General features: G+C 65.6%; 52 protein-coding genes (2 of these 52 running past the window's edge). 21 read left to right on the top strand and 31 right to left on the bottom strand.

Annotation, left to right across the window (positions count from 1 at the left end):
* Window positions 1-1317, bottom strand: partial view of a phosphoenolpyruvate synthase gene (gene ppsA / locus AB7F11_RS04270; RefSeq protein WP_428288472.1) — the 5' portion only. It extends 1089 nt beyond the left edge of the window; the window shows 1317 of its 2406 coding nt (coding positions 1-1317); it begins with the start codon at window positions 1315-1317; its stop codon lies off the left edge, out of view.
* A 159-nt stretch (window positions 1318-1476) separates the two neighbouring features.
* Between ppsA and ppsR the strand changes: the two genes are divergently transcribed.
* Entirely contained in the window at window positions 1477-2298 is an 822-nt protein-coding gene (gene ppsR / locus AB7F11_RS04275) for a posphoenolpyruvate synthetase regulatory kinase/phosphorylase PpsR (RefSeq protein ID WP_428288473.1), read from the top strand.
* A gap of 38 nt (window positions 2299-2336) precedes the next feature.
* On the opposite strand, the gene AB7F11_RS04280 is transcribed toward ppsR, so the two are convergent.
* The 3 genes from AB7F11_RS04280 to AB7F11_RS04290 all read right to left on the bottom strand — a co-directional run bounded on the left by AB7F11_RS04280 (window position 2337) and on the right by AB7F11_RS04290 (window position 4978).
* Complete coding sequence (locus AB7F11_RS04280) at window positions 2337-2696, bottom strand: hypothetical protein (protein WP_428288474.1); 360 nt, start codon at window positions 2694-2696, stop codon at window positions 2337-2339.
* A gap of 148 nt (window positions 2697-2844) precedes the next feature.
* Entirely contained in the window at window positions 2845-4698 is a 1854-nt protein-coding gene (locus AB7F11_RS04285) for a sodium:solute symporter family protein (RefSeq protein ID WP_428288475.1), read from the bottom strand.
* A 19-nt stretch (window positions 4699-4717) separates the two neighbouring features.
* A complete protein-coding gene (locus AB7F11_RS04290; RefSeq protein WP_428288476.1) occupies window positions 4718-4978 on the bottom strand; it encodes a DUF4212 domain-containing protein in 261 nt (86 codons plus the stop codon).
* A gap of 348 nt (window positions 4979-5326) precedes the next feature.
* Here AB7F11_RS04290 and AB7F11_RS04295 point away from each other — a divergent pair, with 348 nt between their 5' ends.
* From AB7F11_RS04295 to AB7F11_RS04320, 6 genes are all read left to right on the top strand, one after another.
* Complete coding sequence (locus tag AB7F11_RS04295) at window positions 5327-5635, top strand: DUF485 domain-containing protein (RefSeq protein ID WP_428288477.1); 309 nt, start codon at window positions 5327-5329, stop codon at window positions 5633-5635.
* Window positions 5632-7359, top strand: a complete 1728-nt coding sequence (locus AB7F11_RS04300; RefSeq protein WP_428288478.1) for a cation acetate symporter — start codon at window positions 5632-5634, stop codon at window positions 7357-7359. The genes AB7F11_RS04295 and AB7F11_RS04300 overlap by 4 nt, the downstream gene beginning before the upstream one ends.
* Before the next feature lie 187 nt (window positions 7360-7546).
* Window positions 7547-8452: a caspase family protein gene (locus AB7F11_RS04305; protein WP_428288479.1), complete on the top strand. Its 906-nt coding sequence runs from the start codon at window positions 7547-7549 to the stop codon at window positions 8450-8452.
* 3 nt (window positions 8453-8455) lie between these two features.
* Window positions 8456-9343 (top strand): N-acetylmuramoyl-L-alanine amidase, encoded by an 888-nt coding sequence (locus AB7F11_RS04310; protein WP_428288480.1) that lies wholly within the window; start codon window positions 8456-8458, stop codon window positions 9341-9343.
* A 16-nt stretch (window positions 9344-9359) separates the two neighbouring features.
* Window positions 9360-14975, top strand: coding sequence for a CHAT domain-containing protein (locus tag AB7F11_RS04315; protein ID WP_428288481.1), 5616 nt, complete (start codon window positions 9360-9362; stop codon window positions 14973-14975).
* Entirely contained in the window at window positions 14972-15994 is a 1023-nt protein-coding gene (locus tag AB7F11_RS04320) for a TIR domain-containing protein (protein WP_428288482.1), read from the top strand. The genes AB7F11_RS04315 and AB7F11_RS04320 overlap by 4 nt, the downstream gene beginning before the upstream one ends.
* On the opposite strand, the gene ahpF is transcribed toward AB7F11_RS04320, so the two are convergent.
* Window positions 15995-17584 carry an alkyl hydroperoxide reductase subunit F gene (gene ahpF, locus AB7F11_RS04325; protein WP_428288483.1) on the bottom strand — a complete coding sequence of 530 codons (1590 nt, stop codon included), beginning with the start codon at window positions 17582-17584 and terminating at the stop codon, window positions 15995-15997.
* 96 nt (window positions 17585-17680) lie between these two features.
* On the bottom strand, window positions 17681-18244 hold the full coding sequence (ahpC, locus tag AB7F11_RS04330; protein ID WP_428288484.1) for an alkyl hydroperoxide reductase subunit C: 564 nt from the start codon (window positions 18242-18244) through the stop codon (window positions 17681-17683).
* 400 nt (window positions 18245-18644) lie between these two features.
* On the opposite strand from ahpC, the gene AB7F11_RS04335 reads away from it, so the two are divergent.
* Both AB7F11_RS04335 and AB7F11_RS04340 read left to right on the top strand, forming a co-directional pair.
* Window positions 18645-20846, top strand: a complete 2202-nt coding sequence (locus AB7F11_RS04335) for a TonB-dependent siderophore receptor (RefSeq protein ID WP_428288485.1) — start codon at window positions 18645-18647, stop codon at window positions 20844-20846.
* Window positions 20847-20924: 78 nt separating this feature from the next.
* Window positions 20925-21605: a Fe2+-dependent dioxygenase gene (locus AB7F11_RS04340; RefSeq protein ID WP_428288486.1), complete on the top strand. Its 681-nt coding sequence runs from the start codon at window positions 20925-20927 to the stop codon at window positions 21603-21605.
* 87 nt (window positions 21606-21692) lie between these two features.
* On the opposite strand, the gene AB7F11_RS04345 is transcribed toward AB7F11_RS04340, so the two are convergent.
* The 8 genes from AB7F11_RS04345 to AB7F11_RS04380 form a co-directional block, all read right to left on the bottom strand.
* Window positions 21693-23099, bottom strand: coding sequence for a sulfite reductase subunit alpha (locus tag AB7F11_RS04345; protein ID WP_428288487.1), 1407 nt, complete (start codon window positions 23097-23099; stop codon window positions 21693-21695).
* Entirely contained in the window at window positions 23096-24115 is a 1020-nt protein-coding gene (locus tag AB7F11_RS04350) for an FAD:protein FMN transferase (RefSeq protein ID WP_428288488.1), read from the bottom strand. Before AB7F11_RS04350 ends, AB7F11_RS04345 begins: the two co-directional genes overlap by 4 nt.
* A complete protein-coding gene (locus tag AB7F11_RS04355) occupies window positions 24115-25035 on the bottom strand; it encodes a DUF4198 domain-containing protein (protein WP_428288489.1) in 921 nt (306 codons plus the stop codon). The genes AB7F11_RS04350 and AB7F11_RS04355 overlap by 1 nt, the downstream gene beginning before the upstream one ends.
* Before the next feature lie 21 nt (window positions 25036-25056).
* The gene (locus AB7F11_RS04360; RefSeq protein ID WP_428288490.1) at window positions 25057-25569 is read right to left on the bottom strand and encodes a DUF2271 domain-containing protein; all 513 of its coding nucleotides are present in this window, start codon (window positions 25567-25569) and stop codon (window positions 25057-25059) included.
* A gap of 22 nt (window positions 25570-25591) precedes the next feature.
* Complete coding sequence (locus AB7F11_RS04365) at window positions 25592-26230, bottom strand: PepSY-associated TM helix domain-containing protein (RefSeq protein ID WP_428288491.1); 639 nt, start codon at window positions 26228-26230, stop codon at window positions 25592-25594.
* Window positions 26231-26385: 155 nt separating this feature from the next.
* Window positions 26386-27795 (bottom strand): efflux transporter outer membrane subunit, encoded by a 1410-nt coding sequence (locus tag AB7F11_RS04370; protein ID WP_428288492.1) that lies wholly within the window; start codon window positions 27793-27795, stop codon window positions 26386-26388.
* Between the two features lie 8 nt (window positions 27796-27803).
* Window positions 27804-29813 (bottom strand): MacB family efflux pump subunit, encoded by a 2010-nt coding sequence (locus AB7F11_RS04375; protein WP_428288493.1) that lies wholly within the window; start codon window positions 29811-29813, stop codon window positions 27804-27806.
* Window positions 29810-31516 (bottom strand): efflux RND transporter periplasmic adaptor subunit, encoded by a 1707-nt coding sequence (locus AB7F11_RS04380; protein WP_428288494.1) that lies wholly within the window; start codon window positions 31514-31516, stop codon window positions 29810-29812. The genes AB7F11_RS04375 and AB7F11_RS04380 overlap by 4 nt, the downstream gene beginning before the upstream one ends.
* Window positions 31517-31650: 134 nt before the next feature.
* Here AB7F11_RS04380 and AB7F11_RS04385 point away from each other — a divergent pair, with 134 nt between their 5' ends.
* Both AB7F11_RS04385 and AB7F11_RS04390 read left to right on the top strand, forming a co-directional pair.
* Window positions 31651-33123 (top strand): ATP-binding protein, encoded by a 1473-nt coding sequence (locus tag AB7F11_RS04385; protein WP_428288495.1) that lies wholly within the window; start codon window positions 31651-31653, stop codon window positions 33121-33123.
* Entirely contained in the window at window positions 33116-33805 is a 690-nt protein-coding gene (locus AB7F11_RS04390) for a response regulator (protein WP_428288496.1), read from the top strand. The genes AB7F11_RS04385 and AB7F11_RS04390 overlap by 8 nt, the downstream gene beginning before the upstream one ends.
* A 4-nt stretch (window positions 33806-33809) precedes the next feature.
* Here the strand turns inward: AB7F11_RS04390 and AB7F11_RS04395 are convergent, their stop codons facing one another.
* Genes AB7F11_RS04395 through AB7F11_RS04420 form a run of 6 tightly spaced genes read right to left on the bottom strand, consistent with a single transcriptional unit; the run spans window position 33810 to window position 38290 of the window.
* Window positions 33810-34715 carry a metal ABC transporter solute-binding protein, Zn/Mn family gene (locus AB7F11_RS04395; RefSeq protein WP_428288497.1) on the bottom strand — a complete coding sequence of 302 codons (906 nt, stop codon included), beginning with the start codon at window positions 34713-34715 and terminating at the stop codon, window positions 33810-33812.
* Entirely contained in the window at window positions 34712-35614 is a 903-nt protein-coding gene (locus tag AB7F11_RS04400; RefSeq protein ID WP_428288498.1) for a metal ABC transporter permease, read from the bottom strand. Before AB7F11_RS04400 ends, AB7F11_RS04395 begins: the two co-directional genes overlap by 4 nt.
* Window positions 35614-36357 carry a metal ABC transporter ATP-binding protein gene (locus AB7F11_RS04405; protein WP_428288499.1) on the bottom strand — a complete coding sequence of 248 codons (744 nt, stop codon included), beginning with the start codon at window positions 36355-36357 and terminating at the stop codon, window positions 35614-35616. Before AB7F11_RS04405 ends, AB7F11_RS04400 begins: the two co-directional genes overlap by 1 nt.
* Window positions 36357-37295 carry a metal ABC transporter solute-binding protein, Zn/Mn family gene (locus tag AB7F11_RS04410; protein WP_428288500.1) on the bottom strand — a complete coding sequence of 313 codons (939 nt, stop codon included), beginning with the start codon at window positions 37293-37295 and terminating at the stop codon, window positions 36357-36359. The genes AB7F11_RS04405 and AB7F11_RS04410 overlap by 1 nt, the downstream gene beginning before the upstream one ends.
* Before the next feature lie 45 nt (window positions 37296-37340).
* On the bottom strand, window positions 37341-37961 hold the full coding sequence (locus AB7F11_RS04415; RefSeq protein WP_428288501.1) for a DUF6162 family protein: 621 nt from the start codon (window positions 37959-37961) through the stop codon (window positions 37341-37343).
* On the bottom strand, window positions 37958-38290 hold the full coding sequence (locus tag AB7F11_RS04420; RefSeq protein WP_428288502.1) for a hypothetical protein: 333 nt from the start codon (window positions 38288-38290) through the stop codon (window positions 37958-37960). The genes AB7F11_RS04415 and AB7F11_RS04420 overlap by 4 nt, the downstream gene beginning before the upstream one ends.
* Before the next feature lie 68 nt (window positions 38291-38358).
* Between AB7F11_RS04420 and AB7F11_RS04425 the strand changes: the two genes are divergently transcribed.
* The 5 genes from AB7F11_RS04425 to hemP all read left to right on the top strand — a co-directional run bounded on the left by AB7F11_RS04425 (window position 38359) and on the right by hemP (window position 41827).
* Window positions 38359-39507, top strand: a complete 1149-nt coding sequence (locus AB7F11_RS04425) for an alpha-hydroxy acid oxidase (protein ID WP_428288503.1) — start codon at window positions 38359-38361, stop codon at window positions 39505-39507.
* Window positions 39508-39687: 180 nt separating this feature from the next.
* Window positions 39688-40413 carry an energy transducer TonB gene (locus tag AB7F11_RS04430; RefSeq protein WP_428288504.1) on the top strand — a complete coding sequence of 242 codons (726 nt, stop codon included), beginning with the start codon at window positions 39688-39690 and terminating at the stop codon, window positions 40411-40413.
* A gap of 30 nt (window positions 40414-40443) precedes the next feature.
* Complete coding sequence (locus tag AB7F11_RS04435; protein ID WP_428288505.1) at window positions 40444-41193, top strand: MotA/TolQ/ExbB proton channel family protein; 750 nt, start codon at window positions 40444-40446, stop codon at window positions 41191-41193.
* Window positions 41194-41204: 11 nt separating this feature from the next.
* Entirely contained in the window at window positions 41205-41618 is a 414-nt protein-coding gene (locus AB7F11_RS04440; RefSeq protein ID WP_428288506.1) for an ExbD/TolR family protein, read from the top strand.
* Complete coding sequence (gene hemP / locus AB7F11_RS04445; RefSeq protein ID WP_428288507.1) at window positions 41615-41827, top strand: hemin uptake protein HemP; 213 nt, start codon at window positions 41615-41617, stop codon at window positions 41825-41827. Before AB7F11_RS04440 ends, hemP begins: the two co-directional genes overlap by 4 nt.
* A gap of 121 nt (window positions 41828-41948) precedes the next feature.
* On the opposite strand, the gene AB7F11_RS04450 is transcribed toward hemP, so the two are convergent.
* The gene (locus AB7F11_RS04450; RefSeq protein ID WP_428288508.1) at window positions 41949-42356 is read right to left on the bottom strand and encodes a GlcG/HbpS family heme-binding protein; all 408 of its coding nucleotides are present in this window, start codon (window positions 42354-42356) and stop codon (window positions 41949-41951) included.
* Window positions 42357-42605: 249 nt separating this feature from the next.
* Between AB7F11_RS04450 and AB7F11_RS04455 the strand changes: the two genes are divergently transcribed.
* Both AB7F11_RS04455 and AB7F11_RS04460 read left to right on the top strand, forming a co-directional pair.
* Entirely contained in the window at window positions 42606-43301 is a 696-nt protein-coding gene (locus tag AB7F11_RS04455; protein ID WP_428288509.1) for a Bax inhibitor-1/YccA family protein, read from the top strand.
* 113 nt (window positions 43302-43414) lie between these two features.
* Complete coding sequence (locus AB7F11_RS04460; RefSeq protein ID WP_428288510.1) at window positions 43415-43789, top strand: hypothetical protein; 375 nt, start codon at window positions 43415-43417, stop codon at window positions 43787-43789.
* 7 nt (window positions 43790-43796) lie between these two features.
* On the opposite strand, the gene rlmD is transcribed toward AB7F11_RS04460, so the two are convergent.
* From rlmD to surE, 5 genes are all read right to left on the bottom strand, one after another.
* Window positions 43797-45263: a 23S rRNA (uracil(1939)-C(5))-methyltransferase RlmD gene (gene rlmD / locus AB7F11_RS04465; protein ID WP_428288511.1), complete on the bottom strand. Its 1467-nt coding sequence runs from the start codon at window positions 45261-45263 to the stop codon at window positions 43797-43799.
* A gap of 22 nt (window positions 45264-45285) precedes the next feature.
* The gene (locus AB7F11_RS04470; protein WP_428288512.1) at window positions 45286-46071 is read right to left on the bottom strand and encodes a 3'-5' exonuclease; all 786 of its coding nucleotides are present in this window, start codon (window positions 46069-46071) and stop codon (window positions 45286-45288) included.
* A gap of 13 nt (window positions 46072-46084) precedes the next feature.
* A complete protein-coding gene (locus AB7F11_RS04475; RefSeq protein WP_428288552.1) occupies window positions 46085-46909 on the bottom strand; it encodes a peptidoglycan DD-metalloendopeptidase family protein in 825 nt (274 codons plus the stop codon).
* Between the two features lie 165 nt (window positions 46910-47074).
* Window positions 47075-47899 (bottom strand): protein-L-isoaspartate(D-aspartate) O-methyltransferase, encoded by an 825-nt coding sequence (locus AB7F11_RS04480; RefSeq protein WP_428288553.1) that lies wholly within the window; start codon window positions 47897-47899, stop codon window positions 47075-47077.
* A gap of 8 nt (window positions 47900-47907) precedes the next feature.
* Complete coding sequence (surE, locus tag AB7F11_RS04485; RefSeq protein ID WP_428288513.1) at window positions 47908-48699, bottom strand: 5'/3'-nucleotidase SurE; 792 nt, start codon at window positions 48697-48699, stop codon at window positions 47908-47910.
* Between the two features lie 113 nt (window positions 48700-48812).
* Between surE and AB7F11_RS04490 the strand changes: the two genes are divergently transcribed.
* Entirely contained in the window at window positions 48813-49799 is a 987-nt protein-coding gene (locus tag AB7F11_RS04490; protein ID WP_428288514.1) for an NADPH:quinone oxidoreductase family protein, read from the top strand.
* 9 nt (window positions 49800-49808) lie between these two features.
* Here the strand turns inward: AB7F11_RS04490 and AB7F11_RS04495 are convergent, their stop codons facing one another.
* A complete protein-coding gene (locus tag AB7F11_RS04495) occupies window positions 49809-50594 on the bottom strand; it encodes an IclR family transcriptional regulator domain-containing protein (RefSeq protein WP_428288515.1) in 786 nt (261 codons plus the stop codon).
* Between the two features lie 148 nt (window positions 50595-50742).
* Here AB7F11_RS04495 and AB7F11_RS04500 point away from each other — a divergent pair, with 148 nt between their 5' ends.
* Window positions 50743-51657, top strand: a complete 915-nt coding sequence (locus tag AB7F11_RS04500; RefSeq protein WP_428288516.1) for a 4-hydroxyphenylpyruvate dioxygenase — start codon at window positions 50743-50745, stop codon at window positions 51655-51657.
* Between the two features lie 49 nt (window positions 51658-51706).
* Window positions 51707-52564 carry a sugar phosphate isomerase/epimerase family protein gene (locus AB7F11_RS04505; RefSeq protein WP_428288554.1) on the top strand — a complete coding sequence of 286 codons (858 nt, stop codon included), beginning with the start codon at window positions 51707-51709 and terminating at the stop codon, window positions 52562-52564.
* A 12-nt stretch (window positions 52565-52576) separates the two neighbouring features.
* On the opposite strand, the gene AB7F11_RS04510 is transcribed toward AB7F11_RS04505, so the two are convergent.
* The 4 genes in view from AB7F11_RS04510 to AB7F11_RS04525 are tightly spaced (at most 40 nt apart) and all read right to left on the bottom strand, a layout consistent with a single transcriptional unit that may run on beyond the window.
* Window positions 52577-53443: a DMT family transporter gene (locus AB7F11_RS04510; RefSeq protein ID WP_428288517.1), complete on the bottom strand. Its 867-nt coding sequence runs from the start codon at window positions 53441-53443 to the stop codon at window positions 52577-52579.
* Between the two features lie 37 nt (window positions 53444-53480).
* Window positions 53481-54314, bottom strand: a complete 834-nt coding sequence (locus tag AB7F11_RS04515; protein WP_428288518.1) for a shikimate dehydrogenase family protein — start codon at window positions 54312-54314, stop codon at window positions 53481-53483.
* A 40-nt stretch (window positions 54315-54354) separates the two neighbouring features.
* On the bottom strand, window positions 54355-55353 hold the full coding sequence (locus tag AB7F11_RS04520) for a TRAP transporter substrate-binding protein (protein ID WP_428288519.1): 999 nt from the start codon (window positions 55351-55353) through the stop codon (window positions 54355-54357).
* A gap of 38 nt (window positions 55354-55391) precedes the next feature.
* Window positions 55392-56056, bottom strand: partial view of a TRAP transporter large permease subunit gene (locus tag AB7F11_RS04525; protein ID WP_428288520.1) — the 3' portion only. Its footprint extends 616 nt past the window's final position; 665 of the gene's 1281 nt are visible here — the last part of the coding sequence; its start codon lies off the right edge, out of view — the gene reads right to left on this strand; it ends in the stop codon at window positions 55392-55394.

A 56056-nucleotide genomic window follows, 5' to 3' on the forward strand; every position in this document is an offset into this window, starting at 1 on the left:
GCCGAGCTCGCGCGCGATGATGGCGGCGTGGCAGGTGCGGCCACCCCGGTTGGTGACGATGGCGCTGGCCCGCTTCATCACCGGCTCCCAGTTGGGGTCGGTCATGTCGGTCACCAGCACATCTCCAGGCTGCACCTTGTCCATCTCGGTGATGTTGTGCACCAGCCGCACCGGACCGGTGCCGACCTTCTGGCCGATGGCGCGGCCCGAAACCAGCACGGCGCCCTTGCCTTTGAGCTTGTAGCGCACCTCGGTCTTGCCCGCGCTCTGGCTCTTCACCGTTTCGGGCCGGGCCTGCAAGATGTAGAGCTGTCCATCGGTGCCGTCCTTGCCCCACTCGATGTCCATCGGGCGGCCGTAATGCTGCTCGATGACCAGCGCATAACGTGCGAGTTGCTCCACGTCCGCGTCGGACAGGCTGTAGCGGTTGCGCAGTTCCACCGGCACGTCGGTGGTCTTGACCAGCTTTCCTTGCAGTGCTCCATGGCCCGACTTCTCGGCCTCGGTGGTGAAGCCCATCTGGATCAGCTTGGAGCCCAGGTTGCGGCGGATCAGCGCGCGTTTGCCGGCCTGGAGCATGGGTTTGTGCACGTAGAACTCATCTGGATTGACGGCACCCTGCACCACGGTTTCGCCCAGACCATAGCTGGAGGTGATGAAGACAACATCCTCGAAACCGCTTTCGGTGTCGATGGTGAACATGACGCCGGCCGCTCCGAGGTCGGAACGCACCATGCGCTGCACCCCGGCCGACAGCGCCACCTCGGCATGGTCAAAGCCCTTGTGGACGCGGTAGCTGATGGCCCGGTCGTTGTAGAGGCTGGCGAAAACCTCTTTCATCTTGTGCAGCACTTCTTCGATGCCCACCACGTTGAGGAAGGTTTCCTGCTGACCGGCGAAGGACGCGTCGGGGAGGTCCTCGGCGGTGGCCGAGGATCGCACGGCAAACGAGGCCTTGGCGTTGCCCGCACTCAGGTTGTCGAACGCCTCGCGAATCGCTTTCTCCAGATCGGCGGGGAATGGTTGACGCTCCACCATGGCGCGGATTTCCGCGCCCGCGGCGGCGAGCGCGCGCACGTCTTCGGTGTCCAGCGCTTCCAGCCGCGCGTTGATGCGCTCGGCCAGGCCGTCGTGTTTCAGGAATTCACGAAAAGCGTGCGCCGTGGTGGCAAAGCCGGTGGGCACCTTCACGCCGGTGGGCAACTGCGAAATCATCTCGCCAAGGCTGGCGTTCTTGCCGCCGACCGACTCGACATCGCTCATTCGCAGTTTTTCGAAAGGCACGACCAGATCGGTCGCTCCAAACAGGTTGGACATGGGAAAGCTCCTAAGGTTGAAAAACCGGGGTTCCATGCACCAGCGATGACCTGTGGTTCTGTTGTGGGTCTGGCACCGGGCAGGGACGCAAATGAGCATCGGCTCGGAGCTTGATAATGCCCCGACACCTATCGCCCAGTATTGTAAGGACGCCACACCATGCCCAACAGAACGGTTTTCTTCATCTCCGACGGCACTGGCATCACCGCCGAAACCTTTGGCAATGCCCTGCTCGCCCAGTTCGAGATCACCGTGCGCCGGGTGCGCCTGCCGTTTCTGGACAGCGTGGACAAGGCCCATCAGGCGGTGCGCCAGATCAACCACACCGCTGAGATCGAAGGCAAGAGCCCCCTCGTCTTCACCACCGTGGTCAACATGGAGGTGCTGGCCGTGTTCAAGAACCACTGCAGGGGAATGATGCTGGACATGTTCGGCACCTTTGTTGAACCCATGGAACAGGAGCTGGGCATCAAATCCAACCACCGTGTGGGCCGTTTCTCCGACGCCTCCAAGAGCCAGGCCTACCACGACCGCATCGAGGCCATCAACTTCTCGCTGGCGCACGACGACGGCCAGAGCCACAAGGACCTGGAGGGTTCGGATGTGATCCTGGTCGGCGTGAGCCGCAGCGGCAAGACACCCACCTCGCTGTACCTGGCCATGCAGTACGGCCTGAAAGCATCCAACTACCCGCTCATCCCGGAAGACTTCGAGCGCCGCAAGCTGCCTCCCGCGCTGGCGCCCCATCGAAAAAAGATCTTTGGCCTGACCATCGCGCCGGAACGACTGAGCGAGATCCGCAACGAGCGCCGCCCGAATTCGCGCTATGCCCAGCTCGACAACTGCCGCATGGAGGTGAGCGAGGCCGAAGCGATGATGCGGCGCGAAGGCATCCGATGGCTGTCCACCACCACGAAATCCATCGAAGAAATCGCCACCACCATCCTGCAGGAGATTCGCCCGGAGCGGCTCGAATACTAGGGCCGGCTCACACCATTTTCCCGGGTGCGAACAGCCTGCTAAGACTTCTTATTCGGGAGCCCCAGGCCATGAGCCTGTCTGCTCAAGGCGAACGAGGCCAGCAGTTTGAGCCAAAGTGTGACGCCGGCGATAGCGATCCAGTCTTCCGATGCCAACGCCTGGAACCCCAGCACGGCGACCAGCACCAACACGAGCACCGCGCCCCCGAGCAGATTGATCACCAACTCGAAGGGGGCATAGCGCTGCGGGTCCACGGGTGGCAGACCTTTCTTGAGAGCCACCTCGGAATAGTCGCGCTTGACGAGAATCCGGTAGGCCCTTCGCAACCAGAAGAAGGCCACTGGAATCAACGCCAGGAGGAACACCCAGTTGAAGATGAAGACGCTTGGCAAGTTCATGAAGAGATACCTTGTGCCCGATTGTCCACCACAGCCATGGTCACATGGGCGGGTGAAACTCAGATAAAAAAACCCCGCCAGTGAACCGGCGGGGTCTGCATCTCAAGGCACTCGGGCAAGCACCCGAGCCCCTGAGGGTCACAGCGTATCAGTGACCGGTGGCAACGCCCGCACCCTTGGGCACGCGAACCGATTCCACCAGTTCCTGGATGTGCCGGGGAACGGGAGCCGATGCCTTGCTAACAGCGTAGGCAACCGCAAAGTTGACGATGGCGCCCACGGTACCGAAGGCTTCGGGCGTGATGGTGAAGAAGCCGTTGACACCACCCACCATGCCCACGAAGTCGGTGCCTTTGATGAAGAAGATGCCTTTGTGAGCGAACACGTAGAAGAGCGTGACAAACAGGCCCGCCAGCATGCCGGCAATGGCGCCCTTGTCAGAGATCGTGCGGCTGAAGATGCCCATCATCAAGGCCGGGAAGATGGTGGAGGCCGCGATGCCGAAGGCGAGCGCCACAGTGCCCGCCGCGAAACCCGGCGGGTTCAGGCCCAACCACCCTGCCACGAAGATGGCCACGGCCATGGCGATCTTGCCCGCCATGAGTTCACCCCTCTCACTGATGTCAGGCTTGATGGCGCCCTTGATCAGGTCATGCGAGATCGCCGATGAAATGGCCAGCAACAGGCCGGCAGCAGTGGACAGCGCAGCGGCAAGGCCCCCGGCAGCCACCAGTGCGATCACCCAGTTGGGCAGCAGCGCAATTTCTGGATTGGCCAGCACGATGATGTCCGCATTCACGGTCAGCTCATTGCCCTTCCAGCCAGCGGCTTCGGCCTTTCCTTTGGCAACTTCGTTCTTGGTCTTGTCGTTGTAGTACTGAATGCGGCCATCCGCGTTCTTGTCTTGCCAAACCAGCAAGCCGGTCTTTTCCCAGCGCTTCATCCAGTCGGGACGCTGTTCGTACACCAAACTGGCTTCGCTCGCGTACAGGTCGCCATTGGCCTTGACCGCCTCGGCGCTCACGCCGATGCCGCCGTCGGCGCTCTTGACCAAACCCACAGCGGAGTTGACCGTCCCATGCAGGTTCAACTTGGCCATGGCCCCCACGGCTGGAGCCGTGGTGTAGAGCAGCGCAATGAAGACCAGCGCCCAGCCTGCGGACGAGCGCGCATCAGCCACCTTGGGGACGGTGAAAAAGCGAACGATCACGTGTGGCAGACCTGCAGTACCGATCATCAGCGACACGGTGTAGAAGAACATGTTGAGCGTGGAGCCTGCACTGGTTGTGGTGTACTGGCCAAAGCCGAGATCGGTCACGACCTGATCGAGCTTGCTCAACAGCGAGACATCGGTGCCTGCCATGTCCGAACCCAGGCCGAGCTGCGGCAGAAAATTGCCGGTGAGGTTGAGCGAGATGAAGAACGCCGGCACCAGGTAGGCGACGATCAGCACGATGTACTGGGCGACCTGCGTGTAGGTGATGCCCTTCATGCCACCGAACACCGCATAGGCGAACACGATGGCCATGCCGATGTAGATGCCCTGGTCACTGGTCACACCCAGAAAACGCGCGAACGTCACGCCCACGCCGGTCATCTGGCCAATGATGTAGGTCAGGGAGGCCACCAGCAGGCAGAGCACCGCCACATTGCGGGCAGATTTCGAGTAGAAGCGGTCGCCAATGAACTCGGGCACCGTGAACTTGCCGAACTTGCGCAGGTAGGGCGCCAGCAGCATGGCAAGCAGAACGTAGCCGCCGGTCCACCCCATCAGGAACACAGCGCCGCCATAGCCCATGTTGGAGATGAGACCGGCCATGGAGATGAAGGATGCTGCCGACATCCAGTCGGCAGCGGTCGCCATGCCGTTGGTGACGGGATGCACCCCGCCGCCGGCCACATAGAACTCGGACGTGCTGCCCGCGCGCGCCCAGAAGGCGATACCAAGGTACAGCGCAAAGCTGAGCCCGACGAAAAGATAGATGGTGGTCTGAAGTGCCATGGTGTTCTCGTGTGTGTGCTCAGTCTTCCTGCATGCCGAACTTGCGATCAATCTGCCCCATCTTGTGGGCATACCAGAAGATCAATGCAATGAACACGTAGATGGAGCCTTGCTGGGCAAACCAGAAGCCCAGCGGATAGCCGCCTAGAGTGATGCTGTTGAGCCAGGGAGCGAACAAGATGCCCGCGCCGTAGGAAACCAGAAACCAGATGACCAGGACTTTGGTCAGAAGTCCAAGCGTCGCAGCCCAGTAGGCCTTCGCGTTGCTGTCGGTGTTCATAAAAAGTCTGCTCCAGAAGAATGTTGCATACCACGCGGACGGTCTGAACCGCCACAACCTTTGCATGCCGAGAACCCGCAGGTACACAGCATCACGGAGGGCACTCTGAAGACGCTTGCTTACGTCAAAGTTTCAAGACGCCGTCTGCGCCAGATACCAAGGGTATGTCCTTAGAAATGAATCTCGCCGCTGTGGCGAATCGACCATCCATCGCCCGCCTTCGCAGGCGGATGGCGTCGAATTCTTAGAACTTCATAAGCCTGGGGTCAGGCCGGTGTCAGTCAGAGGTCAGTGCTCCGTAAGAGCGCCGCCCTACGCTTCGTGGCACCTGAAACCACGGAGACCTGTATGGAAGACGAACTGGTCCGACGGATTGCAAGCAATCCCATGTATCGCGACCTGAAAGCGAAGCGCACGCGCTTTGGCTGGTGGCTCACGCTGGCGATGATGGTCGTGTACTACGGCTTCATCCTGCTGGTGGCCTTCGACAAGGAGTTCCTCGCGCAGCGCATGGGCGCAGGCGTGATGACCCTGGGCATTCCCATCGGTTTTGGCGTCATCGTCTTCACCATTGTCATCACAGCCCTTTACGTCAACCGCGCGAACAACGAGTTCGACGCGCTTTCGCAGGCCATCTCCAAGGCAATGCAGAAATGAAGCCCCTCAACGACACCACCCGTCGCGCTCTCACCCTGCTGGTGCTGTTCGGCGTTTCCGCAGCTGCCTGGGCGGCCGGTGCGGACCTCGGCCAAGCCCAGAAGCAACCCACCAACTGGACGGCCATCGGCATGTTCGCGCTGTTCGTGATGGGCACGCTGTACATCACCAAATGGGCGGCCTCCAAGACCAGGAACGCCTCCGATTTCTACACCGCCGGCGGAGGCATCACTGGCTTCCAGAATGGCCTGGCGATCGCGGGCGACTACATGTCGGCGGCGTCTTTCCTGGGCATTTCCGCGGCCGTGATGGCCAGCGGCTTTGACGGCCTGATCTACTCCATTGGCTTCCTGGTGGGCTGGCCTGTCATCACTTTTCTGATGGCTGAGCGCCTGCGCAACCTGGGCAAATTCACCTTTGCCGACGTGGCCGCGTTCCGTTTCAACCAGAAGCCTATCCGCATCTTTGCAGCCTCGGGCACGCTGGTGGTGGTCGCCTTCTACCTGATCGCCCAGATGGTCGGTGCCGGCCAGCTCATCAAGCTGCTGTTCGGCCTCGAATACTGGATTGCCGTGGTGATCGTAGGCGCGCTGATGATGGTGTACGTGCTGTTCGGTGGCATGACAGCCACCACCTGGGTGCAGATCATCAAGGCCTGCCTGCTGCTGGGTGGTGCGTCGTTCATGGCACTCTCGGTGTTGTGGCACTTTGGGTTCAGCCCCGAGGCCATGTTTGCCGGCGCGGTGAAGATCAAGGAAGACCTGGCGCTGAAAGATGGCAAGACCGCCGAGGCGGCGGCATCACTGGGCCAGTCCATCATGGGCCCGGGCAACTTTGTGAAGGACCCGATCTCGGCCATCAGCTTCGGCATGGCGCTGATGTTCGGCACAGCCGGTCTGCCGCACATCCTCATGCGCTTCTTCACCGTGCCCAGCGCCAAGGAAGCGCGCAAGTCGGTGATGTGGGCAACGGGCTGGATTGGCTACTTCTACCTGCTGACCTTCATCATCGGCTTCGGCGCCATCACCTTCGTGCTGACCAACCCGGAATTCCTCGATGCCAAAGGCGGCCTGCTGGGCGGCAACAACATGGCGGCAGTTCATCTGGCCAATGCCGTGGGTGGCAACGTGTTCCTGGGCTTCATCTCGGCCGTGGCGTTCGCGACCATTCTTGCGGTGGTGGCGGGCCTCACGCTTTCGGGCGCTTCTGCGGTCTCGCACGACCTTTACGCCACCGTCATCAAACAGGGCAAGGCCGACAGCGCCTCGGAACTGCGCGTTTCCAGGATGACCACGGTTGCGCTGGGCATCGTCGCTGTCGTGCTGGGTATTGCCTTCGAAAAGCAGAACATCGCCTTCATGGTCTCACTGGCCTTTGCCATTGCTGCGTCGGCCAACTTCCCAGTTCTGTTCATGAGCGTTCTCTGGAAAGATTGCACGACCAAAGGTGCAGTGATTGGTGGCTTCCTGGGACTGGTGTCCTCGGTGGGTCTGACCATCGTGTCGCCATCGGTCTGGGAAGCCACGCTGGGTAACCCCAAGGGTTCGGCCCTGTTCCCCTACACCTCGCCGGCCCTGTTCTCCATGACCATCGGCTTCGTCGGCATCTGGGTTTTCTCCATGCTGGACCGCAGTCGCCGCGCCGCCATTGACCGCGCGGGCTTCCTGGCCCAGCAAGTGCGATCGGAAACCGGCATCGGAGCCGCTGGCGCTTCAGGCCACTGAAAAGCGCGCCTTTTGCCAAAGCACCCAGGCACCAATCTGGGTGCTTTTTTTTATCTCGAAGCGCCCCCCAGCAGACCATTGAATATCGACATTTGCTTACACATTGCGGTTTGCACCGGCACCATGAAGCGCCCAGAATTTGCGAGGTTCTGCGTCCGCTGTGACCTGCTCCAGACAGGGGGAAACCATGGTCCATCAGGCAGCCGCTCGCGCGAAGAAGAGGCCTCAGGCCCACTCGTTGCACATCGGCATCAACGTTGTCAGCGCCGGCCACTACGCGGGCTGGACGGGTCCACTCGCTGCTTGCGAGTTCGATGCACACGACATGGCCGCCGTTGCCCGGGCGCAGGGCATGAAGGGCAGCCTGCTGCTCACCCGCAAGGCCACGCGATCGGCTGTGCTCGGGGGCATCCGCAAGTCGGCCAGGGCGCTGGCTGATGGTGATCTTTTCTTCCTGAGCTTCTCCGGCCATGGCGGTCAGGTGCCTGACGTCAGCGGCGAAGAAGTCGACAAACTCGACGAGACCTGGTGCCTGTTCGATGGCCAGCTCATTGACGACGAGCTGTACTTCGAACTCAGCCGATTCAAGACCGGCGTGCGCATCCTCGTGCTCTCCGACAGTTGCCACAGCGGCACCGTGGTGCGTGCTGGAAGGCCCCCGCCGGGCACACCGGAGCAGCGCGCCCGCATCATGCCGCCCGCGGTGGGCATGCGTGTGTATGGTGAACACAAAGCCTTTTACGACCAGTTGCAGCATGAGGTGGCCAAAGCCGCCGGGGGCAAGGTGAGCGACCCCGACACCGCACTGGCCCAGGTGGCGGTGAGCGAGCGGCTCACAGGCATCGTCAAGAACTTCCACCCGTCGTTGATCCTCATCTCGGGTTGCCAGGACAACCAGTTCTCGATGGACGGCAACCACAACGGCGCCTTCACCGAGCAATTGCTCAAGGTCTGGAACCATGGCGGCTACCGCGGCAGCTACGCCAGCTTCCATGCGCGCATCCGTGCCGGTCTCCCGCCCACGCAGTCGCCCAACCTGTTCACGCTGGGTCCCGTCGCGGCGTTCCTCAAGCAGGCCCCTTTCTCGATCTGACGCATGCTCGCCATCAAGAACCACCGCCTCACCGGCGCAGACGTGAGTTTTCGCCAGACGCCCAACGTGGGCGGTGTCTTGCGAGCGCGCTTTGTGCTGCTGCACTACACCGCCGGGCGCACGCTGGACAGCGCAGTGGCCTCGCTGTGCGCGCGCAAGCCGCAGGGCAGTTGTTCGGCACACATCGTGCTCGGGCGCGACGGCCGCATCGTGCAGCTCGCGCCTTTCGACGTGGTGACCTGGCACGCGGGCGTGAGCCAGTGGAACGGCCTCAATGGGTTGAATGCGCACGCCATCGGCATTGAACTGGACAACGCCGGCCTGCTGCACCGCGAGGGCGATCGCTGCGTGTCGTGGTTCGGACAGGGCTACCCCGACAAGGAGGTGGTGATGGCCGAACACCGGCACGGCGGTGGACTGCGCCCCTGGCACCACTACACCGCCGTGCAGATCGCTCGCACGCTCGAGTTGTGCGAGCTGCTGGTGTCGCACTATGCGCTGGAGGATGTGCTGGGCCATGAAGACGTGGCCCGTGGTCGAAAGACAGATCCCGGGCCGGCCTTTCCGCTGGCTGCGGTGCGCGGCCGGGCGCTCGGGCGCGGCGCCGACGTATGGCCGCGCCTGGTGGTCACCGCCACCGGCCTGAACATCCGCAGCGGGCCTGGTGCGGAGTTTGAACGCCTGGCGCCTGCGCTGAGGCGCGGCACCGAGCTCATCTTGCTGGAGCCGCAAGACCGCTGGAGCCGCGTGGCCGTGGTCGGCCCCCACGATCTGGAGGGCTGGGTCTGCAACGATTTCATCGCCCGACAGGTTGCACCCCGCTCTGGCCTGGCTGCGTTGCCGCGCTCACAGCGATCGGTTCCACTGCCCCGGGCGCGGGTGCGCGCCTGACTTCGAGACCGCCGCCATGAACAACGCGAACACACCAACGGTCATCACCTTCGTGGTTCGCGGCCAGCCGCTACCGCCACAAGCCGCCACACGCGGCACGGCCTCGGCGGCACCGGGTTCGCGGGGCACGGTCCTGCAACGCGTGCAGGTGGGTGCGCGCCGGGGTGCGAACGACGAAGTGCGGGTGAACGCGCGCCCCGGGCAGGACGTGGTGGTTCTTCACATCAGCAACGGCCCTTCGCTGATGCTGCACCCCGAAACCGCGCGCGACCTGATGCTGGCGCAATCGAGCCTGACACGTGGCGCGGTGGCGCACCGGCGGCGTGGCAAGGGTGACCAGGCATCGGAAGACCGACCAACCGAGGTCAGCGTGCCCGCGCAACTGGTCTGGCAGGGCCTGGAGCAGGCCGGCGCGGTGCGTGGCGCCACCCGCGGGCGCATGGGCGAAGTGTTGCTTTCGGCGGTGGAAGTGGTCACCGGCCTGCTCAAGGAGCCGGCCGCACGCCTGACGGCCGCGAAGATTGCCGCCCGCATGGACGCCCAGGTGGACGCGGGCGTGTACGCCCTGCGCGCCGACACTTTCGCCGCTCCGCTCAAAGGCAGCCCGAAGCTCGCGCGCATCCCTGCCCCCTCCCAGGCGGGTGATTCCCTGCTGGTGCTGCTGCACGGCACCTTCTCTGAAACCAGAGGCACTTTCGGCAAGCTGTGGGAACAGCACCCCCAGAAAGTCAACGACCTGTTCACACACTACGGTGGCCGCGTGTACGCGCTGGACCATCCCACCCTGGGCGCGAGCCCGATCGACAACGCGCTGATGCTGGCACAGGCGTTGCCGCGCGGTGCCCGCGTCCACCTGCTCACCCATTCGCGCGGGGGCCTGGTAGCCGAAGTGCTGGCGCGCGTTTGCGCCAGACCCGATCTTGAGGAAGCGGCGCTCGCGCCCTTCAAAGGCGCCGCGCACCGGGAACAGCTCAAGGCCCTGCGTGAACTGGCGGCTGTGCTCAAAGGGCGCGACGTGCGGGTCGAGCGCGTGGTGCGCGTGGCCTGCCCCGCGCGCGGCACGCTGCTGGCCTCGAAACGGCTCGATGCCTATGTGTCGGTGCTCAAGTGGGCCCTGGAACTCGCGGCCATTCCGGTGGCGCCGCTGCTGCTGGACTTTCTGGGCGAAGTGGCGAGCCAGCGCACCGATCCGGCCCTGCTGCCCGGCCTGGAAGCCATGACGCCCGACAGCGCGCTGGTGCAGTGGCTGCATGGCACCGACGGGGCCGACGGTGCCCCCCTGCCCGGCCAATTGCGCGTGGTGGCTGGCGACATCGAAGGCGACTCGATCATGTCCTGGGTCAAGACCCTGCTGGCCGACGCCTTCTACTGGACCGACAACGACCTGGTGGTGCAGACGCGATCCATGTATGGCGGGCGCCCGCGCACCCCGGCGCACGGCACGGCCGCTGCCACTTTCGTGCTTGAGCGCGGTGGCAAGGTCACTCACTTCAGCTATTTCAGCAACCCGCGCACGGCCGAAGCCATCTGCCTCGGGTTGATGCAGGATGACCCAGCAGGCTTTCGCCCCATCGGGCCTATGTCGTGGGCGGGTGAAAGCGGCGAGGGCTTGCGCGGTGTGCCTCGCGCGGCGGCCACCTCGATCGGCGACAAGCCCGCGCTCATTCTGCTGCCGGGCATCCTGGGCAGCCACCTTGCGGTGGATGGCGAACGCGTCTGGCTGAGCCTGCGCATCCTGGGAGGGTTGGGCCGGCTTGCCTACCGCGACGGCCAGCGCAACGTGCAGGCCGACGGCGCCATCGGCAGCGTGTACGACGACCTGGCCACGTTCATGGCGCAGACCCATGAAGTGACGGTGTTCTCATTCGACTGGCGTCGACCGATCGAGGAAGAGGCGGCACGACTGGCGGGCGTGATCGACCAGGCGGTGAACGCGCGCGCCGCCAGCCGCCAGCCGGTGCGGATGCTGGCCCATTCCATGGGAGGACTGGTGGCGCGCTCCGTGCAACTGGAACACCCGGCCGTCTGGCAACGCTGGCTGGAGCATCCCGATGCGCGGCTGCTCATGCTGGGAACCCCCAATGGAGGTTCGTTCGCGCCCATGCAAGTGCTCTCGGGCGACGACAGCATGGGCACCGCACTGGCCGGCTTTGGCCTGCCATTCCAGGACCACAAGGCACGCATGCTCATGGCGGCCATGCCGGGCTTTCTGCAACTGCAGGCCGGGCTCACCGATGCATCGCTGGGCCTGTCGCAAAGCGCGCGCTGGCAGGCCCTGGCCGACCAGGACATGGAGACGCTGCGCCAGGCCAACTGGTGGCATGACGCGGAGAATCAGCGCGCCGTCTACCGCTGGGGCGTGCCGCCGCAGGGTGTGCTGGACCGGGCGGTGGCACTGCGCGAGCGGCTGGACCGCCAGCGCGCCGAGTCCTTGGCCGCGTTCAAGGACCGCGTGGTGATGGTGGTGGGCCATGCGCGCTTCACGCCGGCGGGTTTCGAGCTGAACGATCGCGAGGGCCTGGTGTACCTGGACCGGCCCGAGGGCGGCGACGGCCGCGTCACGCTGGACAGCGCGCTCCTGCCCGGCGTTCGCGCCTGGCGCGTGGACGCCTCGCACGGCGACCTGCCCGACGTGCAGGATGCCTTCGAGGCCTACCTGGAGCTGCTGCAGAAAGGGCAGACCACGCGATTGAACGAGCTGAGTGCGCCCCGGCCAACGCGCGGTGGCATCGCAACCAACACCGCGCTGGTGCGCAGCCGACCCTCGCGCCAGCGTGGTGCCGCGCCAGCGCCGATGATCGACCCCTTCGAGCTGTTTTCAACCTCCCACGAGGTGACCGTGGGCACCCCGGCGCGGCATGCGGTGCTGCGCGTGAGCGTGCACAACGGCAACCTGAAATTCATCAGCCAGACGCTGATGGTGGGTCACTACGTGGCGTCCCGGCTTACCGGCACGGAAGGCGTGGTGGACCGATTCATCGGCGGCGCCATGTCGGCCTCACTGGGGGCAGGTCTCTATCCGGAGTCGCCTGGGGCCCACCAGATCTTCGTGAACCACCAGCAAGACCCGGACAACCCGCTCGCGCTTCCCCGACCGCCCCACGTGGTGGTGGCGGGGCTCGGCGAAGAAGGCAAGCTGCGCAGCACCTCGCTCACGCACACCGTGCGCCAGGCCACGCTGGCCTGGGCGCAGCGAGTGGCCGAAACCGCTGGCGGCGGCGCTGCTCACTTTGAACTTGCGGCCACGCTGATCGGCAGCGGTGGCTCCGGCATCACGGTGTTCGCTTCGGCACAGGCGGTAGCCCAGGGCGTGCGCGAGGCCAACGAGAAGCTCGCGCAAGGCGGCTGGCCGCAAGTGAGCCATCTTCGCCTGGTCGAGCTTTATCAGGATCGCGCCACGGAAGCGTGGAGCGCGCTGCGCCTGCTGGCCTCGGCAGCGTCCGAACACTTCGAGGTGGAGGAACACGTGCATGCCCTCTCGGGCGCGCTGCGCCGTCCGCTCGACAACGGCTACCGGGGTACTGCCTACGACTTCATCAGCGCCATCGCCGAGAAGGACGAAGCCGGCGAAACCCACGTGCTCTACACGCTGGACACACAACGCGCCCGCGCCGACGTTCGAGCCCAGGGCACCCAGGCGCAACTGGTGGGCGAACTGGTGAAACGCGCGTCCAACGACGCCCACACCGGCAGCGACATCGGGCGCACGCTGTTCCAGTTGCTCGTGCCGGTGGAAATGGAAGCCAGCCTGGGCGGCACCAGCGAATTGCTGCTGGAACTCAACGACGGCACCGCCGCCATTCCCTGGGAGATGCTGGACGCGCCCGACGACGGGCGTTCCAAGCAGCGCGCACCCTGGGCGATCCGCAACAAGCTGCTGCGCCGCCTGCGCACCGCCGAGTTCCGAACCCAGATCAGCGACGCGCGGCCCGAAGACGGTGTGCTGGTGATCGGCGAACCTCTGTGCAACCAGGAAGACGCCAGCGGCCAGGCGGTGTATCCGCGCCTGACGGGCGCTCGCCTGGAGGCCGAGCGCGTGAGCGAGGTGCTGGGCGGTGAACTGGGCGAGCAACAGGTGAACGCACTCATCGCCACCGAAGATGGCCCTGGCCCGGACGCGGTGGCCGTGACCACCGCGCTGCTGGCGCGGCGCTACCGCATCGTCCACATCGCCGGCCACGGCGAACCCGAACTCGATCGCGGCCCGCACCTGCCACCGCTGCTGCGCGGGGTGGTGCTCAGCGACGGCACTTTCCTCGGCCCCCGCGAGGTGGAAGCCATGCGCGTGGTACCCGAGCTGGTGTTCCTCAACTGCTGTCACCTGGCGGCCGACCCCAGGCACCTCCTGCAATCGGGCTACGACCGTGCCCGCTTCGCCGCGGGCGTGGCCAAGCAACTCATTCGCATCGGCGTGCGCTGCGTGATCGCGGCCGGCTGGGCGGTGGAAGACGAACCGGCCTACCAGTTCGCCACCGCGTTCTACCGCGATTTGCTGGCAGGCCGACGCTTCATGGATGCGGTGCAGTCCGGCCGCGTGGCGGCTTACAACGCCAACCCGCGCGGCAACACCTGGGCGGCGTACCAGTGTTATGGCGATCCGGACTGGGTGCTGCGCCCGGCGCCCGGCAACGACCTGCGCGAGCCGGACCTGACCATGACCTACAGCGGCCTGGCCACGCCGGTGGCCCTCACGCTGGCACTGGAAACCCTGGCGGTGCAAAGCCACACCCAGGGCGCTGCCGCAGCCACGCAGCGCATGCACATCCGGCACCTGGAAACGCGCTTTGGTGAAGCCTGGGGCGGCATGGGTGCAGTGGCCGAAGCCTTTGGCGTGGCGTGGGCAGCCGCCAACGACGTCGAGCAGGCCCTGCCCTGGTTGCAACGCGCGATCTCGGCCAACGACGGCAGTGCAGGCGTGAAGGCCGGCGAGCAACTGGCCAGCCTCACGGTGCGACGCGCCTGGGGCCGACTGCACACCGCCAGACAGAGCGGCCAGGCGCTGCCGGCGCTGATCCAGCAGGGACGCCACGACATCCAGGGCGCGCTGCGCACGCTCGACGCGCTGGTGCAGATGGCGCCCACGCTGGAGCGTGAGAGCCTCATCGGGTCGGCCTGGAAGCGCCTGGCCCAGCTAGAGGGGCTGGCGAATCAGACAGCGGCGCGGCAGAAGGCGCTGGCGCAGATGGTGGCGCACTACACGCGTGCTGAAACGCTCGCGCTTCGGACGGGGCAGCTCGATGTGTTCTACCCGAGCCTGAACCTGCTGGCGGCCGACCTGCTGCTGCATGCGCGAGACCGCAGCTGGCGCGGGCTCGACCCGGAACGCACCCGGCGTGTGCGCCAGAGCCTGGAACGCAAGCGGCGTGAGGACCCGGACTTCTGGAGCGTGGTGGGCTTGCCCGAACTTGGCCTGTACGAGGCGCTGGCCACGCAGACGCTGGACGCGCAGCTGCCCGGCATCCTGCAGGTGCTGACCGAGCTGCAGGGCCGGATTGGCACCGAACTGCTGTGGGCCTCGCTGGCCGACCAGCTCGGCTTCGTGCTGGATCACCTGGGCGAGCGCGACGCCCGGCAGGCGCGAGCCGCTGGCCAGTTGCTCACCACCCTGCGCAGCTGGGCGGGCACGGCGTGAACCGCATCTTCATCAGCTACCGGGCGTCCGATGGCAAGAAGGATGCCGACCGCCTGTGCGCCGACCTCAGCCGGCTCTACGGCCCCGACCAGGTGTTTTTCGACAAGCAGGATTTGCGGGGTGGCCTCTCGTGGCGCAGCGCCATCATGGCCGCGCTGGGCACACGGCCGGTGGTGCTGCTGCTGATCACGCCCGATCTCCTGAGCATGCAGCACCCCGAAGGCGGGCGGCGCATCGACCGCGAAGACGATCCCATTCGCGGCGAGGTGCTCACCGCGCAGAAACAGGGTGCCATGATCGTGCCCCTGCTCACCGAAGGCATGGCCATGCCGGCGGCCTCCGAACTGCCCGAGGCGCTGCGCTTCCTGCGCGAGTCCCATGCCCTCAAGCTGCGCACCGAAGACTGGAGCACCGACCTCGACCGGCTGATGGTCGACCTGCGCGAGCATGGCATCACGCCTCTGAGCCCCTCCGGGCCAGAACCCGCACCGCCGCGCCGGACCCTGGGCCAGCGAGTTCAACGCGGCCTGACCTGGGTGGGTGGCATCGTCGTGGCACTGGTCGTGCTGGGGCTGCTGCTCCCGGACGACGAAGACACCGATGCCATCACAGTGCCTCAGGCCCAGGTGACGGACATCTCGGGCATCTGGTGGTCCATCGACGGGGCGAACCGGCCGCTGCGCGTGCAGCTCGCGGTGCATGGCAACGCGGTGCAATTGCAAACCGATCCCTTTCCGGTCGACTGGTACCCGGCGTGGCAGGGCTATGCGCACAGCGTGCTGTCTCAGGGACTCGTGGTGAGGGACGTGCGCTACGTCGGACAGGGCACGCTCACCGATGTGATGGGTCTGCCCCGAATCGAATTGCCGTATCAGGCCTACACCGGCGACGGCCGCGGCCCGCTGACCACCGGCAGTGTGGTGCTGCAAGCCCGGGCAGACGGCAAGGAAATGACCGGCGAACTCTGGAGCAACGGCGAGCAGGCCAGCACACCGCTGCGCCTGGTGCGCCGTCCCTGATCAGGCGGCGACCGGCTCGGCCGATTCACTCACCACCGGCTGACGGATCAGGTGATCAAAGGCGCTGAGCGCGGCCTTTGAACCTTCACCGGCGGCGATCACGATCTGCTTGTAGGGCACGGTGGTGCAGTCACCTGCAGCGAACACCCCAGGCAGGTTGGTGTGGCCCCTGGCATCCACCTCGATCTCGCCAAAGCGGCTGAGCTCGACCGTACCCTTGAGCCACTCCGTGTTGGGCACCAGCCCGATCTGCACGAACACGCCTTCCAGCGCCACATGGTGCGTATCGCCGCTGGCGCGGTCCTTGTACGACAGGCCATTGACCTTGCCGCCTGCGCCGGTGATCTCTGTGGTCTGGGCGTTGACATGGATGCTGACGTTGCTCAGGCTCTTGAGCTTGCTCACGAGCACCGCGTCGGCCTTGAGCGCGTCGGCGAACTCGACCAGCGTCACGTGCTGCACGATGCCGGCCAGGTCGATGGCAGCCTCCACGCCCGAGTTGCCACCACCGATCACTGCCACGCGCTTGCCTTTGAACAACGGGCCATCGCAGTGCGGACAATAAGCCACGCCCTTGTTGCGGTACTCGGCTTCGCCGGGCACGTTGACGTTGCGCCAGCGCGCACCGGTGGACAGGATCACGCTGCGCGCCTTGAGCGTGGCGCCATTGGCCATCTGCACCTGCACCAGACCACCCGGTTCGGTGGCGGGAATCAGCTTGTCGGCGCGCTGCAGGTTCATGATGTCCACGTCGTAGTGACGCACCTGCGCTTCCAGCGCCGCGGCAAACCTGGGGCCGTCGGTTTCGAGCACGCTGATGTAGTTCTCGATCGCCATGGTGTCGTTCACCTGACCACCGAACCGTTCGGCCGCCACGCCCACTCGGATGCCCTTGCGCGCGGCATACACGGCCGCCGCCGCGCCCGCCGGGCCACCACCAACAATCAGCACGTCGAAGGCTTCCCTGGCGCTCAGCTTTTCCGCTTCACGCTGGTCTGCGTCAACGTCGAGCCTGGCGACGATCTCTTCAAGGGTCATGCGTCCCGAACCGAACACCTCGCCGTTGAGAAAGACCATGGGCACTGCCATCACCTGGCGTTCATTGACCTCGTCCTGGAAGTGGACGCCGTCGATCACCACCGTTTGCACGCCGGGGTTGCGAATCGCCATGAGCGAGAGTGCCTGCACCACGTCCGGGCAGTTGTGGCACGACAGGCTCATGTACACCTCGAACCTGAACTCGCCTCGCAACGTGTCGATGGCTTCCAGCGTGGCGGCATCCACCTTGGGCGGGTGGCCACCGGTCCACAACAGCGCCAGCACCAGCGAGGTGAACTCGTGCCCGAGCGGAATGGCGGCGAAGCGCACGCCGGTGGACTCCCCTTCTCGTGCGATCACGAAAGAAGGCTTGCGCGCGTCCACGCCGCTGTCATCGAAAGCCACCTTGTCCGACAGGGATGCGATGTCCTGCAGCAGCGCGCGAAGTTCATTCGACGACTCACTGGCGTCCAGCGATGCGATCAGGCGAATGGGCCGTTGCAATTTTTCCAGATAGGCCTGGAGCTGGGACTTCATGGTGGTGTCGAGCATGGTGATCTCCTTGAATGGGACGAGGCTTCAATGCCGCCGGTGGATGGGTTGTGGTCCACGAAGAACCACAACCCATCGGGCTGCGGTACTGGGTGGTCAGATCTTGCCCACGAGGTCCAGCGAGGGAGCGATGGTCTTGGCACCTTCTTGCCACTTGGCCGGGCACACCTGCCCAGGGTTGTTGGCCACGAACTGCGCGGCCTTGAGCTTGCGCAGGGTTTCCTTCACGTCGCGAGCGATCGCGTTGTCGTGGATCTCGGCGGTCTTGATCACGCCTTCAGGATTGACGATGAAGGTGCCGCGCAACGCCAGGCCTTCTTCTTCGATGTGAACGCCAAAGCCGCGCGTGAGCTGGTGCGTGGGGTCACCAATCAGCGGGAACCTGGCCTTGCCCACAGCGGGCGAGGTTTCGTGCCACACCTTGTGCGAAAAGTGCGTGTCGGTGGTGACGATGTAGACCTCGGCGCCGGCCTTCTGGAACTCGGCGTAGTTGTCGGCTGCGTCTTCGACCTCGGTCGGGCAGTTGAAGGTGAAGGCGGCGGGCATGAAGATCAGCACGGACCACTCGCCGCGCAGGCTGGCGTCGGACACAGGCACGAACTTGCCGTTGTGGAAGGCGGTCGCAGAAAAGGTCGGGACGGTGGTGTTGATCAGGGACATGGAATTTCCTTGGTTGGGTTGCGAAAGAAGACGCTTTTTGAAAGCGATGGGCGAATTATAGACATCAACTATCAATAATTCGGATTGATAGCATCTATGCCGCTCATAGCTTTTGTTGCCATGCAACATGATTGAGCGTAGCAAAACCCAAGTGATGGCCTGGTCCAGGCGCTATGGTTTTTACATCTTGATGCGAATCGTTCGCGTCCCATTCCGCCGCCCCGCTTGACGCACAGGCACAACAATTTGGAACAAATGTGAATAGGAATGATTGTTATTTGCGATAATTCCAGCCGAAGCCAGCCGAACCCTCCCGAACTGTCGTGTTCTTGCACCTTGTCGGTGCGATGTGGAAGCCAGCCAGCCAGCACACCATCGCAACCCGCAAGGATCTCTATTCATGGCACACATCCGCCGCCGCAAGCACAGTCATTCCGCACACCTCCTGGCCTTGCTCGCCGCCTCCGTTCCCGCCGCCGGCATGGCGCAGCAACAGACCCCCACCCTGCCTACCGTGACGGTGAAGGAAGCGCCCGAGGTGCCGTACAAGGCAGACAAGTCCGCCAACGAGAAAATCACCCAGCCCCTGCTGGACACCCCCAAGACCATCCAGATCATCAAGAAAGAAACGCTGGAAGAGCAAGGCGCCATCACCCTGATGGAAGCACTGCGCAACACGCCCGGCATCACCATGCAGATGGGCGAGAACGGCAACACCTCGGCGGGTGACACGTTCCAGCTGCGCGGCTTCTCGCTGCAACAGTCCACCTTCGTCGATGGCATTCGTGACCTCGGCGGCGTGACGCGCGACACTTTCAACCTGGAACAGGTCGAAATCATCAAAGGCCCGGCGGGCGCCGAAACCGGCCGTGGCGCGGCCACCGGCTCGCTCAACCTCATTTCCAAACAAGCCCACCTGGGCGACGAAAGCAGTGTGTCGGGCACCCTGGGCACGGCCAGCCGCAAGCGCGCCACGCTGGACCTGAACCGCCAGCTCAGTGCCACCTCGGCCTTCCGTGTGAACGCCATGGCGCAGGACAGCGGCGTCGATGGCCGCAACTTGGTGGAGAACTCGGGCGGCGGGCTGGGCCTGTCGTACGTGGCGGGCCTGGGCACGCCGACCCGTGTGCACCTGTATTCGCAGCACATCCGGCAGAACAACGTGCCGGACGGCGGCATTCCCTCCATCGGTTTTCCGGGCTTCTTCAACGCCACCGGCGCGGTGGCTGCGGCGGGCAAGGTCAACCGTGAGAACTTCTACGGCAGCCCCAATGACTACGAAAAAATCGACGCCGACATGTTCACCGTCAAGGTCGAGCACGATGTAGGCCCGGGCCTGACAGTGCGCAACGTGACGCGCTACGGCAAGAACAGGATGGACCGCGTTCTCACCGGCATCAACGCGATCACCGCAGCAAACCCGGCCGATCCGTCGAGCTGGACCATCAGCCGCTCACGGCAGCGCGTAGACCAGGAAAACTCCATCTTCGCCAACCAGACCAGCCTGAACAGCGAGTTTTCCACCGGCAGCATCCAGCATTCGCTGGCCGCGGGCCTGGAGCTGATGAACGAGCGTCAGACGACCTACACACGCGCTGGAGATGGCGTGACCACCACCGCCGCCAATTTGTACAACCCCAATCCGTACGACGCGATGGCCGGTTTCGGCGCACGCACGGGCGCCCAATCGGGCGGCTCCACCAGCACCGTTGGCCTGTACGTGTTCAACAACGCCCAGCTCACCGAGCGTTTCGCCATCAACGGCGGCCTGCGACTGGACAACTATTCGGTCGGCACGCGCACGCCGACCGTGAACGCGGACGATTCGGACACGCTGACCAGCTGGAACCTGGGCGGCGTGTTCAAGCCGGCCGAAAACGGCAGCATCTACGTGTCGTACGCCACCTCGGCCACCCCGCCCGGCGGCAACAATTTCCAGCTGAGCGCCACGGCCGGCAACATCAACAACTCGGCCCTGGACCCACAGGAAACCGAGTCGGTGGAACTGGGCACCAAGTGGGAGCTGCTGAACAAGCGCCTGAATGTGGCGGCAGCGATCTTCCGCACCGACAACGACAAGCAGACCACGTACGACGCGATCAGCGGCACGACTCAGCAGTACGGCAAGACCCGCGTTCAGGGCATCGAGTTGTCGGCCGTGGGACAGATCACCAACTTCTGGCAGATCACCGCCGGCCTGGCCAAGACCAGCACCAGGCAACTCAACCAGCAAAGCTTCAATTCGGGCACGGGTGTCACCACCATCACCGACGGCGTGCGCTGGTCACCCGACCTGACCGCCACGCTGTGGACCTCCTACCAGCTGGACAAACTGACCCTGGGCGTGGGCACGCGGTACGTCTCGGAGCAGAAGCGCGTGGTCAACGGTGCGAACCCTGCCACATCGAATGTGCCCAACATTCCCTCGTACTGGGTCGCCGACGCCATGGCCACTTACCAGGTGAACCCCAGGCTGAGCTTGCGCCTGAACGTCTACAACCTGTTCGACAAGGAGTACCTCTCGGTACTGAACAACGGTGGTTCGCGACTGGCGCTGGGCGCACCGCGCTCGGCCGCCATCACGGCCAACTACAAGTTCTGATGCACTGACCAGTTCTTCAGAACTCCCTTCAATAGGCTCGCCCCCAGCGGGCCTATTCCCGTTTCAAGGACCCAGGCCATGCTGCTGCACATCCCCCAGGTACTGACCCCGACCGAGGTCGCCGATATCCGCCAGGCGCTGGCCCTGGAGGGCTGGGTGGACGGCCTGCTGTCCACCGGTCCGCAAGCGGCCCGCGTCAAGCGCAACCAGCAGCTAGACCCCGCCTCCCCAGCGTTTGCCCCGCTTTCGCAGCGCATCGCCCAGGCCCTCAACCGGCACCCGATGTTCGTGTCTGCCGTGCTGCCCCACACCATGCTGCCGCCGATGTTCAATCGCTACGAATGCGGTGGGCACTACGGAAACCACATCGACAACACGATTCAGACCCACCGGGTCAATGCACAGAAGGTTCGCACCGACGTGTCGACCACGGTTTTCCTCAGTTCACCCGACGAATACGAAGGCGGTGAACTCATCGCCGAAGACAGCTACGGCACGCACGAGATCAAGCTCGACGCGGGCGACGCCATCGTCTACCCGTCCACCAGCCTGCACCGGGTGGAACCGGTCACACGAGGCATGCGCGTGGCCTCTTTCCTCTGGGCGCAAAGTCTGGTGCGTGACGCCTGGCGCCGCGCCATGTTGTTCGATCTGGACATGACCATTCTCAAACTGCGTCACCAGTTGGGCGACGCCGCTGAAGTGGTGGCGCTGACTGGCCACTACCACAAGCTTCTGCAGCAGTGGGCAGAAACCTGAAACACCCCCGCGCCGCCTGACGACGTCACCCCCTTCAGGGGGCGCACCTGGCGGCCCGGCAAGGCCGGTTCCGCGGGTGCTCTTGCCTTAGTACACATCGCGCCGATAGCGTCCGTCGGCTGCCAGCTGTTGCAGGGCTCGTTCGCCCAGGATGTCCCGCAGCGTGTCGTTCACCTCGCCCGCCATGCCCTCCAGGCTGCCACACACGTAGATGGCAGCGCCCTGCTCCACCCATTCACGCACCTCACCCGCTGACTCTGCCAGCGCGTGCTGCACATAGCGGCGCTCGTCCTGATCGCGCGAAAACACCCAGTCCGCCCGGCTGAGCCAGCCCTGCCGAACCCAGGCATCGACTTCATCGCGATGGTGTGCATCGCAACGCGCGTTGCGCTCGCCAAACAGCAACCACATGGGTGCCACACCTTGAGGACGTGCGGCCCCGCTCTCCAGCATTCCAGCGGCGGCCAGCCGGCCGCGCATGTGCCCGCGCAACCCCGCCAGTCCCGTGCCGTTGCCGATGAGGATCAGGGAGCGACTCGCGTTGTCGCCCATGCGGAACCCGCTGTGTTCGCGCACGCGCAGCATGACCGAGGCACCCAGGTCTGCCTGCTGGGTGAGCCAGCCCGACGCGACGCCCAGGCTGCCGTCGGTGCGGCGGCTCTGGCGCACCAGCAGGTGCAAGGCGCCGTCTTGCGGTACCGACGCAATCGAATAGTCGCGCGGTTCGCCGGGCGCGGTGGGCACCTCGATCTGCACCAGGTCGCCGGCCTGCCATTCGGGCAACGGCTGGCTCGATTCGGGCACGAGTTCGAGGTGACACACCGGCTCACCCGAACTCCCCGGGTTGAGATGCCGGCGCGCCTGCAGGCGCCAGGCTTGCAGTACGGGCGCTTCCCAGTCGGGCAGGTCGTTGGTGCCGGCCAGGTGCGCCAGGTGCTGGCGCCAGCGTTGCAGGGCATCTGGATCGCTCTTGTCCACGTCGATGCGTTCAAACAGCGCCTGCGCGCCGCTGGCCTTGAGCCAGCCATCCAGCCGGCGGCCAAAGCCGCAGTAGTGCGCATAGGTCTTGTCGCCCAGCGCCAGCAAACCCACGTGCAGGTGCGAGAGATTCACCGCGGCGCTGGCCATGACCTGGCGCGCGAACGTCACCGCGCTGTCGGGTGGATCTCCTTCGCCATAGGTGCTGGCGATGCACAGCAGCCGGTCGGCCTGCTGCAGGTCGGCCAGACGGATCTGGCTCAGCGGCGCAAGTCGCACGGGCACGCCTGCGGTGTGCAGCGCCTGCGCGGTCTGCAGGGCCAGTTCTTCGGCCTGGCCGGTCTGGCTGGCGTAGGCCACCCACCAAGCCGGTGCGCCCGGCGTGGCCGGCAGCAGCGCATCCACCCGTCGCTGCGCATCGCGCTGGCGACGGCGGTGATGCCACGCGATGGCGCCACACATCGAGGCGTAGCTCAGCACTGTGGCGAGGGCTTGAAGGATCTGTTCCGGTGTCATCCTGCAAGCGCTTCCATGGCAGGCGTCAGGGTTTCGGTGAGGCGACCATCGGGCTCGCGCTGCACGAAAAGCGCCGCAATGCCGTGCTCGGCAGCCAGCGCCACGCCCTTCTCGCGTCCCAGCACCATGAGCGCGGTGGACCAGGCGTCGGCCCAGAGACAGGCTTCGTGCAGCACGCTCACCGACGCGAGTCCGTGGGCCACGGGACGGCCATGGCGCGGGTCGATGGTGTGCGGCCAGATCGCACCGTTGTGGGTGTAGGCACGCCGGTAGTCGCCCGATGTCGCCACGCACAGCCCGTGCAGCGCCACACGCGTGGGAAGCAACGGGTGCGCTCCCTGCACCGCTGGCGGCAGCTCAAGATCCACCCACCAGGGCTGGCCTCCGAGGGCCAGGCCCTCGCCGCGCAACTCGCCACCGACCTCCACCAAGGTGTGCCGCAGGCCCATGTCGGCCAGGCGCTGGGCCACGCGATCGACCGCGTAGCCCTTGGCAATGGCCGAGAGATCCAGGCACACACCGCCGGGCTGTTGAGCCCGCCGGAGATCGGCATCCCATTGCAGGGCACGCCAGTCGCTCCGAGCGAGCGCCGCCTGCACCGCTGGGTCATCCGGCACCCGGAAGCCCGGGTCGGTGTAGCGAGGGGCAGGGCCAAATCCCCAGAGATTCACCAGCGCACCCGCTGCTGGATTGAACGCTCCGCCGGACACGTTGGCCATCCACACGGCGGCCTCGAACACGTGAGCAAAGGGTTCGGCCAGTGCATGCCAGGTGCCAGCAGGCGCTCGGTTGAAGCGATCCAGGTCGGAACCGGGTCGCCAGGTGCTCATCTGCGCGACCACCAGGTCCAGCTCATCCTGCAGGGCCGCGCGCAGGCCCGGCTTCACACCGCGCTCTGGCGTCGCGAAGATCACCTGCCATGTGGTGCCCATGGTCTCGCCGCAGAAGCGGTGCGCCTGGGCACCCAGCACCGGCGCTGCGCCGTCGAGCTGCAGCGGCACCAGCACGCGGTTCATCAACGCGGCAGCACTTCCAGCGTGAGGCTGTAGCCCGAGCGGCGCACCGGCTCGGCCAGCGTGCCGGCAGGACCCGTCGGCAGGGGGCGCGGCGCGTTGGCGGCCACCGGCATTGCCGGTCCAGGCCCACCCGCTCCGCCCGGGCCTTCGCCGCCCTCGGCGCGCGGCGGGCGCGGCGGCGCCACGTTGACCCAGTACATGCCCGGGGCCGGCCACTTGACCTTGATCTCACCCTGCTCGTCCGTGGTCATGCGCATTTCGCCCAGCTCGCTGCGGTAACGCAGGCCGCCCAGGATGACGATGGCCGAGTAACCCGCAGCCGGCTTGCCGTTGTCGAGAAAGCGGAAGGTGGCGGTATCGCCCTCCACCAGATCGTTCGGGTGCGTCACGGGCACCAGCTCGATGCCGCGTCCGGTGGGCTTGAGCGCCGCTGTGCTCGGCTTGCCGGAGGTGACGAAGGTCTCCACGCGGTTCTGCGACTGGCTCACCCGAAGCTCCTGAGCGTCGGCAGGAATCTCCCTGGCGAGCGACTCGGCCGTGCCACGCAAGCGCTTGGTCTCGGAGCCCACCTTGAAGCTGGCGATGAGCATGTCGTTCACCAGCGCGATGCGGTAGGTACCGGGTTGCGAGAGCTTGACGTCGAACACGCTGCGGTAGCGGCCCTTGGCCTGGTTTTCGGCCTGCACGGGCTGGCCATCAGGACCCAGCACGACCAGGTTGTCCAGCCCGGCGGCATTGTGTTCGTAATAGAAGATGTCGTTGGACACCGCCGCATCCACCGATACCCACGGCAACTGGCCCGAATAGATGGTGCCCGAGGGCAGCAACCAGGAGCGATGGGCATGCACGGCGCCGGGCAACGCGAGCGCCGTCACGGCAGCCAGAGTGAGAACACGTGCGCGAACGGAAGTGGTTTTCATGAGGGTTCTCCTGTCGGTTGGTCAGGGTTTGACGGTGAGGCTGACGGCACCGAGCTCGTGTTCGCCCCGCGCCTGTGTGGTGGTGGCGATCTTGGGTGGCCAGACGAAGGGCACCCTGACGACCTCGCGCCCGCCCACTTCACGCGCGGCTTCAAGCACCACCGCGTATTCGCCGGGCGCCAGTTTGCCCAGGGCCGAGGTGTCGTTGAACTGCACCGTCTGTTCGCCAGGCGCCCGTGTGGCGCCACTGATGCCGTCCACCGGCATCGTCAACTCGCGACCGCTCTTGCGCCACCAGGCTCGCATGTCCTTGAGCCACTTGGTGCCCTCGTTGTTGCGCAGCTTGATGTCGTACCAGACGGCGAGATTGCCGGCGAAGCTCTGATCGGCCTTTTCGATCCAGATGGCCACGTAGGGACGGTGGTACTCCGCCACGCTCAGGCGCGGAATCTCGACCTTGAGCGCCATGTCGGCGGCCAGGGCGGGAAAACCGAACCCTGCGGCGGAAACGGCAGCGGCATATCGGATCAACATGAGGGTGTGACTCCTTCGACAGTCAATGGATGAACAGGATGACCAGCAGCAGCGGCGCCACCAACCCCATGCCCACCATGGGCCAGGTGGTCGGGCGGTTTGCCGCATGGAACTTGAGAATGAAGAGCCCGGTGATGCAGAACACCAGACAGGCCACGGAAAAGATGTCGAGGAACCATTTCCAGGCGGTACCCGTGTGGCGCCCCTTGTGCAGGTCGTTCAGGTAGGAGATCCAGCCCCGGTCGGTGCGCTCGTATTCCACGCTGCCCGTCTCGCGTTCGATGCGCAGCCAGGCGTCGCCCCCCGGCCGGGGCAGCGAGAGATAAATCTCTTCAGGCGACCACTCGGCCGAGGCGTCCGGCAAGACCAACGCGAGCGACATGGCCAACCACCGCTGAACCTCGGAAGGCAATGCCGCGTTGTCCGGCTCGCCGGCCCTGGGCGCCAGTGCGGCCCGAAGCTCTGCAGGCAGCTGCACCACCTTCTGCTGCACCCGGGGTTCGGCGCCGATGTCCGCCGCGTGGTTGAGCGTGATGCCGGTGAACGCGAACAGCAACATGCCCATCAGGCACAAGGCCGAGCTGATCCAGTGCCATTGGTGCAGGGTCTTGAGCCAGTAGGCACGTTGGGACGCCGCAGTAGCGGCTGGAGGGTTTTTCACGGGAGTACGGCAAACACAAAAACGGGTGAAACGCCAAGGGAGCACAGGAGGTTGCGGCGGTGGAGGTGGCCTTCACGCATCGGCCTGCGAATTATAACGATTCTCATTTATGAAAAGGCCGGCATCGTCGCAAAATTCACCATGACCCGATGGGCTCAGGACAAGGGAGGTGGCGGTCCGGCCCAGTCGCCGCCCAGCGCCTTGTACAGGTCCAACGCCGCATTCAGGCGGGCCAGGTTCTGTGTTGCCAGGGCATCGAGCGCCGAAAACAGCGTGCGCTGCGCATCGAGCACCGACAGCAGGTCGCCGCTGCCCTCCCGGTAGCGCAACTCAGCCAGTTGCAGGGATCGACGGGCCTGGACCACCACCTCGCGCTGCAGCGCCTCCTGGCGCTCGCTGCGCTGAACGTTGTCCAGGCCATCGTCGACCTCCTTCAAGGCGGTGCGAATCGCCTTGCCGTAGTTCTCGATGAGCACCACGCGCTGCGACTCGGTGGTGTCGATCTGAAGGCGCCTTCGGCCACCATCAAAGATCGCCTGCGCGAGCGACAGCCCCAGCGACACACTGCGCGTGGGATCGGCCAGGCTGAGCAGCGCCGAGGTGCCCAGGCTGCCCGATGCGGAGAGCGATACGCTGGGCAGAAGGGCCGCACGCGCGGCTTCCACGTTGGCATCGGCGGCGGCGAGTTGCGCTTCGGCGGCAGACAGGTCGGGCCTGCGCGTGAGCAGGGAGGACGGCAGGCCCGGCGACACCGCAGGCACTCGCAGTGCGCTGAACTCGCCTGCGGCAGGTTCATACCCTTGCGGCACCCGCCCCAGCAGCAAAGCCAGTGCGGAGGCCGTCTGGCGCAGTTGCAGTTCAAGCGGGACCAGCGCGGTGCGCTGGGAGAGCACTGCCGTGCGCTGTTGCGACACCTCCAGCGCCGTGGCCACACCATTGCGCTGGCGTGCCTCAACGATGCCGAGCACGCGCTCGGCAATCGCCAGGTTCTCGCGCGCGATGCGCAGCCGTTCGGCGGTGTTGAGCCAGAGAAAATAGTTGTTGGCCACGCCGGTGAGCAGCGTCAGGCGTGCGGTCTTCCAGTCTTCCTGACTGGCCAGCAAGCTGGCCTCGCCGGCCCGAACGCCCGCGGCTAGGCGGCCCCACAGGTCCACTTCGTAGCTGATGGACAGTCCGGCGCTGGTGGACTCTCGCGATGTGGACGCCACCGCGGGACCATCGCTGCGGCCGACCGAGGCGCCCAGACTGCCATTGACGGCGGGCAGACGCGAGATGCCGGCCTGCTGCAACGCGATGTCGGCCTGGCGCATGCGCTCGACGGCAATGCGCAGGTCGGCACTGCCGGCCTGTGCTTCACCGAGCAGTTGTTCAAGCGACGGCGATCCAAAGCCCTTCCACCAGTCGGACGTGATCTGCGGTGCGGCATCGGCATTGGCCGCCGCGTCGAACGCCGCGGGCATGTCAACCACAGGCGAACGCGCCGGCTCGGTGACGGCACAGGCCTGCAAAGCCAGCGCCACCGCAAGCGCCAGCGGCCTTGCAAGGTGGGGAAGGGTGAGTTTCATCAAGGTGCTCATTCGGAGGAAAGGGCCACCACGGGGTCGAGCCGGGCGGCTTTGCGCGCAGGCAGATAACCGAAGATCAGGCCCGTGGCGAAAGCGCAGCCGAAGGCCAGCAGCACCGGCATGACGGAATACTTCACCGCCGTGCCAGCGGCGCCGATCACGAAGGCCACGCCCAGGCCGATGACCACGCCGATGAGCCCCCCCACGGCCGACACGACCAGCGCTTCGATCAGGAACTGCTGCAGGATGTTGCGCATGCGCGCGCCCGTGGCCATGCGGATGCCGATCTCGCGGGTGCGCTCGGTCACGCTGACCAGCATGATGTTCATCACCCCGATGCCGCCGACGAGCAGCGAGATCGCCGCGATCGAGCCGAGCAGAATGGTCATGGTGTCCTGCGTCTCTGTGGCGGTGTCGATGATGGAGGCCATGTTGCGGATCTGGAAGTCGATCACCCCGTGCCGCTCGGCCAGCAGCGACTCCACGGCCGACTGCGTCTCGTCGATGCGGGCCACGTCCGCCACCGCCACCGTCACATTGCGCAGAAAGCGCTGCCCCGACAGGCGCAACTGGCTGGTGGCATAAGGCACCAGCACCACATCGTCCTGGTCCTGGCCGTTGGGCGAGGCGCCGCGCGTGCTCATCACGCCGATCACCTGGAAGATCAGGTTGTTGACCAGCACGAATTTGCCCAATGGCTCCTCTTCGCCGGGGAACAGGGCCTTGGCCACGGTTTGCCCGAGCACCGCCACGGTGGCGTACTCCTGCTCGTCCTCATCGGTGAAGAAAGTGCCGCGCTGCACCCGCCACTGGCGTGCCAGCGGAAATTTGGAGGACGTGCCCAGGACGCTGCTCGAATAGTCGGCATCGCCATAGCGCAGCGTGGCCGAGCTGCTCTGTTCGGGCACGGCGGCCAGCACGTTGGGAACCTCCTTGTCGATCGCATTCACATCGGCCAGCACCAGGGTGGCGGTGCTGGAGAATCCGCGCTGGTTGGGCGCCCCCGGGCGCACCAGCAGCAGGTTGGAGCCCATGGCGCTGATGCGGTCGATGACGACCTGCTTGGCGCCGTCGCCAATGGCCAGCATCGCAATGACCGAAGCGACCCCAATGACGATGCCGAGCAAGGTGAGGATGGCACGGTAGACGTTGGCGCGCAAAGCCCGCAACGCGGTTTTGGCGGCCTCCACCACGTCGCTCATGTGCGAGATGCGCCCTGCACGCGCCGTCCAGTTCCGAGCGGCTTGCGCAGCAGCGCCTTCGGGGGGCCTGGGGCCGGGGTCGGCCACGACGTTGCCGTCCTTGATCTCGATGACGCGGTGCGCGTGCTCGGCCACTTCGGCAGCGTGGGTGATGAGAATGACCGTGTGCCCCTGTTCAGCCAGCCCCTTGAGCAGCGCCATCACATCGGCGCCGCTCTTGCTGTCGAGCGCGCCGGTGGGTTCATCGGCCAGGATCACGCGGCCCCCGTTCATCAGCGCACGGGCAATCGACACGCGTTGCTGCTGTCCACCCGAGAGCTGGTTGGGCCGGTGATGCATGCGCTCTTCCAGCCCCAGCGAAGCCAGCAGTTCGGTCGCTCGCGCATGGCGTTCGGCCGGCGGGATGCCGGCATACACCGCAGGCACTTCCACGTTGTCGGCAGCGGTGCCGGTGGCGATCAGGTTGTAGCTCTGGAACACGAAACCGAAGGCATCGCGGCGCAGTTCGGCCAGTTCGTCGCGCTCGAGCTCCGACACGTCGCGTCCCATGAACAGATAGCGGCCGCTGGTAGGCTTGTCCAGGCAACCCAGGATGTTCATCAATGTGGACTTGCCCGATCCCGACGCACCCATGATCGCAACCAGTTCACCGGGATAGATCTTCAGGTCAATGCCGTGCAGGACCTCGACGGAGAGGTCGCCGTTGCGGTAGGTCTTGGTGATGCCACTCAGATCAATCAGCGGCACACCGGCTTCGCCGCCGCCGGGGCTTGCGCGCAGCGCCGCGGCGTCGGGCGAAAGCGGCAGCCTGGTCATCGACGCACCCCTGCTGGCATACCGCCCGGACCACCCACTCGCTGCTGGCCCACGCCGGCGCCCTGCTGCGCCGCGTTGCTGCGCGCCGTATCGGGCTCACGCACACCGGCGATCACGCGGTCGCCTTCTTTCAGGCCAGACAACACCTCGGCATGCACGCGGTTGCTGATGCCGATGGTGATGTCGCGTTCCTCGATCGTGCCGTCTTCGGTCATGACCTTGACCTTCGCCTGACGCGGCCCTCGCGCGGCGCGCGAGAACGCATCGCTACGGGGGATGCCACTGCTGACCGGCGCCGGGCGCGCACTGGCGTCCTTGCCGGCGGCGGGCGCCGTCGATGCGTTGGCCGGCACGGCCGGGCGTTTCGGGTTCGCGCCGGGCGTGGAAGCGGATGGCGTGGGGGTAGCTGCTGCTGGCGCAGCGGCCTGGGCCAGTTCACGCTCCTTGCGGCGCTGTTCCCGCAAGCGCGCGCGCTCTTCTTCGGTCATGTTCTGGAAGGCTTCGCGACTCATGCGAGGCCGTTCGCCAGCGGCGCCAGCAGCCGTGGCGCTGGCATCTGCGACCTGTCTGAAGCCGGCGCCGGGCACGGAGGAGGTGTTCGTGCCTCGCGAGGCTGGCGAGGAAGCAGCGGGTGCCGACGGCGGTGTTTGCTCTGTGGCCCCTGGCCCGCGTGAGCCCCCACCACCCTGCCCTGTGCGGCTGCCCTGCGGGCCGCGCTGGATCGTGAGCGCGGACATCGGCACCACCAGCACGTCCTTGGCTTCGGCCACCACGAAGAACACTTGCGCGGTCATTTGCGTCATCAGGCTGCGATTCTGATTCGGCACCTCGAACAGTGCGTTGTAGAGCACCACGTTGTTGGTCACCGTGGGCGTGGGTTCGATCTTCTTGAGTTCGCCGTACCAGCGCCGCCCCTGGCCTCCCAGGGTGGTGAAGTACACCGGCATGCCGCCGCGCAGCTTGCTCACGTCGGCCTCGGACACCTGCGTCTGCACCGTCATCACCGACAGGTCGGCAATGCGCAACAGCGTGGGAGCCGACTGGTTGGTGTTGAGCGTCTGGCCCTGTCGCGCGGTGATGCTGACCACGGTGCCGGCCATCGGCGCGTAGATTTTGGTGAACTTGAGGTTGGCCTCCTCCACCCGCATGCTGGCCTGCAACTGCTCCATCGAGGCTTTGAGCGACTGGATCTGCACACGCGCGGTTTTGACTGCCGTCTCGGCGTTCTGCAGCGTCTCGGTGGTGGTGGCCTCTTCGGCCATCAGGTTCTTCTGGCGCTGCAAGTCGCGCTCGGCCTTGGCCAGCGTGAGTTCGCGCTCGACCATCTGCGCCTGCTGCGAGCGCAACTGGGCTCGGCTGGCGTCCACGCGCGCCTGCGATGTCTCGGCCTCGATCTCGGCGAGCAGGTCGCCCGCTTGCACCTCGCTGCCCACTTCCACATGGATCTTGCGCAGCTGCCCCGATACCTGGGCGCCCACGTCCACATAGTCGCGCGGCTGCAGGGAGCCGGTGGCGCTGACCTGGTCTTCAATGTCGCCGCGCTGCACCGTGGCGGTGATGTAGGCGCTCTCGGTCTTGGCACCCGGGCCCCAGCGGTACCAGGCGTACCCGCTGGCGCCCAGGACAGCGAGGCTCACCAGCCCGACCAGCGCCAGCCGCCATGGGCGGCGACGGCGGACAACAGAGGCATTGACTTCGTTCATAGCGTTGGAGTTCGTGATGGCTCATGTGCCGGGAATGAGCCGCATGGTGCCCGAGAAATATGGAAAGAATGAGCACGCGTGATCACAAGGTTTGCACAAAGTTTGAAAGATTTGGGTTTAGGCTTGCGCCCACCATGTTGAACGACCGCGCCACACCGCTTTCCCGCCCGCGCGCCAGGCTCTCGCGCTTCGATACGCTGCGCGTCAAACTGTTCCTGGCCATCGCGGGGGCCAACATCGTGCTGGTGATGACCGCGTACCTGATCTACAGCTGGAGCTTCGACAAAGGCCTGGTCGAGTACCTGAACCAGGCGGATGAGGCCCGGCTGCAGCCGCTGGTGGTGCGCCTGGCCGACGGATACCGGCAGCAAGGCCATTGGGAATGGATCACGGCCGATCGCCAGCGATGGCACGATCTCTCGCGTGAAGTGCTGGGCGTGGGACGCACGACGCGGCGCCCAGCCGAGCCAGCAGCAGCGGGCAATCCTGCCACGCCCGCCGTTCCACCCCCCTTCACCATCGACCCGAGGCTGCTGCTGCTGGACCCGCAGCGGCAGTTGCTCATGGGGCCCGAAGGCCGCACCGAACAAGCCGTGCTCAAGCCCATCGAAGTCGACAACCGGCTGGTGGGCTACCTTGGCTACGTGCCGCGTCTGCAGATGGTGGCCTCGCTTGAACGCGTGTTCCTCGCCCAACAGACACGCACCTTCGCCGCCATTGCGCTGGGCATGCTGGCGGCGGTGCTGCTGAACGCCGCGCTGATCGCGCGCTGGCTCTCGCGGCGCCTGAACGTGCTGGGCGAAGGGACGGCTGCCGTGGCGCAGGGCGACTACGGCGTGCGCCTGCCGGCGCGCGGGCACGACGAACTGGCTCAGCTCGCCGAGGCCTTCAACCACATGGCCACTTCGCTGCAGGCGGCGCAACAGGCCCGGCGACAGTGGATCGCCGACATTGCCCACGAATTGCGAACGCCGCTGGCCACCCTGCGCGCCGAGATTGAAGCCTTGCAGGACGGCATTCGGCGGCCCGACGCGACCAACCTGGACTCGCTGGCCCAGGAGGTGAGCCGTCTCACACGCCTCGTGGAAGACCTGCGGCTGTTGTCGCTGTCCGATCTGGGCGCACTCGACTACCGCTTTGCCCCGGTCGACCTGGGCCGCTTCGTCGGCCACCACCTGAGCGACGCCACCGGCCTGCCAGGCAAGCCGCTGCAGGTGTGCAGCGAACTCGCCGAGGGTGTGAAGATCCGCGCCGACGGCGACCGGTTGGACCAGGTGTTGTCCAACCTGCTGCAGAACACCCAGCGCTACAGCGCCGATCCCGCCACGCTCCAGGTGCAGGTGCGCCGTCACGACCACGAGGCGCAGCTCACCTGGGAAGACACGGGGCCAGGTGTGCCGCCGGAGGCATTGCCCCGCCTGACTGAACGGCTCTACCGCGTGGACGAGTCGCGGGCCAGCGCCAGTGGTGGATCGGGCCTGGGCCTGGCGATCGCGCGCGCCATCGTCGAGGGCCATGGAGGTCGCATGCAGGCGTCGGCCAGCACACTCGGTGGTCTTCGCTGGGACATCTGGCTGCCCCTTCACACGGAACCCGCGCATGGCTGAGCGCATCCTGATCGTCGAGGACGAAAGCAAGATTGCCGGTGTGCTGCTGGACTACCTGGCGCAATCCGGTTTCGACGTTCACCACCTCACGCGCGGTGACGAGGTCGAGCCCTGGCTGGATGGCCATTCCGTCGACCTCGTGCTGCTGGACCTGATGCTGCCCGGCAAAAGCGGGCTGGACATCTGCAAAGCGCTGCGTGCTGGCGCACCCGCACGCACGCCACCGGCGATCATCATGGTGACCGCCCGCGTGGAGGAAATTGACCGTCTGCTGGGCCTGGAGCTCGGAGCCGACGACTACATCTGCAAGCCCTTCAGCCCGCGCGAAGTGGTGGCGCGTGTGAAAGCGGTGCTGCGGCGCGGCACGCAGGTGGCCATGGCCACCGAAGGCCTGCCCAACGGCCTGAAGCTGGAGGACGCGGAATGGCGCGCCACCATCGCAGGTCATGACCTGGGACTGACCGCGGTGGAGTACCAGTTGCTCAAAGTGCTGAGCGCGCGGCCTGGACGCATTTTCTCGCGCGAACAACTCATGGATTCGATGTACAGGGACGAGCGCATTGTTTCCGACCGCACGGTCGACAGCCACATCAAGAAGCTGCGCCGGAAGATTCAGGACCGTCTCCCTGGCCACGAACTGATCCACTCGGTCTACGGCCTGGGCTACAAATACGAGCCCTGAACGTTCAGCGGGCCACCAAGACGCCCAGGCGCTGGCTGTTCTCACGCAACTCGCCGACCGGGTCGCGACCCTCGGTCAACAACACGATGGTGCGGGCACCGGATTGCTGCACCGCCAGCGCCAGCGCAGGCGAGAGTTCGCGGTGATGCAGCACTGCCACCACCGAAGCACCCCGCAGGCGCTGGGTCAGTTCTGCCAGGGCATCCGCAGTCCAGGCGTCATCGGCACGCGCATCGGTGCCGGCGATGTCGAGGTTGAAGCCGCTGGCCAGGTAGCCAAGACGCTCGGAGAGGCTGAACACAGTGAGGTTGCTCGCAGCCGCCAGGCGCGCTTCGCTCTGTGCGGTGATGGCCAGCAACTGCTGGCGCAGGCCGGCCACGTTCGCCTGCAGGCCTGGCCGGGCAGCCGGCACCAGGCGCGCCACGTCGCTCGCGATCACATCGGCCATGCGTCCAAGGTTCACGGGGTCGAGCCAGGGCAGCGCGTTCGCCGAGGCATCGCCTTCGTGCAAGGCCATGCCGGGCAACGCTGCATCCAGCGGGCGCGCGGCGTCGATCTCGATCAGGCGAATGTTCTGCCGCCTGGACAACGGGAACAGCGGATCATCCGGCCAGATGGAGCGCAGGGCGATGACGGCGTCGGCCTGTCGTGCGGCTTCACCAAGCCCGGCGGCGCCCCTGCCGGTGAAGAAGGCCAGCTGGCGGCTGGGCGGCAGTGTTTCGGGCACCGGCCGCAGCACCACGATGCCGGTGTCTCGCACCAGCGAGGTGGTGAGCGCGGCCACCACCGGGTGAGCCACGAGCAATCGGGTCGGACCAGCGGGCGCCTGGGCGCCAGCGTTGGACGCACCGGCCGCAATCGCCAGCGCGCCCACCAGACAACGAACGAAAAGAAGCGAGGCAGCCTTCATCCGGCGTGTCCTTTCAATGCGGGCGTGAAGCCGCGGATGACCGCCGCCAGCGCGAACAGGCCGCCAGCGGTGAGGATGATGGCGGCGCCCGAAGGCACCGGCAGCTCGAGTTCGATCGGCAACAGGATGCCGATCTGCGTGCTGACCGTGGCGATGCCCACGCTGAGCCAGAAGAAGCCCCGCAGCGACAGGCTCAGCAGGCGCGCAGCCGCCGCCGGGATGATCAGCAAAGCCCCCACGAGAATGGCGCCAATGACCTTGACCGAAGCCACCGTCACAATCGTCACCAGCACCACGAAGAGGTAGTCCAGCAGCTTTACCCGCACGCCTCTCACGCTGGCCAGCTGCGGATTGAAGCTGGCCAGCATGAAGCGGTTGTAGAGCGGCACCGTGAGCGCCACCACCAGCGAGCCCACCACCGCGAGCACCAGCAGGTCGCCCGCGTCCACCGTGAGCACCGAGCCAAACAGCACGTTCTCCAGAATGTGGATGTTCACGCGGCCCGAGAGCATCAGCAGCAGACTCGCGCCCATGGCCAGGGACACCGCGAGAAACACACCGATCAGCGTGTCGGGCGAGAGCCCGGTGCGGTTGCGCAGGTAGTTCAGCAGCATGCCGAACAGCAGGCAGTAGGCGAACAGGCTGCCGTAGGGCCCGGTGTAGGGCTCGCCCAGCAGGATGCCGATGGCCACGCCCGTGAGTGCGGCATGGCCCACGGCTTCGGAAAAGAAAGCCAGCCGCTTGACCACGACCAGCGTGCCCAGGCCACCGAGCACGGGGCCGATGAACAGACCCGCGAGCACGGCATTGACCACAAAGCCGTAGGCCAGCGAGGCGGGCAGCATGCCCTGCTCGGCCCCATGCTGGATGGCCTGTCGAAACGCATCGAATGGGCTCATCAGGCCACCGCCATTTCTGGTTCGTCGTCCCGCCGCTGTCGGCTGGAAAACAGTGCCAGCACGCGCTGCGGCGTCAAGGTCTGTGCAGCAGGTCCGTCGAACAGCACATGCCGGCTCAGGCCGGTCACGCGGTCCGCCAGGCGTGTGACGGCATCGAGATCGTGTTCGATCCACAGCACCGTGACGCGGGTCTCGCGCCAGTGCGCCAGCAGGGTTTCGAAGGTCTCCACGCCAGCCTCGTCCAGCGCCGACATGGGTTCGTCGAGCAGGATCAGATCGGGCGAAGGAATGAGCGCCTGGGCCAGCAACACGCGCTGGCGCTCCCCGCCCGAAAGCGCGCCCATGCGACGACCCGATTTCTCCAGCATGCCCACCTGGTGCAAGGCCTGCTCGACCGGCGCCTTCCAGCGCGGCGACAGGCCCAGGAACACCGGACGGCGCTGGCACATGGCGCCCATGAAATCCAGCACCGTCATGGGCAGGCCGGCATCGAAGGCCAGCGCCTGCGGCACATAGCCCACGTTGCCCACCTGTTCGGCGGGCCAGCTCAGGCTGATGCGTCCGCGGTGCGGCACCTGGCCGAGCAGGGCTTTGAACAAAGAGCTCTTGCCCCCGCCGTTGGGGCCGACGAGCGCATGCACGCTGCCAGCTTCCACCTGCAGGCTCACCTGCCGAAGGATCTCGGTGTGACCAAGCGTGAGCGCCACCGATTCAAAGGCGACGCCGGGTCCACCTGTGGTCATCAAACCGACTCCCGGATGGCGCGCACCACGGTGGACAGGTTGCGGACCATTTCCAGCTCGAACTTGTCGGCCGTGTAGGGGCCGTGCGAAATGTGGGTCAGCGCATACAGCCGCACGCCAGTCTCCCGCCGGATGGTGTCAACGTACGCGGAAGGAAAGTCCATTTCCGAGAAGATCACCTTCACATCGAGCGAACGGATCTGGTCAATCGTGCCCTTGAGCTGCGAGGGGCTGGGCTCGATGCCGTGCGCGGGTTCGACCACTGCAGCGACTTCCAGACCGAACTCCCGCAGCAGATAGTCGTAGGCGCCGTGAATGGTGGCAATGCGCAAGCCGCTCGCTGGTGCCTGTGCCAGTTGGCCCAGCGCATCGGCGCGCAGCTTGCGCAGCTTCTGCGCGTAGGACCGGGCGTTGGCGGTGTAGGCGGCTGCATTCGCAGGATCGAGCTTGCCCAGTTCTCGCGCGATGGTGTTGACCTGCGAGATCGACGCGGTCACCGACAGGAAGGTGTGCGGATTCACCACCTTGCCCGACGTGCCGCGCCCCGTGCCCACCGCCGCGAGCAGCGGCACTTGCGCGTTGGATTCGATCACCCTCAGGCCGGGCTTCTCGCTCGCGGCAATCATGCGGCCCGCGAAATCGTCGTGCCCCACCCCGTTGACCACGATCACGTCGAGCGAACCAATGCGCTTGATGTCTTCGGTGCGCGGCTCGTAAGCGTGCGGGTTGAAGCCCGCCGGAATCACCGGCACGACCTCGGCCAGATCACCCACCACATTGGCGACATAGCTGTAATAAGGGTGAAGCGTCACGCCGATGCGCAGCTTGCGGGCCTCGGCCCTGGCACGCAGGCTGGCGGCTGCCAGCGCCACGGGCGTCCAGCCCAGAGCAGACAGCAGCTGCCTGCGGCGCACAGAGAGCGTTGAGCGGTTTTGCATGAAGGAGATTCCCAAAAAATGAAACTGAAAGACCAACTTCGGCTGTCAGCGGGCGGCGTCCTTGCGCGTCACGCCCGCGTCGTAGCGCACCACCACCTCGCGCCAGCCCAGCCGCGTGAGCGATGCGCTGTCGAGGTGATCGGGCCACGTCTGCCATTGGTCGCGAAGCACCCAGACTTCGACGTGGTCTTCGTGGTCGTGGGCCTCTTGCGCCGGTGACGGTGGTTTGAGCGAAAAGCGCAGCAAAAACGAGGCCGCCACCTCAGGCGCCGCGCTGCGACCGACGTACCCCATATCTCGCCCCTGCGCAGCGATGCGCCATTCGTGCGCGCCTCGGGCGGCGGCAACAGCGCCGGCGGCGAACGGTGGCAGATCCATCTCACGCAGTTGTTCCACCCGGGGCAGCGCCCGATCAGCCTCGGACAACGCCGTGATTTCTTCGGCGGCCACCAGCAGGTCGGCATGCACGCCCTGCTCTGCGGCATTGAGCTGTGTGCGGGCATCGACCTGGTGAGCTGCAAGGGCAGCGTTTGCGGAAGGCTCAGCGCGCACACCGATGACGATGGCCGCCACCGCCAGCACGGCCGCCGCAGCCAGCATCACCCAGAGCGTTTCGTGGCCAGCGCCGGCGGGCCGGACCACTTGCGTGCTGCGCATGGCGCTCATGGCTTGATCTCGGCGTGGTCCACCTCTGACGAATGCTCGCCACCGTCCTCCAGGCGCACGAAGAATTCACCGGGCGGCCGTTTGAACTGCAGGGACGAATCGCCTCCCAGGGTGCCTTTGAACAGCACGCGCTCGTCGTAGGACTTCACCTGGACCGACATGCCCGCCGCATCGCTGCCATCGGAAAATTCACCCACACACCGCACCATGCCATCAGCGGACTGCTTGCAGGTCAGCATCAGGCTGTGGGACCACACGAATGCGGGAAGGACCAGCATGCCCAGAATGAAAGTGGCCTTGACAAAGCCGGGACGGGTGATGAGTCGCATGGTGATCGGATGGACGACAGTCTATTGAACGATAATGAGAATTGTTCTTAATTATATCGAGCAATTCGATGCCCATTGCCACGAACGAGCCGCTCAGCGGCCTCGCCACGCTGACCGACCACGAGCGCCAAGCCCGCCAGGCGCTCGATGAAAAGACCTGGGCCTACCTTTTTGGCGCCGCCGCCGACGAACTCACCCACCGTCGCAACATCGAAGCCTGGCGCGAACTGGAACTGATTCCGCGCGTGCTGCGGCCACTGGCTGGCGGCCACACGCGCATCAAATTGCTCGGCCGCGAGCGACCGCACCCCATCCTGATCGCGCCCATGGCCTTCCACCGCCTCGCCCATCCCGAAGGCGAACTTGCCACCGCACTCGCCGCCGCCGCACTCGGCGCCGGCCTGGTGGTGAGCACACAAGCCAGTTGCCGCCTAGAGGACGTGGCCGGCACCTTCTTGCCCGGCGCGGATCGGGGCCCCCTGTGGTTCCAGCTCTATCTGCAGCCAGACCGCGCCTTCACACGCGAGTTGGTGCGGCGCGCCGAGGCGGCGGGCTACGAGGCGCTGGTGCTCACGGTCGATGCGCCCGTGCAGGGCGCACGCGACCGTGAGCGGCGTGCGGGTTTTCGCCTCCCGGACGGCGTGCGTCCCGTCAACCTGGACGGCATGAGACCACCGGGAAAAACCGGGATCTCCACGGCGCAAAGCGCCTTGTTCGACGACTTGCTGCTGCAAGCACCCACCTGGGAGGACGTGTCCTGGCTTCGCTCGATCACGCGGCTGCCGGTGCTGCTCAAAGGCGTGCTGCATGCAGGCGATGCCGACCTGGCCATTGCCCATGGCGCCACGGGCTTGATCGTCTCCAACCACGGCGGCCGCACCCTCGATACCGCCGTCACCACCGTCGCCGCGCTCCCGGACATCGCCCAGGCGGTGCAAGGCCGCATACCCCTTCTGGTAGACGGCGGTATCCGGCGTGGCACCGACGTGCTCAAGGCCGTGGCCCTGGGCGCCACGGCCGTGCTGGTCGGCCGACCCGTGCTGCACGGGCTGGTCAATGCCGGCGCCCAAGGCGTGGCGCAGGTGTTGCGCCTGCTTCGCGACGAACTTGAAATCGCCATGGCGCTGACCGGTTGCCGCACCTTGGCCGATGCCAGCCAGTCACTCTTGGCGCCGGCCACGCAGAAGAAAATTCGAGGCTTGCCTGAAATTTCATGAGAATGCGACACATTCTCGTTTAGAATACCCACACCAGCCAACCCATCATGCCGAACGAAAGGAAGACCGATGATCACCGGACTGACCGTTCTGGGCAGCAGCCTCATGCTGCTGTTGATCGCCGTGTGGTGGGTGTTTCGCCTTTGATCAGCCCTCTAGGCCCTCGATTTCGCTAAGCTCATGACCTTCGCCCGCGCAAACCCTGCGCTGAACTTTCCTGCACCACTGGACGCCATGCCGCGCCGCCTGAACCGTCGCGTTGCCATTGTGCTCGCGGTCCTCGGACTGCACGTGGCGGCCGTCTGGGCGCTGCAAAGCGGTCTGCTGCGCCGGGCGATGGACATGGTGATTCCGGTGCAGGTCCTGACCGAGATGATCGAGCTGCCACAGCCGGTGGTCGAGCCTGCTCCGCCGGCCCCCCCTCCGCCGGTGGCCGCCCGCACGCCTCCCAAGCCCAAGCCACGCCCGATCCCACAGCCTCAACCTCAGCCGGTCGCGGCACCGGAGCCCATGCCGCTGGCGCCGGTGGTGCCGCCCGCGCCGCCGGCCCCCGTTTCAATCCCCGAGCCCGTCGTTGCAGTGGCTGCGCCGCCAGCGCCCCCTGCGCCGCCCGCGCCGCCGCGCATCGAACTGCCCACCAGCAACGCCGACTACCTCAAAAATCCGCCGCCGCCCTACCCGCCCCTGTCCAAGCGCCTGGGCGAACAAGGTCGCGTGGTCGTGCGCATCTTTATCCAGGCCGACGGCACCGCCTCTCGGGCAGAAGTCAAACGCTCCAGCGGTTTCGAGCGCCTGGACCAGGTCGCCGTGCAGACCGTGTTGCGCTGGCGCTATGTGCCAGGCAAGCGCGCGGGCGTCCCAGAGGCCATGTGGGTCGAGGCCCCCATTGATTTCGTCTTGAAATAAGTCACCGTTTTCCCAGGAGTCAGAAGCATCATGGAAACACAACTCGCATCATCGGGCCTGGCCCACGTCTGGACGCAGGGCGACTGGGTCACACGTTCGGTGGCCATCGTGCTGCTGCTCATGTCGCTGGCCACCTGGGTCATCATCCTTTGGAAGGCGCTGGACCAGCGCGCCCAGCGCGCGCAGGCCAAGGGCGTGGAAGGCTTCTGGCACAGCGCAGACTTTGCCGAAGGACTGGACAAACTCGGTGACCCACAGGGCAACCCCTTCCGCGCCGTGGCTCTCGAAGGCCGCGAATCGACCCGCCACATCCTGCACAAGGACGGCCACAACGGCGCACCGCCCCAGCGACAGCTGCACGACAGCCTGGACGTGAGCGACTGGGTCGAGCGCTCCCTGCGCAAGAGCGTGGACGACTTCACTGCGCGCGCCCAAAGCGGCCTCTCGGTGCTGGCGTCGGTGGCGTCCACCGCGCCCTTCGTGGGCCTTTTCGGCACCGTCTGGGGCATCTACCACGCGTTGCTCGGCATCGGTGCGGCCGGCCAGGTCAGCATTGACAAGGTGGCCGGCCCCATCGGCGAGGCGCTGATCATGACCGCGCTGGGCCTGCTGGTGGCCATCCCTGCCGTGCTGGGCTACAACGCCCTGGTGCGAGGCAACAAGGGCATCCTGCACCAGCTCAACCGCTTCGCGCACGACCTGCACGCCTACTTCGTCACCGGCGCCCGCGTCACGGCCGGCGGCGACGGCAAGGTGCTGCCGTTGAAGAAAGCCCTCTAAGGAGCCCCGCCATGGCCATCGGAACCACCCAGGACAGCGACGAGATGATGAGCGAGATCAACATGATCCCGTTCATCGACGTGATGCTGGTGCTGCTGATCATCTTCATCATCACCGTGCCGGTGATCAAGCACGCGGTGAACATCGAACTGCCGCAAGCCAGTGTGGAGAAGGTGCAGGACAAGCCCGCGAACATCCGCTTGTCGGTGGATGCCGAGGGTGCCTACTTCTGGAACGAGCAGCGCGTGGAAGACGCCGAATTCACCAGGCGCCTGCAAGCCGCCGCCGCCCAGGAACCGCAACCGGAGTTGCACATCCGTGGCGACAAGGCGGTGCGCTACGAGCGCGTGGCACTGGCCATGGCCTCGGCGCAACGCGCCGGTGTGCGCAAGATCGGTTTCATCACCGAACCCTCCGCACCATGAACACCACATCGTCCTCGACACCTCCAGAGCGCGCGCCGCAAGCCGACGCACCGCAGGCCGGCGCCGCGGCCTCTTCCGCTGCAACCGACTTGCCGGTGCTGCCCAGCGCCACGCTGCTGCGCGGCCAGAAGGCCGTGGCGATCGACCACAACGGCTTGCTTTACCGGCTGCAGACCACGCGCCAGGGCAAGCTCATCCTCACCAAGTAGGCGCAGCGCAAGACGCCCGCAAACATTTTTTCATCGTGGGGCGACCCGGGGATTTCACTTTTCCCCGAGCGTCGTTTTTAGCCAGCCAAGAGGCACTCCACCTCACTAGCCAGGCATTTTTTTACAGCCCGATGGCTGCGATCCCCGCGCGAGCGACCTGGGCATCCTCGGTCGATTTCACCCCGCTCACTCCCACCGCACCCAGGCACTGCCCGTCCTTCAAGATGGGCACCCCGCCTTCGAGCATGCCGGCCAGCGCCGGCGCGCTCAGGAAAGACGTCCGGCCCTGGTTGATGATGTCCTCGTAGATCTTGCTTTCTCGCCGGCCCATGGCTGCGGTGTGCGCCTTGGCGGGAGCGATGTGGGCGGAAACGGCGGCCGCGCCGTCCAGCCGCTGCAGCCACAGCAGGTGACCGCCGTCGTCCACGATGGCGATCGTGACCGCCCAGTGGTTCTTCAAGGCCTCGGCTTCGGCCGCTGCGGCAATGAGCTTGACGTCGGCGCTGTCCAGAACGGGCTTGTTTTTCATGAACTTGATCCTATTTTTGCAGTCAGAAGGGTTTGCAGCCAGGGATTCGGGCTGTCAAAGGCGTGCAGCGGGAACGATAACGCGGTCATTGTGGTCCCCGAGGACACAAGTGACCTTACCAAAAATGCGTTTTCTCCCCCGCGGTTCCGGCGGCGACCCTGACCCCTACAATGCAGCTTCACCGGTTGCTCGGCATTGTGCCGCGCGGTCACCGGCCCCGAGTGTCAGATGATGAAGGAGATCACCACCATGACCGACCACGTACAGACCAGCGGGCGCTTCGGCACCGCCGTTTCCAGCGATGCGCAGCGCAACAAAGTCATGCGCAACACCTACTGGCTGCTGGCCTTGTCCATGCTGCCAACCGTGCTGGGCGCCTGGATCGGCGTGCAGACGGGCATCACCGCCGGCCTGACGGGAGGCATGGGCCTGATCGTCTTCCTTGGCGGCGCATTCGCGTTCATGTTTGCCATCGAGAAGACCAAGAATTCAGCCGCCGGCGTGCCGGTGCTGCTGGGCTTCACCTTCTTTATGGGCCTGATGCTCTCGCGTCTGCTGGCCATGGTGCTCGGCTTCTCGAACGGTGCCAGCCTGATCATGACCGCGTTCGGTGGCACCGCTGGCGTCTTCTTCATCATGGCCAACCTGTCCACGGTGATCAAGCGCGACCTCTCGGGCATGGGCAAGTGGCTGTTCGTGGGCGCCCTGGCGATCATGATCGGCGCGATCATCAACGTGTTCGTGGGCAGCACCGCCGGCATGGCCGCCATCGCGACCCTGGCCATCGTGGTGTTCAGCCTGTACCTGCTGTACGACCTCAAGCGCATTGTGGATGGCGGCGAGACCAACTACATCACCGCCACGCTGGGCCTGTACCTGAGCCTGTTCAACATTTTCCAGAGCCTGCTGATGATGCTGGGCCTCTTCGGCGGCGACCGCGAATAAGCGCCCCGTGCTTCCAGCGAAAAAAGGACCTTCGGGTCCTTTTTTCATGTCCCTCTGCCGAGGAAAAATTCCGGTTCCAGGCGTCAAGTTCGGCCTGGAATGGCCGAAACAACATGGAAACCACCCACCCAGCCATGCGACACACCGTCTTCACCCTCTGCATCGTGAGCGCCGCCGCCCTGTTGAGCGGCTGCGAGGCGCTGGGCATCGAGACGGCGACGCAGATCAACGCCAAGAAAGACGCCGAGGGCAAGGCCATTGGCAGTGCCTGCCGCCACGCCGTGCGCAGCATCGAAGACTGTTTCGGCAGCTACCCCAGGGCGGGAAAAGCCGCCGTGTTCGCCGGCTGGAAGGAAATGGACGAGTACATGCGGGAGAACTCGATCGTGGGCATGCCCACGCAGCCAGAGCCCGCCAGTCCCGCCCAGGGCAAGGGCGGCGAGGCCGCTCACGGCGACAAGCCCGCCGCAGCCTCTCGCACATCCTGAGCGGGGATCAGGCGCTGCCCGGAGCGTGCGAAGGATCCCGCTCGAACACCGCCATGCTTTCCACGTGCGCCGTGTGCGCAAACATGTTGACCACCCCCGCCGCCGTGCAGCGGTAACCTGCCTGGTGCACGAGCAGGCCCGCATCACGCGCCAGCGTGGCGGGGTTGCAGCTTACGTAGACGATCCGCTCAGGTGGCGTCCAGCCTGCGCGCATTGACGGATTCTGGTGCAGGTCGGCCATGGCCTTGGCCAGCGCGAAGGCGCCCTCACGCGGCGGATCCACCAGCCACTTCTGCGCCACACCATCGGCCACCAATTGCTCCGGTGTCATTTCGAACAGGTTGCGCGCGGCAAACGTGGTTGGCGCCAGTGGGCGCGCCCGGCCTGCCTGGTTGCTCGCCAGGTTCTCGCGCGAACGCGCCACCAGCGTCTCGCTGCCCTCGATGCCCACCACTTCGCCAGCGGTGGTCGCAATCGGCAGCGTAAAATTGCCCAGGCCACAGAACCAGTCGATCACGCGTTCGTTGGCGCGCGCATCGAGCAGGCGCAGCGCACGTGCCACCAGCACGCGGTTGATGAAGGGATTGACCTGGGTGAAGTCGGTCGGCTTGAATGGCATGGTGATGCCGAACTCGGGCAGCGCGTACGAAAGAAGCGGGCCTCCTGCATCCAGCAACTTCACCGTGTCTGGCCCCTTGGCCTGCAGCCACCACTGCACGCCATGCTGCTGGGCGAAGGCGCGCAAGCGCGCGAGATCGTCCTCGCTCAGTGGCTCCAGATGGCGCAAAACCAGTGAGGTCACCTCGTCGCCGCAGGCCAGCTCGATCTGCGGACAGGTCTCTCGCGCGTCCATGCCGAAGATGAGCTCGCGCAGCGGCATCAGCAGGTTGCTCACGTCCGGGGGCAGCACCGGGCAGACCTTCATGTCGGCCACATAGCGGCTCTTGCGCTCGTGAAAGCCGATCAGGACCTCGCCCTTCTTGTGCACATGGCGCACCGACAGGCGCGCTCGGTAACGGTAGCCCCAGGCGGGGCCCTCGATGGGGCGAAGCAAGGTCTCGGCTCGGACCTTGCCGAGATGCCAGAGGTTGTCTTCCAGCACACGCTGCTTGATGGCCACCTGCGCCGACTCGTGCAGATGCTGCATCTTGCAGCCGCCACAGGCACCGGCATGCAGACCGAAATGCGGACAGCCAGGGCGCACGCGCTGCGAAGACTCACGGTGGATGGCGGTTACGGTGCCAGCCTCCCAGTTGTTCTTTTTGCGGTGCACGCTGACGCTGACGTGCTCGAAGGGCAACGCGCCCTCGATGAAGACGACCTTGCCATCGGGACGGCGGGCGATGCCCTGCGCGTCGATGTCGAGCGATTCCACCGCAAGCCATCCTTCGGGCAGTGGATTTTCGGGGGTGTCATGGGCCGCCGCGCTGGCGGTGGTGAGAAGGCTGTTTTCGTGGGGGAGAGGCGCTGTCATCCCCCGATTGTCTCAGGCTGGCTCAGGTCCAGGCGCGCAGGTACTCATCCCAGTGCGATTCCGTAGGCGCCAGGTTGCCCAGCGATGCCTTCACCATGGCGATTTCCTGCTCGTACTCGGCTTCGGTCAGGCCACCGCGCATCTTCTGGAAGCGGCAGTAGACCAGGTAGGTGTTCATCACATCGGTTTCGCAATAGCGGCGAATGTCTTCGGTCTGGCCTGCCAGGTACTGGGCGTAAACCTGCGAACCGTCCATGCCCAGCTTCCCGGGAAAGCCGCAGAGCTTGGCCATGGCGTCGAGTGGCGCGTTGTTCTTGGGTGAGTACATCGCCAGCAGGTCCATCAGGTCCAGATGGCGCATGTGGTAGCGGCTGATGTAGTTGTTCCACTTGAACTCGCGGTCGTCCTCGCCAAGGTCCCAGTACTTGCTGGCCTCCACACCATGGCGCAGGCCACGGTAGTGCAGCACGGGGAGGTCGAAGCCGCCGCCGTTCCAGCTCACGAGCTGCGGCGTGTGCTTCTCCACCGCATGGAAGAAGGTCTGCACCACCTTGCCTTCGCTCTGGCCGTCGCGGTCCACGAAGGAATGGATGCGCAGGCCCTCGGCGTTGCGGAACACGCAACTGATGACCAGCACGCGCTGCAGGTGCAGCGGCATGAAATCGCTCTGGCCCTTTTCCTTGCGTTCGGCCAGCCAGGCCGCGTACACCTGCTCGTCGGTGTCGGTGGCACCTGCGCCGCGAAGGGCGCGAAGCCCGTCGACATCAGGGATGGATTCGATGTCGAAGACGAGAACGGGCCAGGCCATGCCGCACGCCGTTTCAGCGCTTGGGCAGGTGGCCCATGGGGTCGACCGGCTTGCCGAGTCGACGCACCTCGAAGTGCAGCTTCACGCGATCGGTGTCGCTGCTGCCCATTTCGGCAATTTTCTGGCCCTGGCGCACCGACTGGTCTTCCCGCACCAGCAGCGCCTGGTTGTGCGCGTAGGCCGTGAGGTAGGTGTTGTTGTGCTTGAGGATGATGAGGTTGCCATAGCCCCGCAAACCTGCACCCGCATAGACCACCCGCCCGTCAGCGGCTGCGATCACCGGGTCGCCGATCTTGCCGGCAATGGACACGCCCTTGTTGTTGGCTTCGTCAAACGGTGTGATGACGGCGCCTTGCGCCGGCCAGATGAAGCCGATCTCGTCACCGGCGGCTGCGGGTGCCTGGGCAGCAGGCGGCGCAGCAGGAATGGGCGCGGGGGGCGCGGCTTCGGTGAGCGGACGTGCGGTCACGCCCGAACTGGCCACAGGACTGGTGGCTGGTCCGGTGGGCACGACGACCGGTGGCGGCGCTGTGGCGACGGTTACGGGAGGCTGCACGCGCAACACCTGCCCCACTTCGATCGAGTTGCCATTCGCCAGGTTGTTCCAGGCCTGGATGTCACGCCAGTTCTGGCCGTTGTCCAGTGCAATGCGGTAGAGCGTGTCGCCTGCTTTCACCGTGTAGTAGCCGGGCTTGCCGGCGTTCTCGCTGCCGGGCAGCGCGACCACGGGTTGTTCGGTGCCCGAGCGGATGGCACCCCGGTCTTCCACCGGAGCAGGCCCCGACACGCGGCGCGTGGAGCAACCGGCCGTCACCAGGAGCGCTGCCAGCACGGTCATGACTGCGGCGCCTTGCCATGCCGAGCGCCCCGACTTCTGGGGATGACCCGACCACTGGAAAACACGCTTGTTCATGAAAACTCCCACCGTTGGCATGGGCGCTGTGCGAATCTGCTGCACAGGCCCCGTAAGAAAAACCGCTGCGCTGTCAAGGACATGCGCAACTCATGCGATCCCCGATTTTAGAGGCACAAAGAGGACCGCCTCCAGTTCGGTGCGCACCACGCCAGTGGCGGTCTTTTCAACCACCACCAGGTTCTGGCGGCCCACGCTGGTCACCGCCGGCGCCACCAGACGGCCGCCCACGGCAAGCTGATCGATCCAGGCTGCGGGGATGTCGTTGCCGCCCGCTGCAGCGATGATGCCTGCGTAGGGCGCACCCCGCGCGTATCCCAGCATGCCATCGCCAAACAGAAGGTGCAGATTGGACAGCCGAAACGGCCGAAGGTTCTCGCGTGCCTTTTCGTGCAGGCCCTTGAGCCGTTCGATGCTGTAGACCTCGCGCGCCACATGGCTCAACACGGCGGCCTGGTAACCGCAGCCGGTGCCGATCTCCAGCACCCGGCCCAGCTTATCGTGGCGCCCCTGGCACAACAATTCGATCATCCGGCCGACCACACCGGGCTTGGAGATGGTCTGGCCCAGACCGATGGGCAGGCTGGTGTCTTCGTAGGCCTGGTTGGCCAGCGCGGTGTCCACGAAGCGGTGGCGCTCCACGGCACGCAGAGCCGCCAGCACGCCGGCATGGCTCACGCCCTGGGCTTCGATCTTGCGCACCATGGCCGCACGCACGGCTTGCGAGTCCATGCCCACGCCGCTGGGCGTGGAGGGTCTGGCCAGCGGCGCAGCGGGCTGGCCGCGCGTCAACGCGGGCGGCGATGTCCGTGGCCCGGACGCCGAGGGTTCGAGCCGGGCCGGAAAGCCTGGCCGAGGCCGGACGGCGGGCGGGCTGGAGGACGTTGTCAATGTGCGCAGCGGTGGCGCGGGCACACCGCGTTTCACGTGGTCGCCCCCGCCGTGTTCCCTGGATCGGCCAGTGCGGCCGCCGTCGGGGCCCAATAGGCCAGGCGATCGTGGTCGGTCAGGTCCACCTGCAAGGGCGTGATGGTGGCGTAGCCCTGCAGCGAGGCGTGGAAGTCGGTGCCTTCGGCATCGTCCTTGGCCTTGCCGGCGCTGCCGATCCAGTACATGGTGTCGCCCCGCGGATTGGTCTGCGAGATCACCTGTTCGGCGGCATGGCGCCGCCCCAGGCGCGTGACTTTGAAGCCGCGGATGTCCGCCAGCGGCCGGTTAGGAATGTTCACGTTCAGCAGCCAGGGGTCGGCAGGCGGGCCATTCTCCAGCGACGGCAGCAATTGCGACACCAGCCGCGCGGCCATCCGTCCCGCATCTTCCAGGTGCGCCCAGCCCTTTTCTGTCTGGGAGAAAGCAATGGCAGGGATGCCGAACAGGTAGCCCTCCATGGCAGCACCCACCGTACCCGAGTAAATGGTGTCGTCGCCCATGTTGGCGCCGTTGTTGATGCCGGAGACCACGAGGTCAGGCCGGTAGCCGAGCAGGCCGGTGAGTGCAATGTGCACGCAGTCTGCCGGCGTGCCGTTGACGTAGCGAAAGCCGTTGTGCGAGCTGTGCACGTACAGCGGCGAATGCAGGCTGAGCGCGTTGGACTTGGCGCTGTTGTTGTGCTCGGGGGCCACCACCTCCACGTCGGCCAGCCCCTTGAGGGCTTCGTAGAGCGCCACGATGCCCGGCGCCTGGTAACCGTCGTCGTTGGAGATGAGGATTTTCATTGCCACGATTTTAAGGTCACGCTCGAGACAGGCAGCGGGCATACCCGCTGCAGACCCAAGCGCCACGCTGCCTATCATGGGACGATTGCAGACCAACCAAATGAGGAGATGCCATGCAAGCCTGGCTGTGTGAAAACCCTGTGGGCGTCGAGGCGCTGACCTGGCAAGAACTGCCCACGCCCGAGCCCAAGGCGGGCGAGGTGTTGGTCGAGATCCAGGCCGCGAGCCTGAATTTTCCGGACCTGCTCATCGTGCAGAACAAGTACCAGAGCAAGCCACCCCTGCCCTTCGTGCCCGGTTCGGAATACGCGGGGGTGGTTCGCGCCGTGGGCGATGGCGTGAAACATCTGCAACCGGGCCAGATGGTGGCCTGCATGGCAGGCACCGGGGGTTTCGGCACGCACGCGGTGGTGAATGCGGCCCTGTGCATGCCGCTGCCGCCCGGTTTTCCCGCCGTGGATGCGGCGGCCTTTGGCCTGATCTACGCCACCTCGTGGCACGCGCTGATGGACCGGGGTGCGCTGCGAGCCGGAGAAACCGTGCTGGTGCTCGGCGCTGCGGGCGGCGTGGGCACCTCGGCCATCCAGATTGCCAAGGCAGCGGGTGCGCGCGTGATCGCTGCCGCATCGAGCGAAGAGAAATGCGAACTGTGCCGGCAGCAGGGGGCGGACGCCACCATCAATTACAGCGTGCACACCCCCAGGGAGGGTTTGCGCGATGCGATCAAGCAGCTCACCGACGGCAAGGGGCCAGACGTGATCTACGACCCGGTGGGTGGTGATTTCGCGGAGCCGGCGTTTCGCTCCATCGCCTGGCGCGGACGCTACCTCGTGGTGGGTTTCGCCAGCGGCCCCATACCCAGCCTGCCGCTGAACCTGACCCTGCTCAAGGGCGCCAGCATCGTCGGTGTGTTCTGGGGCGACTTCGCGCGCCGCGAGCCCAAAGCCAACGCCCAGATGATGCAGACCCTGGCCGGCATGTACGCCAAAGGCGAGGTGAAGCCGGTGATCGACCAGACCCTGCCCATGCGCGAGTTGCACAAGGCCTACGCCATCATGGGTTCGCGCTCGGTCAAGGGCAAGCTGGTGATGGTGAACTGACCGCGCCCATCAGATCAGGGCGCGCAGGGCGCGCGCCGCTTCCTTGAGCACCGGCAGCAGTCGGGCCACCGCGTCGGCCGAGGTTTCCTGGTTGATCGGCATGGTCACACTGATGGCGCCCTGCACGTCGTTGTTGCGATCGAACAGCGGCACCGCCAGGCCCCGGTAGTTCAATTCCATCTGCTGCTCTGACAAGGCCCAGCCCTGGCGTCGGAAGCGCTGCAGCTCGGAGCGCAGGCGCTCCTTGCTGGAGATGGTGTACGGCGTGTAGGCGCGCAACGTGCGTTCGGCCAGCCAGGCCTCGGACGCGGATTCACTCAAGCCTGCCAGAAAGGCCATGCCTGCGGCTGTCACCTGCGCCTGCACGCGTGAACCCAGCATGTAGCCGGTGTTCATCTGGCGGTGCACCCCGCTGCGGGCGATGTAGACCGTGTCATCGCCATCGAGCACCGCCAGATAAGCGATCTCGTGCGTGCCTGCCGCAATGCTTTGCAGAAAAGGCTGCACCAGCCGGGGCAGGCGCGCCGACTCCAGGTAGGCATGCCCCAGCCGCAGGATGCGCGGCGTGAGCCAGAACAGCTTGCCATCGGTGCTCACGTAGCCCAGGTGGGCCAGCGTGGCCAGGTAGCGCCGCGCGGCGGTGCGCGTCATGCCGCAACGCACGCCGGCCTGGCTGGCGGTCAGGCGAGGGTGCTGGTCATCGAACGCCTCGATGACGGCGAGGCCGCGTTCCAGGCCGGCAATCCAGTCGCGTCTTTCCAGGGGTTGCGCAGCGGCGCCGGCGGAGATCTTCATGAGAACGGTTGCGGGAAAACCCTTGTATGGAGCGATCGGCGATCGCCGGTGTGCGATTATCGAACAGGTGCCGCCGAGTTCCAACGCCGAACTTGCGCGCTTGCCTCTAAAGTCGGTTCATCCTTCCTCCACCGAAGCGAGCGTCTTCATGAGCGATCTTCTCCTCAGCGCGGCAGCCAGCCGCGAACCACTGCAGGCGTCCTTCAGCGACGCAGCGAACCCACTCGGGCTCGATGGCATCGAATTCATCGAATACGTGACCAGCAAGCCGCAAGCGCTCGGCCAGGTTCTGGAGATGATGGGATTTCGCCCGGTCGGCCGACACCGTTCGCGCGAGGTGCTGTTGTACCGCCAGGGCGAGCTCAACATCGTGGTCAACGCGCACCCCACCGATGCGCGCGGCGGTGGTCACGGTGGCGAAGTGCCGTTCATCTCGGCCATGGCGCTGCGCGTGCGCGACGCCCGCTCGGCCTACCACTATGTGCTCGAACGTGGCGCCTGGTCGGTGCCAACGCACGCCGAGGTGATGGAACTCAACATTCCGGCCATCCATGGCGCCGGCAACAGCCGCATCTATTTTGTCGATCGTTATGCCGAGTTCTCCATTTACGACGTGGACTTCGTGCCCATTCCGTCGGTGGACCAGCGGCCGCCCGCCACAGCCGGCGTGCATTTCTTCGGCGTGGTGCAGTACATCGGTCCGGATCGCAGCAACGACTGGATCCAGTTCTACAACGAACTGTTCGGCACCGAACTGATCCCCGACGATCAGCGCTTTGGCATCATGCCCAAGGGCACGCTGCTGCGAACCCCCGCGCTGAACCCCGCCCATCGCTTCATGCTGCAACTGATCGAGCCCGAGATCAACGTGGTGGACGCCGAGGAGCGCCTGCAACGCATCGGCCTGGGCGTGCCCGACGTGCTGGCCGCCGTCAAGGCGCTGCGCGCGCTCGGCGTGGAGTTCGTGGAGACGGCAGCCGCCCACACCGAGCAGCGCGGTGCCATCACCAAGACCTACCTGGGTTCGGTGGTGTTTGAGCTGGTTCACAGCGAAAAAGGCTGATCGCGTGAACACCCAACGAGACACGCCCGAAGCCATCAGTGGCTTTGGCATGGACACCATCACGCTGGCAGGCCCGCTGGAAGCCAAGCTCGCTGCCATGAAAGCCGCCGGCTTCTCGCAGGTGATGCTCAAGGCCAACGACCTCGTGGGGCACCCCGGTGGCCTGGCGGCGGCGGTTCAGGCGGTGAAGGACAGCGGCCTGCGCGGCACCGGCTTTCAGGTGCTGCGCGACTTCGAAGGCCTCTCGGGGCACCTGCACCACTACAAGATGGACATCGCCAAGAGCATGCTGGAGATGTGCGCCGCGCTGGACTGCCGCGTGCTGCTGGCTTGCTCGTCCACCTCCACCCACGCCTCGCAGGACATCGACCACATCGCGCGCGACCTGCGCAAACTGGCCACGCTGGCGATTCCGCTGGGCATCCGCATTGCGTATGAGGGCCTGTCCTGGGGCCGGACGATCAACGAGTTCACCACCGCCTGGGACGTGGTCTGTCGCGCCGACTGCCCCAACCTCGGCCTCGGCCTCGATTCCTTCCACATCTTCGCGGCCAAGACGCCACTGGAAGAAATCGACTACCTGGACCCCGAGAAGATCTTCCTGGTGCAGCTGGCCGACTTCATGTGGCAGGAGACGCGGACCTTTGAAGAACGCATGACCACGGCGCGCACCTTCCGCGTGTTTCCGGGCGAAGGCGTGCACAGCGAGCAGTTGGTGGACCTGGTGCTCAAGCTCGACCGCCTCGGCTACGCGGGCGACTACAGCTTCGAGGTCTTCAACGACGACTACCAGCAGATGCCGCTGCCGATGGTGGCGGAGCGTGCGCGCCGTTCGGCGCTGTGGCTGGCCGAGGACGTGTTGCGCCGCTCGGTACCCCTGCCCAACCAGATGAGGCTCAAGGACTGAGGGGTTGGCGATTCAGCCGTGGCGCACGCGCACGCCCAGGCCGCCGCACAGCGCGATGATCGCAATGCCGGCGATCGACCACGCGTCGGGTGCATAGCCGAAAACCACCCAGCCACCCAGCGTGGCAAAGCCGATCTGTGCGTACATGTATGGGGTGAGCCGTGAAGCCGGCGCGCGGTGGTAGGCCTGGATCATGAAATAGTGTCCGAGTGAGCCGAACACCCCCATCACCGAGACGATGACCCAGAGCTTCCAGTCGCCCAGGGGCACCCAGGACCAGGGCAGCAACAGGGTTCCAAACACCAGCCCGGTCAGGCCGGTGTAGAAATGCATGGTGCCGGGATCTTCGGTGCGCACCATGCGGCTGGTGACGATCTGGTAGACCGCGTTGATGACCACAAGGCCCAGCGGCAGCAGCATCGCACCCTGGAAGTCGCTGCCCTTGGGACGGATCACGATCATCGCGCCGATCAGGCCGCCCGCCACCAGCCACCAGGTGAGCGGCGGCACGCGCTCATGCAGCAGCGGCGCTGCCAGCAGCGTGATCACCAGCGGCACGAGCATGAGGATGGCGGTGAATTCGCCCACAGGCACGTAGCGCAGGCTCATGTAGGCCACCGTGCCCGAGCCGACCATGAGCGCGCCGCGCAAGAGCTGCCAACCCGGTTTGCGCGTTCTGAACAGCGCAGCGCGCTGGCGCGGCCACAGCAGCAGCACCGTCATGGCCGTTTGCACCAGGAAGCGCAGCCACACCGCCATGAGCACCGGCACCACGGCACCCACATACTGCGAGGCAGTGTCCAGCAGGGCAAAGCACAGCGTGGCGCAAACCGCCAGGGCAATGCCCCGCGCAGGATGCGGAAATCTTGGATCGGACAAGAAACGCCTTGGGGGAAGCGGGCCTCGGGCTGCCGGATCAGTAGCTCAGGCGGGCCACCGACCGCAGCACCTCTGCAGTGGTGGTGGGAAACCCGAAGTATTCCAGATAGGCAGGAATCTGTTCGAACAGCATGTCCGCGCCCACCTGCACACGGCAGCCCCGCGCCTGCGCGGCCGAGAGGAACGCCGTCATCTCGGTGCGCATCACCACCTCGCCTACGAAGGTGCGCGCCTCCAGCCGCGAGACGTCCACCGGCAGCGGATCGCCTTCGTTCATGCCCATGGGCGTGGCGTTGACCACAAGATCGAAGCCTGCCGGGTCGTTGCTGCCGGTGGCAACCTGTATGGCTGGATAGTGCGTACGCAGCCGCTGCGCCAGCGCATCGGCCGAGGCGGGGTTCACGTCGTGCAGCGCGATGGCACCGATGCCCGCACCCGCCAGCGACGCCGCAATGGCACAGCCCACGCCGCCGCAGCCCACCACCAGCACGCGAGCGCCACCAAGGTCCAGGCCCTTGCGCCGCACGCCGCGCACAAAACCCTCGCCATCGAACATGTCACCCAACAGGCGGCCGTCGTCGGTGCGCCTGACCGCGTTGCAGGCACCCGCCACCTTCACCGTCGGCGTGACCTCGTCGAGCAGGTCCACCGTCACCACCTTGTGCGGCATGGTGATGAGCGCGCCACGCACATTGGTCAGCGTGAACACCGACCGCAGCAGCGCCGGGTAGTCGGGTGCCCGGCAACCCATGGGCACCACCACGGCGTTCACCCCCACCTGCTCAAAGTAGGGGTTGTAGATCATCGGCGACTTGAAGGTGTGCGTCGGGTACCCGATGTGGGCGATGATTTCGGTGTGGCCGTTGATCATGGTCAGAAGGTCGGTCGGCGGTGGCGGTGGCGGGGGCGGATCACTTGCGGACCTTGGCCAGCTCGGCCTGCAGTTCCTTGACGGTTTCCTGGCCCACGTTGACCGCGTACTTCGCGGTCACTGGGCGCATCAGATCGCGCAGCTTGGACAGCTCGGCCGCTGGAAGCTCAGTGACCTGCATGCCATTTTTCTTCATGTTGTCCAGCGCAGCGGTCACCTGTCCGCGGGCCTGCTCGCGCTGGTACCTGGCGGCTTCCACGGCGGCGTCGGCAATGATTTTCTTCTGTGCCGCATCGAGCGTGTCCCAGAACTTCTTGCTGATGATCACCGACTGTGGGTTGTACTGGTGGTTGCTCAGCACCAGGTGCTTCTGCACTTCATAGAACTTGTTTGCATTGATCACGGTCACCGGGTTTTCCTGCCCGTCGATGGCCTTCTGCTCCAGCGCAGCGTACACCTCGGGGAACGGCAGCGGCGTGGGGTTGGCGCCCAGCGCCTTGACCCAGTCCACGTTGATCGGGTTGGGTATCACGCGCAGCTTGAGGCCGGCGAGGTCTTCCACCTTGGTGACGGGGCGCTTGCTGTTGGTGATATTGCGGAAACCGAGTTCGAAGTACGCCAACCCCACCAGGCCTTTTTCCTGCAGCTTGTCGTGCAGCTTCTTGCCGAACGGGCCGTCCAACACGGCATCGGCCTCGACCGAGTTGTTGAACATGAACGGAAAATCGTAGATGGCGAATTCCTTGACCTGGCTGGCGAAGATGCCCGAGTTCATGGAAGCCATCTCCAGCGTGCCACCCTGGATGGCCGAAACATTCGCCTGGTCACTTCCCAGCGTGCCACCTGGGAACAGGTTGACCTTGATCTTGCCGCCCGACCTGGCCGCCACGATCTCGGCGAACTTCTCCAGACCCATCACGATGGGATGGCCCTTGGGGTTCTGGGTGGCGAACTTGATCGTCCGGTCTTGGGCCTGTGCGGCGCCGAATGCGGTCACGGCCATGGCGGCCACCAGCGTCTTGAGCATCATTCGTTTCATGGTTGTCTCCAGGGAATTGAGAGGAAAGGTAAAGAGGATCAGCCGATGAGCCACTTGGCGGGCCACAGCACGAGTTGGGGGAACATCACCATCAGGAACATCAACAGGAACTGCGCCAGCATGAAGGGCCACACGCCCTTGGTCACCTCGTCCATGCTGATCTTGCCCACGCCGGCCACGGTATTGAGCACCGTGCCCACAGGCGGCGTGATCAGACCGATGGCGTTGTTCATGATGAAGAGCACCCCGAAGTAGACCGGGTCAATGCCCGCCGCCTTCACAATGGGCATGAGCACCGGTGTGAGGATGAGGATGGTGGGCGTCATGTCCATGGCGGTGCCCACCACGATGACCAGCACCATGATCGCCGCCATGAGCAGGCGCGGATGGTCCAGCAGCGGCTGGAGCAGGCTGACCAGTTGGTCCGGCAGCTGCGCCACCGTGATCAGCCAGGCCGAGACCATGGCGGCGGCCACGAGAAACATGATCACAGCGGTGGTTTTTGCCGCCGCGAGGAACAAGCCATAGAGCTGTTGCAGCTGGAGTTCGCGGTAGACGAAGACCGAGATCACCAGCGCATAGACCGCCGCCACAACGGCTGCTTCGGTGGGTGTGAACACCCCGAACTTCAGCCCCACCAGCACGATCACGGGCAAACCCAGGGCGAACAGCGCATCCTTGAAGGCCACCATGACCTCTCCCG

It is taken from the genome of Hydrogenophaga sp. (genome assembly GCF_050250835.1).
In the GTDB taxonomy this organism is placed as follows: Bacteria; Pseudomonadota; Gammaproteobacteria; order Burkholderiales; family Burkholderiaceae_C; genus Hydrogenophaga.

Excerpts from the sequence above, each read along its gene's own strand:
- AB7F11_RS04400 (WP_428288498.1), bottom strand. The coding sequence starts at position 35,614 with ATGAGCCCATTCGATGCGTTTCGACAGGCCATCCAGCATGGGGCCGAG.
- ppsR (WP_428288473.1), top strand. The coding sequence starts at position 1,477 with ATGCCCAACAGAACGGTTTTCTTCATCTCCGACGGCACTGGCATCACC.
- AB7F11_RS04360 (WP_428288490.1), bottom strand. The coding sequence starts at position 25,569 with ATGTTGATCCGATATGCCGCTGCCGTTTCCGCCGCAGGGTTCGGTTTT.
- AB7F11_RS04475 (WP_428288552.1), bottom strand. The coding sequence starts at position 46,909 with ATGACCGTGCTGGCAGCGCTCCTGGTGACGGCCGGTTGCTCCACGCGC.
- AB7F11_RS04280 (WP_428288474.1), bottom strand. The coding sequence starts at position 2,696 with ATGAACTTGCCAAGCGTCTTCATCTTCAACTGGGTGTTCCTCCTGGCG.
- AB7F11_RS04350 (WP_428288488.1), bottom strand. The coding sequence starts at position 24,115 with ATGAACCGCGTGCTGGTGCCGCTGCAGCTCGACGGCGCAGCGCCGGTG.
- AB7F11_RS04380 (WP_428288494.1), bottom strand. The coding sequence starts at position 31,516 with ATGAACGAAGTCAATGCCTCTGTTGTCCGCCGTCGCCGCCCATGGCGG.
- AB7F11_RS04470 (WP_428288512.1), bottom strand. The coding sequence starts at position 46,071 with ATGGCCTGGCCCGTTCTCGTCTTCGACATCGAATCCATCCCTGATGTC.
- AB7F11_RS04300 (WP_428288478.1), top strand. The coding sequence starts at position 5,632 with ATGAAGCCCCTCAACGACACCACCCGTCGCGCTCTCACCCTGCTGGTG.
- AB7F11_RS04495 (WP_428288515.1), bottom strand. The coding sequence starts at position 50,594 with ATGAAGATCTCCGCCGGCGCCGCTGCGCAACCCCTGGAAAGACGCGAC.
- AB7F11_RS04390 (WP_428288496.1), top strand. The coding sequence starts at position 33,116 with ATGGCTGAGCGCATCCTGATCGTCGAGGACGAAAGCAAGATTGCCGGT.
- AB7F11_RS04415 (WP_428288501.1), bottom strand. The coding sequence starts at position 37,961 with ATGAGCGCCATGCGCAGCACGCAAGTGGTCCGGCCCGCCGGCGCTGGC.
- AB7F11_RS04285 (WP_428288475.1), bottom strand. The coding sequence starts at position 4,698 with ATGGCACTTCAGACCACCATCTATCTTTTCGTCGGGCTCAGCTTTGCG.
- hemP (WP_428288507.1), top strand. The coding sequence starts at position 41,615 with ATGAACACCACATCGTCCTCGACACCTCCAGAGCGCGCGCCGCAAGCC.
- AB7F11_RS04405 (WP_428288499.1), bottom strand. The coding sequence starts at position 36,357 with ATGACCACAGGTGGACCCGGCGTCGCCTTTGAATCGGTGGCGCTCACG.
- AB7F11_RS04425 (WP_428288503.1), top strand. The coding sequence starts at position 38,359 with ATGCCCATTGCCACGAACGAGCCGCTCAGCGGCCTCGCCACGCTGACC.
- AB7F11_RS04490 (WP_428288514.1), top strand. The coding sequence starts at position 48,813 with ATGCAAGCCTGGCTGTGTGAAAACCCTGTGGGCGTCGAGGCGCTGACC.
- AB7F11_RS04295 (WP_428288477.1), top strand. The coding sequence starts at position 5,327 with ATGGAAGACGAACTGGTCCGACGGATTGCAAGCAATCCCATGTATCGC.
- AB7F11_RS04460 (WP_428288510.1), top strand. The coding sequence starts at position 43,415 with ATGGAAACCACCCACCCAGCCATGCGACACACCGTCTTCACCCTCTGC.
- AB7F11_RS04370 (WP_428288492.1), bottom strand. The coding sequence starts at position 27,795 with ATGAAACTCACCCTTCCCCACCTTGCAAGGCCGCTGGCGCTTGCGGTG.
- AB7F11_RS04290 (WP_428288476.1), bottom strand. The coding sequence starts at position 4,978 with ATGAACACCGACAGCAACGCGAAGGCCTACTGGGCTGCGACGCTTGGA.
- AB7F11_RS04440 (WP_428288506.1), top strand. The coding sequence starts at position 41,205 with ATGGCCATCGGAACCACCCAGGACAGCGACGAGATGATGAGCGAGATC.
- AB7F11_RS04345 (WP_428288487.1), bottom strand. The coding sequence starts at position 23,099 with ATGACACCGGAACAGATCCTTCAAGCCCTCGCCACAGTGCTGAGCTAC.
- AB7F11_RS04420 (WP_428288502.1), bottom strand. The coding sequence starts at position 38,290 with ATGCGACTCATCACCCGTCCCGGCTTTGTCAAGGCCACTTTCATTCTG.
- surE (WP_428288513.1), bottom strand. The coding sequence starts at position 48,699 with ATGAAAATCCTCATCTCCAACGACGACGGTTACCAGGCGCCGGGCATC.
- AB7F11_RS04355 (WP_428288489.1), bottom strand. The coding sequence starts at position 25,035 with ATGAAAACCACTTCCGTTCGCGCACGTGTTCTCACTCTGGCTGCCGTG.
- AB7F11_RS04310 (WP_428288480.1), top strand. The coding sequence starts at position 8,456 with ATGCTCGCCATCAAGAACCACCGCCTCACCGGCGCAGACGTGAGTTTT.
- AB7F11_RS04500 (WP_428288516.1), top strand. The coding sequence starts at position 50,743 with ATGAGCGATCTTCTCCTCAGCGCGGCAGCCAGCCGCGAACCACTGCAG.
- rlmD (WP_428288511.1), bottom strand. The coding sequence starts at position 45,263 with ATGACAGCGCCTCTCCCCCACGAAAACAGCCTTCTCACCACCGCCAGC.
- AB7F11_RS04315 (WP_428288481.1), top strand. The coding sequence starts at position 9,360 with ATGAACAACGCGAACACACCAACGGTCATCACCTTCGTGGTTCGCGGC.
- AB7F11_RS04410 (WP_428288500.1), bottom strand. The coding sequence starts at position 37,295 with ATGCAAAACCGCTCAACGCTCTCTGTGCGCCGCAGGCAGCTGCTGTCT.
- AB7F11_RS04305 (WP_428288479.1), top strand. The coding sequence starts at position 7,547 with ATGGTCCATCAGGCAGCCGCTCGCGCGAAGAAGAGGCCTCAGGCCCAC.
- AB7F11_RS04385 (WP_428288495.1), top strand. The coding sequence starts at position 31,651 with ATGTTGAACGACCGCGCCACACCGCTTTCCCGCCCGCGCGCCAGGCTC.
- ahpC (WP_428288484.1), bottom strand. The coding sequence starts at position 18,244 with ATGTCCCTGATCAACACCACCGTCCCGACCTTTTCTGCGACCGCCTTC.
- AB7F11_RS04375 (WP_428288493.1), bottom strand. The coding sequence starts at position 29,813 with ATGACCAGGCTGCCGCTTTCGCCCGACGCCGCGGCGCTGCGCGCAAGC.
- AB7F11_RS04335 (WP_428288485.1), top strand. The coding sequence starts at position 18,645 with ATGGCACACATCCGCCGCCGCAAGCACAGTCATTCCGCACACCTCCTG.
- AB7F11_RS04430 (WP_428288504.1), top strand. The coding sequence starts at position 39,688 with ATGACCTTCGCCCGCGCAAACCCTGCGCTGAACTTTCCTGCACCACTG.
- AB7F11_RS04520 (WP_428288519.1), bottom strand. The coding sequence starts at position 55,353 with ATGAAACGAATGATGCTCAAGACGCTGGTGGCCGCCATGGCCGTGACC.
- AB7F11_RS04505 (WP_428288554.1), top strand. The coding sequence starts at position 51,707 with ATGGACACCATCACGCTGGCAGGCCCGCTGGAAGCCAAGCTCGCTGCC.
- AB7F11_RS04435 (WP_428288505.1), top strand. The coding sequence starts at position 40,444 with ATGGAAACACAACTCGCATCATCGGGCCTGGCCCACGTCTGGACGCAG.
- AB7F11_RS04455 (WP_428288509.1), top strand. The coding sequence starts at position 42,606 with ATGACCGACCACGTACAGACCAGCGGGCGCTTCGGCACCGCCGTTTCC.
- AB7F11_RS04515 (WP_428288518.1), bottom strand. The coding sequence starts at position 54,314 with ATGATCAACGGCCACACCGAAATCATCGCCCACATCGGGTACCCGACG.
- ahpF (WP_428288483.1), bottom strand. The coding sequence starts at position 17,584 with ATGCTCGACACCACCATGAAGTCCCAGCTCCAGGCCTATCTGGAAAAA.
- AB7F11_RS04395 (WP_428288497.1), bottom strand. The coding sequence starts at position 34,715 with ATGAAGGCTGCCTCGCTTCTTTTCGTTCGTTGTCTGGTGGGCGCGCTG.
- AB7F11_RS04340 (WP_428288486.1), top strand. The coding sequence starts at position 20,925 with ATGCTGCTGCACATCCCCCAGGTACTGACCCCGACCGAGGTCGCCGAT.
- AB7F11_RS04450 (WP_428288508.1), bottom strand. The coding sequence starts at position 42,356 with ATGAAAAACAAGCCCGTTCTGGACAGCGCCGACGTCAAGCTCATTGCC.